The organism is Pseudomonas xanthosomatis (genome assembly GCF_019139835.1).
GTDB classification, from domain to species: Bacteria; Pseudomonadota; Gammaproteobacteria; order Pseudomonadales; family Pseudomonadaceae; genus Aquipseudomonas; species Aquipseudomonas fakonensis.
On record NZ_CP077075.1, the window covers coordinates 1290001 to 1346563 of the forward strand.

The window sequence follows — 56563 nt, forward strand, 5'->3', positions numbered from 1 at the left end:
TAGTCGCTGGGTATAGACCCGAAACCGGGCGATCTATCCATGGGCAGGTTGAAGGTTAGGTAACACTGACTGGAGGACCGAACCGACTACCGTTGAAAAGTTAGCGGATGACCTGTGGATCGGAGTGAAAGGCTAATCAAGCTCGGAGATAGCTGGTTCTCCTCGAAAGCTATTTAGGTAGCGCCTCATGTATCACTGTAGGGGGTAGAGCACTGTTTCGGCTAGGGGGTCATCCCGACTTACCAAACCGATGCAAACTCCGAATACCTACAAGTGCCGAGCATGGGAGACACACGGCGGGTGCTAACGTCCGTCGTGAAAAGGGAAACAACCCAGACCGTCAGCTAAGGTCCCAAAGTCATGGTTAAGTGGGAAACGATGTGGGAAGGCTTAGACAGCTAGGAGGTTGGCTTAGAAGCAGCCACCCTTTAAAGAAAGCGTAATAGCTCACTAGTCGAGTCGGCCTGCGCGGAAGATGTAACGGGGCTCAAACCATGCACCGAAGCTACGGGTATCACCTTTGGTGATGCGGTAGAGGAGCGTTCTGTAAGCCTGTGAAGGTGAGTTGAGAAGCTTGCTGGAGGTATCAGAAGTGCGAATGCTGACATGAGTAACGACAATGCGAGTGAAAAACTCGCACGCCGAAAGACCAAGGTTTCCTGCGCAACGTTAATCGACGCAGGGTTAGTCGGTCCCTAAGGCGAGGCTGAAAAGCGTAGTCGATGGAAAACAGGTTAATATTCCTGTACTTCTAGTTATTGCGATGGAGGGACGGAGAAGGCTAGGCCAGCTTGGCGTTGGTTGTCCAAGTTTAAGGTGGTAGGCTGAAATCTTAGGCAAATCCGGGATTTCAAGGCCGAGAGCTGATGACGAGTGCTCATTAGAGCGCGAAGTGGTTGATGCCATGCTTCCAAGAAAAGCTCCTAAGCTTCAGATAACTAGGAACCGTACCCCAAACCGACACAGGTGGTTAGGTAGAGAATACCAAGGCGCTTGAGAGAACTCGGGTGAAGGAACTAGGCAAAATGGCACCGTAACTTCGGGAGAAGGTGCGCCGGCGAGGGTTAAGGACTTGCTCCGTAAGCCCATGCCGGTCGAAGATACCAGGCCGCTGCGACTGTTTATTAAAAACACAGCACTCTGCAAACACGAAAGTGGACGTATAGGGTGTGACGCCTGCCCGGTGCCGGAAGGTTAATTGATGGGGTTAGCGCAAGCGAAGCTCTTGATCGAAGCCCCGGTAAACGGCGGCCGTAACTATAACGGTCCTAAGGTAGCGAAATTCCTTGTCGGGTAAGTTCCGACCTGCACGAATGGCGTAACGATGGCGGCGCTGTCTCCACCCGAGACTCAGTGAAATTGAAATCGCTGTGAAGATGCAGTGTATCCGCGGCTAGACGGAAAGACCCCGTGAACCTTTACTATAGCTTTGCACTGGACTTTGAGCTTGCTTGTGTAGGATAGGTGGGAGGCTTTGAAGTGGGGACGCCAGTTCTCATGGAGCCATCCTTGAAATACCACCCTGGCAACCTTGAGGTTCTAACTCAGGTCCGTTATCCGGATCGAGGACAGTGTATGGTGGGTAGTTTGACTGGGGCGGTCTCCTCCCAAAGAGTAACGGAGGAGTACGAAGGTGCGCTCAGACCGGTCGGAAATCGGTCGTAGAGTATAAAGGCAAAAGCGCGCTTGACTGCGAGACACACACGTCGAGCAGGTACGAAAGTAGGTCTTAGTGATCCGGTGGTTCTGTATGGAAGGGCCATCGCTCAACGGATAAAAGGTACTCCGGGGATAACAGGCTGATACCGCCCAAGAGTTCATATCGACGGCGGTGTTTGGCACCTCGATGTCGGCTCATCACATCCTGGGGCTGAAGCCGGTCCCAAGGGTATGGCTGTTCGCCATTTAAAGTGGTACGCGAGCTGGGTTTAGAACGTCGTGAGACAGTTCGGTCCCTATCTGCCGTGGACGTTTGAGATTTGAGAGGGGCTGCTCCTAGTACGAGAGGACCGGAGTGGACGAACCTCTGGTGTTCCGGTTGTCACGCCAGTGGCATTGCCGGGTAGCTATGTTCGGAAGAGATAACCGCTGAAAGCATCTAAGCGGGAAACTTGCCTCAAGATGAGATCTCACTGGGATCTTGAATCCCCTAAAGGGCCGTCGAAGACTACGACGTTGATAGGTTGGGTGTGTAAGCGCTGTGAGGCGTTGAGCTAACCAATACTAATTGCCCGTGAGGCTTGACCATATAACACCCAAGCAATTTGCGCGTAAGCCGAATTGTGGTGGTGAAGACGAAAGAACCGAAAGTTCACAACGTCAGCAAGAACCACAAATATCACATATCCGAATTCGCTGGGCTGTTCATCTGAACGGACTGGCTACCGAATTTCTTGACGACCATAGAGCATTGGAACCACCTGATCCCATCCCGAACTCAGCAGTGAAACGATGCATCGCCGATGGTAGTGTGGGGTTTCCCCATGTGAGAGTAGGTCATCGTCAAGATTCATTTCGCAAAACCCCTATCTGCGCATGCAGGTAGGGGTTTTGTCTTTGTGCGGCGGAAAACCAGAGCCCCGCTATGCGGCCCGCCCAGGCAACGCACATACCTGCCAAGGCCCTATCGCCGGCAAGCCGGCTCCTACACAAAAAAAGCAGCGATCCGCTGCCATCAGTCCCCCATTGGCCCTTTTCCTATGCAAGTCAACGACCCGTGGCTATCATGCCAGCCTTATTCCAAGTCGAGACTGGCATGCTGAAGTTGTTGAATCTCCTCAAGGACGGCCGGTTCCATTCCGGAGAAGCCTTGGGGGCAGCCATCGGGGTAAGCCGCAGCGCTGTCTGGAAGCAGCTGCAGCACCTGGAAGCCGAGCTGAACCTCACCATTCATAAAGTCCGCGGGCGTGGTTACCAGTTGGCGGCACCGCTCACCCTGCTCGATGCTCAGGCCATAGCCGAGTTTGCCGAGGGTGAGCAGTGGCCCGTTTTCATCCATGAAACCATCGACTCGACCAATGCCGAAGGCTTGCGCCTCGCCAGTGCAGGGCAAGCAGCGCCATTTCTAGTGCTGGCTGAGCGTCAGAGCGCCGGGCGTGGCCGTCGTGGGCGCATGTGGGTAAGCCCTTTCGCTGAAAACCTGTATTACAGCCTGGTGCTGCGGGTCGATGGTGGTATGCGGCAGTTGGAAGGTCTGAGCCTGGTGGTTGGCTTGGCGGTTATGCGTGTGCTGCAGGGTTTCGGGGTCAAGGATGTAGGGCTTAAGTGGCCCAATGATGTCTTGGTCCGCGGGCGCAAAATCACCGGCATTCTCCTCGAGCTGGTCGGTGACCCGGCAGATGTCTGCCATGTCGTGCTCGGCATCGGCATCAATGTGAACATGCAAGCCAATGAGCAGGTCGACCAGCAGTGGACGTCGATGCGCCAAGAGGCGGGTGTCGCTATTGATCGCAATCGCCTGGTTGCGTCCCTGAACCAGCAGTTGCGGCATGAACTGGCGCGTCATCGGCGTTACGGCTTTGCTGCATTCCAGGAGGAGTGGGAGCATGCCAATCTTTGGCAGGGGCGTGATGTTTCGCTCATTGCCGGCGCTACTCGCATTAATGGTGTGGTGCTGGGCGTGGACGGGCAGGGCGGTTTGCGCCTTGACGTTGATGGTGTAGAGAAGAGCTTCAGTGCTGGTGAGCTCAGTTTGAGGTTGCGTGATGATTCTTGAGCTCGATTGCGGTAACAGCTTCATCAAGTGGCGCGTGATACACGCAGCCGACGCCACCATTGTCGGTGGCGGTATTGTCGATTCTGATCAAGTGCTGGTCGATGCGGTCGGCGCTCTTGCGTCATTGCGCCTTACTGGCTGTCGAGTCGTCAGTGTGCGCAGTGAAGACGAAACAGCAGCGATCTGTGCGTTGATCGGCCAAGCCTTCGCCGTCACGGCTCGCGTTGCCGAGCCGGCACAGCAGATGGCCGGTGTGCGCAACGGCTATGAAGATTACCAGCGGCTGGGCATGGATCGTTGGCTGGCGGCGCTGGGGGCTTTTCATCTGGCGCGGCGTGCTTGCCTGGTCATCGACCTGGGCACTGCGGCCAAGTCGGACTTCATTTCCGCAGACGGGGAGCACCTGGGCGGCTACATCTGCCCGGGCATGCCCTTGATGCGCAGCCAGTTGCGTACCCACACCCGGCGCATACGTTACGACGATGCCTCTGCCGAGCGTGCGCTGAGCAGTCTTGCTCCTGGGCGTTCCACTGTCGAGGCAGTCGAGCGCGGGTGCGTATTGATGCTGCAAGGTTTTGCCCGCTCCCAGCTCGAGCAGGCACGGGCCTTGTGGGGTGATGACTTCACCGTATTCCTGACGGGTGGGGATGCGCCACTGGTGCGCGAGGCAGCACCACAGGCACGGGTGGTACCTGACCTGGTATTCGTCGGCCTAGCTATGGCTTGTCCACTGGACTGAGGTGGTTATGCGTTGGTTGTTTCTACTGTTGCTGGTACTCAACGTCTTCTATTACGTCTGGCACCAACAGGAAGCCCCGCTGAAGGTGAAGGATGTCGCTCCCTTGTCGTTGTACAAAGGCAATCAACAGGAGATTCGCCTGCTCAAGGAAACCGGTGCGTCGGCGCCGCCGCGTCGGCGAGATGAGTGCTTGGTGGTTGGCGGGCTGAGCGCTCGCGAACAGCTGGAGGCTTTGCGTCAACGCCTGGTTAGCCTGGATATCGGCGCCGTGCCGGTAGCAGGCCAACTGCCGGGGGCGGATGGCCTTTGGCTCAAGATATCCCCGGAAAGCGAGCGTTTGCTGGACCAGGAAGTGCTCTCCAGTCTTTCCAACGATTTCAAAGACTTAAAACATAAAATTATTTTCTGCCAAGGTATTGCAACTGGCGAATAGCTTGATAGAATGGCGCCCGCTTCACAGGGAACGCCACTGAGGTGGTAGATCTGGAGGCGGTGTCAAAGTAGCTAAGCTTCAGATTTGATTGAAAAAATTTGAAAAAGAGCTTGACACTGAGGCGGCAGGCGAATAGAATGCCCGCCACATCTGGAGGGATTCCCGAGCGGCCAAAGGGGACGGACTGTAAATCCGTTGCGAGAGCTTCGAAGGTTCGAATCCTTCTCCCTCCACCAGTTTTAGCGAGAGCCGCAAGCTCCGCGGGTATAGTTTAGTGGTAGAACCTCAGCCTTCCAAGCTGATGATGCGGGTTCGATTCCCGCTACCCGCTCCAAGTTTGCTGTTTTTGCACAAAGTGTTTCGCTCTTGTAGCTCAGTTGGTAGAGCACACCCTTGGTAAGGGTGAGGTCAGCGGTTCAAGTCCGCTCAAGAGCTCCATATAAACAAGGCAGATATGAAAATATCTGCCTTTGTTTTATCAGTGCAATGACTATTTCTTCTGCGGAGGACTGTATCGATGGCTAAGGAAAAGTTTGATCGTTCCCTTCCCCACGTTAACGTCGGCACTATCGGCCACGTTGACCACGGTAAGACCACTCTGACTGCAGCTCTGACCCGCGTCTGCTCCGAAGTTTTCGGTTCGGCCGTTGTTGAGTTCGACAAGATCGACTCGGCTCCAGAAGAGAAAGCGCGCGGTATCACCATCAACACCGCTCACGTCGAGTACAACTCGAACATTCGTCACTACGCTCACGTTGACTGCCCAGGTCACGCTGACTACGTGAAGAACATGATCACCGGTGCTGCCCAGATGGACGGCGCGATCCTGGTTTGCTCGGCCGCCGATGGTCCGATGCCACAAACCCGTGAGCACATCCTGCTGTCCCGTCAGGTTGGCGTTCCGTACATCGTGGTCTTCCTGAACAAGGCTGACCTGGTAGACGACGCTGAGCTGCTGGAACTGGTCGAGATGGAAGTTCGCGACCTGCTGTCCACCTACGACTTCCCAGGCGACGACACCCCGATCATCATCGGTTCGGCTCGTATGGCTCTGGAAGGCAAAGACGACAACGAAATGGGCACTACCGCTGTCAAGAAGCTGGTAGAAACTCTGGATGCCTACATCCCTGAGCCAGTTCGTGCCATCGACCAGCCGTTCCTGATGCCGATCGAAGACGTATTCTCGATCTCGGGTCGTGGTACCGTTGTTACCGGCCGTATCGAGCGTGGTATCGTCCGCGTTCAAGACCCGCTGGAAATCGTTGGTCTGCGTGACACTACCACTACCACCTGCACCGGCGTTGAGATGTTCCGCAAGCTGCTGGACGAAGGTCGTGCTGGCGAGAACTGCGGCGTCCTGCTGCGTGGTACCAAGCGTGACGACGTTGAGCGTGGCCAGGTTCTGGTCAAGCCGGGTTCGGTCAAGCCGCACACCAAGTTCACCGCAGAAGTCTACGTCCTGTCGAAGGAGGAAGGCGGTCGTCACACTCCGTTCTTCAAAGGCTACCGTCCTCAGTTCTACTTCCGTACCACTGACGTGACCGGTAACTGCGAACTGCCGGAAGGCGTTGAAATGGTAATGCCAGGTGACAACATCCAGATGACTGTCACCCTGATCAAGACCATCGCGATGGAAGACGGTCTGCGCTTCGCCATCCGTGAGGGCGGTCGTACCGTCGGCGCCGGCGTCGTAGCAAAAATTATTGAATAAGTAGTTGATTTACTTGATCGGGCCGGTATAATGGCCGGCCTGATACAGCGTTAAAGGTCAGTAGCTCAATTGGCAGAGCGACGGTCTCCAAAACCGTAGGTTGGGGGTTCGATTCCCTCCTGACCTGCCATTCACCTCGGTGTGATTGGCTTTCTTCTTACAGGATCCTCCCCGATGACTCCCAAAACTGAAGCCCAAGATTCGCGTTTTGATCTGTTCAAGTGGCTCGCTGTTGTCGCATTGGTAGTTGTTGGTGTCGTGGGTAATCAGTATTACTCCGCATCCCCAATCCTGTATCGCGTGCTCGTCCTGCTTGTTCTGGCTGCTGTCGCGGGCTTCGTTGCCCTGCAGACCGCCAAGGGTAAGTCGTTCTTTGCGCTGGCGAAGGAAGCACGTACCGAGATCCGTAAAGTCGTGTGGCCAACCCGCCAGGAAACCACTCAGACCACGCTGATTGTCGTGGCTGTCGTTCTGGTTATGGCGCTGGTGCTGTGGGGTCTCGACTCCCTGCTCGGCTGGTTGGTCTCCCTGATTGTTGGCTAAAGGTGTCCCGTGGCTAAGCGTTGGTATGTAGTGCATGCTTACTCGGGTTACGAGAAGCATGTCATGCGCTCCCTGGTAGAGCGCGTCAAGCTGGCTGGCATGGAAGACGAGTTCGGCGAAATCCTGGTTCCGACCGAGGAAGTCGTCGAAATGCGTAACGGCCAGAAGCGCAAGAGCGAGCGCAAGTTCTTCCCGGGCTATGTGCTGGTTCAGATGGAAATGAACGAAGGGACTTGGCACCTTGTCAAGGACACCCCTCGTGTTATGGGTTTCATCGGTGGTACCGCAGACAAGCCTGCGCCTATCACTGATAAAGAAGCTGAGGCCATCCTGCGTCGCGTAGCTGACGGCAGTGACAAGCCTAAGCCGAAGACGTTGTTCGAACCGGGTGAAGTGGTTCGCGTTATTGATGGTCCCTTCGCTGACTTCAATGGCAACGTCGAAGAAGTTAACTACGAAAAGAGCCGTCTGCAGGTTGCAGTGCTCATTTTCGGTCGCTCCACCCCGGTGGAGCTCGAGTTCAGCCAGGTCGAGAAGGTCTAGCGGAACGCAGCATCCCATACCCCGCAGCCCTATGTGCTGCGGGGTTTTGTCGTCACTGGGATAAAACGCAAGTCATCCGGGGAGCCATCAGGCGTTCGTACCCGATTTTGGAGTAGCTCATGGCTAAGAAGATTCAGGCTTACATCAAGCTGCAAGTAAAGGCCGGCCAGGCCAACCCAAGCCCACCCGTTGGTCCAGCACTGGGTCAACATGGTGTGAACATCATGGAATTCTGCAAGGCCTTCAACGCCCGTACTCAGGGTCAAGAGCCAGGTCTGCCGACTCCAGTGATCATCACTGTCTACAGCGACCGTAGCTTCACCTTCGAGACCAAGAGCACCCCTGCCTCGGTTCTGCTGAAGAAAGCTGCTGGCCTGACCAGTGGTTCGGCTCGCCCGAACACCGTCAAAGTCGGTACCGTGAACCGTGCTCAGCTGGAAGAGATCGCCAAGGCCAAGCAGGCTGATCTGACCGCCGCTGACCTGGACGCTGCTGTACGCACCATCGCTGGCTCTGCCCGCAGCATGGGCCTGAACGTGGAGGGTGTGTAATGGCTAAGCTGACCAAGCGCCAAAAGGCTATCGCCGAGAAAATCGAAGCAGGCAAGGCCTACAACTTCGAAGAAGCGGCAACTCTGCTGGCTTCGCTGCCGGCTGCCAAGTTCGTCGAGTCCTACGACATCGCCGTAAACCTCGGTGTTGACCCACGTAAATCCGACCAGGTCGTTCGTAGCGCTACCGTGCTGCCACACGGCACTGGCAAGACCGTACGTGTTGCTGTCTTCACCCAGGGCCCAGCTGCTGAAGCCGCTCTGGCTGCCGGCGCTGACCGCGTAGGTATGGACGATCTGGCTGCCGAAATGAAAGCCGGCGACCTGAACTATGACGTCGTCATCGCATCGCCTGATGCCATGCGCGTTGTAGGTCAACTGGGTCAGGTTCTGGGTCCTCGTGGCCTGATGCCTAACCCGAAAGTGGGTACCGTATCCCCAGACGTAGCCGGCGCTGTCAAAAACGCCAAGGCTGGTCAGGTTCGCTACCGTACCGACAAGAACGGTATCATCCACACCTCCGTTGGCAAGGTCGGCTTCGAAGCCGGCAAGCTGAAGGAAAACGTTGAAGCCCTGATCGCCGATCTGAAGCGTATCAAGCCAGCTTCTTCGAAAGGTATCTACGTCAAGCGCGTTACCCTGAGCACCACCATGGGCCCAGGTCTGGTCATCGATCAGAGCTCGCTGAACGTGTAATGCTCGGCCGCGGCAACCTGGTTGCCGCGGCCAACTAAATTGGGGTCCCTGCCTGGCGGGGGCTATCCAAGACCGTAGGCGGCGCAAGCCTTAAACCACAAGCCTACGCAGATGGTGCTCCCGATTCGTTCGCGAATCAGACACCAAAACGACATCCGGCCTCGGCTGGATGAAACGGTAGAAACCAGGAGTAAACCCGTGGCAATTAAACTCGAAGACAAGAAGGCCATCGTCGCTGAAGTCAACGAGGCTGCCAAAGTCGCTCTGTCCGCTGTCGTGGCTGATGCCCGTGGTGTGACTGTAGGCGCAATGACCGGACTCCGTAAAGAGGCCCGCGAAGCTGGCGTTTACGTACGCGTCGTACGTAACACCCTGCTCAAGCGCGCTGTTGAAGGCACCGAGTTTTCGGTCCTCAACGACGTGTTCAAAGGCCCGACCCTGATCGCCTTCTCCAACGAACACCCGGGCGCTGCTGCCCGTCTGTTCAAAGAGTTCGCCAAGGGTCAGGACAAGTTCGAGATCAAGGCAGCTGCGTTTGACGGCAATTTCATTGCAGCGAACCAGATCGACGTGTTGGCTACCCTGCCGACCCGCGACGAAGCTATCGCAAAACTGATGAGCGTGATCCAAGGCGCCACCAGCAAGCTGGCTCGTACTCTGGCAGCCATTCGCGACCAGAAAGAAGCTACCGCTGCCTAAGGCACGCGAAACTCTTTCAAAATCATATGTTTAATTTGATGGCTGCGTAGGCTGTCACCCCAATACAGGATTTAAGTCATGTCCCTGACTAACGAGCAAATCATCGAAGCAATCGGCCAGAAAACCGTTCTGGAAATTGTTGAGCTGATCAAAGCTATGGAAGAAACCTTCGGCGTTACCGCTGCTGTTGCCGCTGCCGGCCCAGCTGCTGCTGCTGCCGTTGTTGAAGAGCAGACCGAGTTCAACGTTGTCCTGGTTGAAGCCGGCGACAAGAAAGTGAACGTCATTAAAGCCGTTCGCGAGCTGACCGGTCTGGGCCTGAAAGAAGCCAAAGAGAAAGTCGATGGCGCTCCTCAGGTTGTAGCTGAAGGCGTTTCGAAAGAAGCCGCTGAAGACGCTAAGAAGAAGCTGGAAGAAGCAGGCGCTAAAGTCGAGCTGAAGTAATTTCGACTTTGCGACTCCAGTCCGAGCGTTGAGCGAAGGGCTGATGGCTGGTGGCTTATGCCACCGGCCTTTTTCCGTTATTGGTGGCCGATCAGGTCGGCCCCGATAACGAGCTGCAAGACACCCAAGAGGGTGGCGCAAACCATGGGGTTTGCACGATTTTCGGCTGCTCCCGCCGGGAGATGCCAAATAAGCAGGTGACCAAGCTGGGGAATGCTGATGGCTTACTCATACACTGAGAAAAAACGTATCCGCAAGGACTTTAGCAAGTTGCCGGACGTCATGGACGTGCCTTACCTCCTGGCAATCCAGCTGGATTCGTATCGCGAATTCCTGCAGGCGGGAGCATCCAAGGACCAGTTCCGCGACGTCGGCCTGCATGCGGCCTTCAAATCGGTATTCCCGATCATCAGCTACTCCGGCAATGCTGCCCTGGAGTACGTCGGCTATCGCCTGGGCGAGCCGGCTTTCGATGTGAAGGAATGTGTCCTGCGCGGTGTGACCTTTGCGGTCCCGCTGCGGGTGAAGGTGCGCCTGATCATCTTCGACAAGGAATCGTCGAACAAAGCGATCAAGGACATCAAAGAGCAAGAAGTCTACATGGGTGAAATCCCCCTGATGACTGAGAACGGTACCTTCGTTATCAACGGTACCGAGCGTGTGATCGTGTCCCAGTTGCACCGTTCGCCGGGTGTGTTCTTCGACCACGACCGTGGCAAGACCCACAGCTCCGGCAAGCTGCTGTACTCCGCACGCATCATCCCTTACCGCGGTTCGTGGCTGGACTTCGAGTTCGACCCGAAAGACTGCGTGTTCGTGCGTATCGACCGTCGCCGCAAGCTGCCGGCCTCGGTGCTGCTGCGTGCCCTGGGTTACAGCACTGAAGAAGTGCTCAACACCTTCTACACCACCAACGTCTTCCACATCTCCGGCGAGAAACTCAGCCTGGAGCTGGTGCCGCAGCGTCTGCGTGGTGAAGTCGCGGTCATGGACATCCATGACGGCAGCGGCAAGGTCATCGTCGAGCAAGGCCGCCGTATTACCGCGCGCCACATCAACCAGCTGGAAAAAGCTGGCGTGAAGGAGCTGGACGTGCCGATGGAATACGTACTGGGTCGCACCAGTGCCAAGGCCATCGTGCACCCGGCTACCGGCGAGATTCTGGCCGAGTGCAACACCGAGCTGACCACCGATCTGCTGATCAAGATCGCCAAGGCTCAGGTCGTTCGCATCGAGACCCTGTACACCAACGACATCGACTGCGGTCCGTTCATCTCGGACACTCTGAAGATCGACACCACCAGCAACCAGCTGGAAGCCCTGGTCGAGATCTACCGCATGATGCGTCCAGGCGAGCCGCCAACCAAGGACGCCGCCGAGACCCTGTTCAATAACCTGTTCTTCAGCGCCGAGCGTTACGACCTGTCCGCCGTTGGCCGCATGAAGTTCAACCGTCGTATCGGTCGTACCGAGATCGAAGGTTCGGGCGTGCTGAGCAAGGAAGATATCGTCGAGGTCCTCAAGACCTTGGTCGACATCCGTAACGGCAAAGGCATCGTCGACGACATCGACCACCTGGGTAACCGTCGCGTCCGCTGCGTCGGCGAGATGGCCGAGAACCAGTTCCGCGTTGGCCTGGTGCGTGTAGAGCGCGCGGTCAAAGAGCGTCTGTCGATGGCCGAAAGCGAAGGCCTGATGCCGCAGGACCTGATCAACGCCAAGCCGGTTGCGGCGGCGGTGAAAGAGTTCTTCGGTTCCAGCCAGCTCTCGCAGTTCATGGACCAGAACAACCCGCTCTCCGAAATCACCCACAAGCGCCGTGTTTCTGCGCTCGGCCCTGGTGGTCTGACCCGTGAGCGCGCAGGCTTCGAAGTCCGCGACGTACACCCGACCCACTACGGCCGTGTGTGCCCGATCGAGACGCCGGAAGGCCCGAACATCGGTCTGATCAACTCCCTGGCAGCCTATGCCCGCACCAACCAGTACGGCTTCCTCGAAAGCCCGTACCGCGTGGTGAAAGAGGGTGTGGTCAGCGACGACATCGTGTTCCTGTCGGCCATCGAAGAAGCTGATCACGTCATCGCCCAGGCCTCGGCCGCGATGAACGAGAAGAAGCAGCTGATCGACGAGCTGGTAGCTGTTCGTCACCTGAACGAATTCACCGTCAAGGCGCCGGAAGACGTCACCCTGATGGACGTTTCGCCGAAGCAGGTTGTTTCCGTCGCTGCCTCGTTGATTCCGTTCCTCGAGCACGACGACGCCAACCGTGCATTGATGGGTTCGAACATGCAGCGTCAGGCTGTACCGACCCTGCGCGCCGACAAGCCGCTGGTAGGTACCGGCATGGAGCGCAACGTCGCCCGTGACTCCGGTGTCTGCGTGGTTGCTCGTCGCGGTGGTGTGATCGACTCGGTCGACGCCAGCCGTATCGTCGTTCGCGTCAATGACGACGAAGTCGAGACCGGCGAAGCAGGTGTGGATATCTACAACCTGACCAAGTACACCCGTTCGAACCAGAACACCTGCATCAACCAGCGTCCGCTGGTGAGCAAGGGTGACAAGGTTCAGCGCAGCGACATCATGGCCGATGGTCCGTCCACCGACATGGGTGAGCTGGCACTGGGTCAGAACATGCGCATCGCGTTCATGGCGTGGAACGGCTTCAACTTCGAAGACTCCATCTGCCTGTCCGAGCGTGTGGTTCAGGAAGACCGCTTCACCACGATCCACATTCAGGAACTGACCTGTGTGGCCCGTGACACCAAGCTTGGCCCAGAAGAAATCACCGCAGACATCCCGAACGTGGGTGAAGCTGCGCTGAACAAGCTGGACGAAGCCGGTATCGTCTACGTAGGTGCCGAAGTCGGCGCCGGCGACATCCTGGTCGGCAAGGTCACCCCGAAAGGCGAGACCCAGCTGACTCCGGAAGAAAAACTGCTGCGCGCGATCTTCGGCGAGAAGGCCAGCGACGTCAAAGACACCTCCCTGCGCGTACCGACCGGTACCAAGGGCACCGTCATCGACGTACAGGTCTTCACCCGTGATGGCGTCGAGCGCGACAGCCGCGCCCTGGCCATCGAGAAGATGCAGCTGGACGAGATCCGCAAGGACCTCAACGAAGAGTTCCGCATCGTCGAAGGCGCAACCTTCGAGCGTCTGCGTTCGGCTCTGAACGGCCAGGTGGTCGACGGTGGTGCGGGCCTGAAGAAAGGCACCGTGATCAGCGACGAGGTCCTGAACGGTCTGGAGCATGGCCAGTGGTTCAAACTGCGCATGGCCGAAGATGCACTGAACGAGCAGCTGGAAAAGGCTCAGCAGTACATCGTCGATCGCCGTCGCCTGCTGGACGACAAGTTCGAAGACAAGAAGCGCAAGCTGCAGCAGGGCGATGACCTGGCACCGGGCGTACTGAAGATCGTCAAGGTCTACCTGGCCATCCGCCGTCGCATCCAGCCGGGTGACAAGATGGCCGGTCGTCACGGTAACAAGGGTGTCGTCTCGGTAATCATGCCGGTCGAAGACATGCCGCACGACGCCAACGGTACTCCGGTCGACGTCGTACTGAACCCGCTGGGCGTACCTTCGCGTATGAACGTCGGGCAGATCCTCGAAACCCACCTGGGCCTCGCGGCCAAAGGTCTGGGCGAGAAGATCGACCGCATGATCGAAGAGCAGCGTAAAGCCGCTGAAATCCGTGGCTTCCTCACCGAGATCTACAACGAGATCGGTGGTCGTCAGGAGAACCTGGAAGAGTTCACCGACGCAGAGATCCTCGCCCTGGCCCACAACCTGAAGAAAGGCGTGCCTATGGCCACTCCAGTCTTCGACGGTGCCAAAGAGCGTGAGATCAAGGCCATGCTGAAACTGGCAGACCTGCCAGAAAGCGGCCAGATGCAGCTGTTCGACGGCCGCACCGGCAACAAGTTCGAGCGTCCTGTGACCGTTGGTTACATGTACATGCTCAAGCTGAACCACTTGGTGGACGACAAGATGCACGCGCGTTCCACTGGTTCCTACAGCCTGGTTACCCAGCAGCCGCTGGGTGGTAAGGCGCAGTTCGGTGGTCAGCGTTTCGGGGAGATGGAAGTGTGGGCGCTGGAAGCATACGGCGCGGCATACACCCTGCAAGAAATGCTCACAGTGAAGTCGGACGACGTGAACGGCCGTACCAAGATGTACAAGAACATCGTGGATGGCGATCACCGTATGGAGCCGGGCATGCCCGAGTCCTTCAACGTGTTGATCAAAGAGATCCGTTCGCTCGGTATCGATATCGATCTGGAAACCGAATAACACGTGACGCGAAGGGGAGTGGGCAGGTAATGCCTGCTCCCTGCTCCGCCAGGAGGAAAGGCCTTGAAAGACCTACTGAATTTGCTGAAAAACCAGGGTCAAGTCGAAGAGTTCGACGCCATCCGCATCGGTCTGGCGTCGCCTGAAATGATCCGTTCGTGGTCGTTCGGTGAAGTCAAAAAGCCCGAGACCATCAACTACCGTACGTTCAAGCCTGAGCGTGACGGCCTGTTCTGCGCCAAGATCTTTGGCCCAGTCAAGGACTACGAGTGCCTGTGCGGCAAGTACAAGCGCCTCAAGCACCGCGGCGTAATCTGCGAGAAGTGTGGCGTTGAAGTTGCCTTGGCCAAGGTTCGTCGTGAGCGCATGGCGCACATCGAACTGGCCTCGCCGGTTGCCCACATCTGGTTCCTGAAGTCGCTGCCGTCCCGTATCGGCCTGCTGATGGACATGACCCTGCGTGATATCGAGCGCGTGCTCTACTTCGAGAGCTATGTCGTTATCGACCCGGGCATGACCACCCTCGAGAAGGGCCAGCTGCTGAACGACGAGCAGTACTTCGAAGCGCTGGAAGAGTTCGGTGACGACTTCGACGCCCGCATGGGTGCCGAGGCTGTTCGCGAGCTGCTGCACGCTATCGACCTGGAGCACGAGATCGGCCGTCTGCGCGAAGAAATTCCGCAAACCAACTCGGAAACCAAGATCAAGAAGCTGTCCAAGCGCCTGAAGCTGATGGAAGCTTTCCAGGGCTCGGGCAACCTGCCTGAGTGGATGGTCCTGACCGTCCTGCCTGTGCTGCCGCCGGACCTGCGTCCGCTGGTACCGCTGGATGGCGGCCGCTTCGCGACCTCCGACCTGAACGATCTGTATCGTCGGGTGATCAACCGTAACAACCGTCTGAAGCGCCTGCTCGATCTGTCCGCGCCGGACATCATCGTGCGCAACGAAAAGCGCATGCTGCAGGAAGCGGTCGACGCCCTGCTCGACAACGGCCGTCGCGGTCGCGCCATCACCGGCTCGAACAAGCGTCCGCTGAAGTCGCTGGCCGACATGATCAAAGGTAAGCAAGGTCGCTTCCGCCAGAACTTGCTCGGTAAGCGCGTTGACTATTCTGGCCGTTCGGTAATTACCGTAGGCCCGACCCTGCGCCTGCACCAGTGCGGTCTGCCGAAGAAGATGGCGCTGGAGCTGTTCAAGCCGTTCATTTTCGGCAAGCTGGAAATGCGTGGTCTGGCGACCACCATCAAGGCCGCCAAGAAGATGGTCGAGCGTGAACTGCCAGAGGTCTGGGACGTTCTCGCCGAGGTGATCCGCGAACACCCCGTACTGCTCAACCGTGCGCCGACCCTGCACCGTCTGGGTATCCAGGCCTTTGAACCGGTTCTGATCGAAGGTAAGGCTATCCAGCTGCACCCGCTGGTCTGCGCCGCGTACAACGCCGATTTCGACGGTGACCAGATGGCCGTTCACGTGCCGCTGACCCTGGAAGCCCAGCTCGAAGCGCGCGCGCTGATGATGTCGACCAACAACATCCTGTCGCCAGCCAACGGTGAGCCAATCATCGTTCCGTCGCAGGACGTTGTACTGGGTCTGTACTACATGACCCGTGAAGCCATCAACGCCAAGGGCGAAGGTCGCGTATTCGCTGACCTGCAGGAAGTCGACCGCGTATTCCGCGCCGGCGAAGCCGCCCTGCACGCGAAAATCAAGGTCCGTATCAACGAGACCGTGAACGACCGTGATGGCAGCGTCACCAAGAACACCCGCATCGTCGACACCACCGTCGGCCGTGCGCTGCTGTTCCAGGTTGTACCGGCAGGCCTGCCGTACGACGTGGTGAACCAGCCGATGAAGAAAAAGGCGATCTCCAAGCTGATCAACCAGTGCTACCGCGTGGTTGGTCTGAAAGAGACCGTTATCTTCGCCGACCAGCTGATGTACACCGGTTTCGCCTACTCCACCATCTCTGGCGTGTCCATTGGTGTGAACGACTTCGTCATCCCGGATGAGAAGGCGCGCATCATCGACAGCGCTACCGATGAAGTGAAGGAAATCGAGAGCCAGTACGCCTCCGGCCTGGTAACCCAGGGCGAGAAGTACAACAAGGTCATCGACTTGTGGTCCAAGGCGAACGACGAAGTGTCCAAGGCGATGATGGCCAACCTCTCGAAAGAGAAGGTCATCGACCGCGAGGGCAACGAAGTCGACCAAGAGTCCTTCAACTCGATGTACATGATGGCCGACTCCGGTGCCCGTGGTTCCGCGGCCCAGATTCGTCAGCTGGCCGGTATGCGTGGCCTGATGGCCAAGCCGGACGGCTCGATCATCGAGACGCCGATCACCGCGAACTTCCGTGAAGGTCTGAGCGTACTGCAGTACTTCATCTCGACCCACGGTGCTCGTAAGGGTCTGGCGGATACCGCACTGAAGACCGCGAACTCCGGTTACCTGACCCGTCGTCTGGTAGACGTGGCGCAAGACCTGGTAGTGACCGAGATCGACTGCGGCACCGACCAGGGCCTGCTGATGACCCCGCACATCGAAGGCGGCGACGTTGTCGAGCCGCTGGGTGAGCGCGTACTGGGCCGTGTCATCGCCCGTGACGTGTTCAAGCCAGGCACCGAGGACGTCATCGTTCCGGCCGGTACCCTGGTCGACGAGCAGTGGGTCGAGTTCATCGAGCTGAACAGCATCGACGAAGTGATCGTGCGTTCGCCGATCAGCTGCGAAACCCGCTTCGGCATCTGCGCCAAGTGCTACGGTCGTGACCTGGCTCGCGGTCACCAGGTGAACATCGGTGAAGCTGTCGGCGTTATCGCTGCGCAGTCGATCGGTGAGCCGGGTACCCAGCTGACCATGCGTACGTTCCACATCGGTGGTGCTGCAAGCCGTACTTCGGCTGCCGACAGCGTCCAGGTGAAGAACGGCGGTATGGTGCGTCTGCACAACCTGAAGCAGGTCGAGCGTGCCGATGGCAACCTGGTTGCCGTATCGCGTTCCGGCGAGCTGGCCATTGCCGACGAGTTCGGCCGTGAGCGTGAGCGCTACAAGCTGCCGTACGGTGCGGTGATTTCGGTCAAGGAAGGTGAGAAGGTCGAAGCTGGCGCCATCGTCGCCAAGTGGGACCCGCACACCCACCCGATCGTTACCGAACTGAAAGGTACCGTGACCTTCGTGGGCATGGAAGAAAACATCACCATCAAGCGCCAGACCGACGAACTGACCGGCCTGACCAACATTGAAGTGATGGACGTCAAGGATCGCCCTGCCGCAGGCAAGGAAATCCGCCCGGCCATCAAGATGGTCGATGCTGCAGGCAAGGACCTGTACCTGCCAGGTACCGACGTACCGGCTCAGTACTTCCTGCCCGCCAACGCCCTCGTCGGTGTGGCTGACGGTGCCCAGATCGGCGTCGGTGACGTTATTGCACGTATCCCGCAAGAAACGTCGAAGACCCGTGACATCACCGGTGGTCTGCCACGCGTTGCCGACCTGTTCGAAGCGCGTCGTCCGAAAGAAGCCTCGATTCTGGCTGAAGTCAGCGGCACGATTGCCTTCGGTAAAGAAACCAAGGGCAAGCGTCGTCTGGTCATCACCCCGACCGATGGCAGCGATCCGTACGAAGAGCTGATTCCGAAGTGGCGCCACCTGAACGTCTTCGAAGGCGAACAGGTAAACCGCGGCGAAGTTATCTCCGACGGCCCGAGCGATCCGCACGACATCCTGCGTCTGCTGGGTGTGAGCGCGCTGGCGAAGTACATCGTCAACGAGATCCAGGACGTTTACCGTCTGCAGGGCGTGAAGATCAACGACAAGCACATCGAGACCATCCTCCGTCAGATGCTGCGTAAAGTTGAGATTTCCGAGTCGGGCGATTCCAGCTTCATCAAGGGCGACCAGATGGAACTGACCCAGGTACTGGTAGAGAACGAGCGTCTCGCCGGCGAGGACAAGTTCATCTCCAAGTTCACCCGCGTGCTGCTGGGTATCACCAAGGCCTCGCTGTCCACCGAATCGTTCATCTCGGCGGCTTCCTTCCAGGAAACCACCCGCGTACTGACCGAAGCGGCGGTAACCGGCAAGCGCGACTACCTGCGCGGCCTGAAAGAGAACGTGGTCGTGGGTCGTCTGATCCCGGCCGGTACCGGTCTGGCCTACCACAGCGAGCGCAAGCGTCGCCGTGATGCCGACAAACCGCTGCGTGTAAGCGCCAGTGAGGTGGAAGCCGCACTGACCGAAGCGCTGAATTCCAGCGGTAACTAAGTACAGGGCAGGGCCCCGGCAACCCTCGAACGGGCATCGGTGACATGAATTGTTGCCGATGATCGGGCGAGGAGGGCCGGGGCCTCGTCTTGACTGGGTGCAAGATCCTCTTTAGACTTTTGTACCCTTAAATTTGGTGAGGCTCCGTCTCGCCAATTTTTGGCTTTCTTGCAAGACAATAGAGTCGCAAGACAATCAGTGGAGCTAGTAGATGGCAACTATCAACCAGCTGGTACGTCAGCCGCGCAAGCGTTCGGTCGAGAAGTCCGACGTTCCTGCGCTGCAGAACTGCCCGCAACGTCGTGGCGTGTGCACCCGCGTGTACACCACCACGCCGAAAAAACCTAACTCGGCACTGCGTAAAGTTTGCCGTGTGCGTCTGACCAACGGTTTCGAGGTTTCCTCGTACATCGGCGGTGAAGGCCACAACCTGCAAGAGCACAGCGTCGTCCTGATCCGTGGCGGCCGTGTAAAAGACTTGCCAGGTGTTCGTTACCACACCGTTCGCGGCTCTCTGGATACTTCGGGCGTCAAAGGCCGTAACCAGGGTCGTTCGAAGTACGGTACCAAGCGTCCGAAGTAATCGGCCGTTTGCAGACATCCATTTTTTTGAGTCGATAAGAGTAAGGTCGGGCAGGGGTCGAAGACCCACGTCCCGGGCTAACCTGAAGACCGTTTGAGGGCTTATCATGCCAAGACGTCGTGTAGCAGCAAAACGTGAGATCCTTGACGATCCGAAGTACGGATCCCAGATCCTCGCCAAGTTCATGAACCACGTGATGGAAAGCGGCAAGAAGGCCGTAGCCGAGCGCATCGTTTACGGTGCCCTGGATACCGTCAAAGCACGCAAGAACAGCGACCCCCTGGAAATCTTCGAGAAAGCTCTCGACGCCATCGCTCCGCTGGTCGAAGTAAAGTCCCGCCGTGTCGGCGGTGCCACTTACCAGGTTCCGGTTGAAGTTCGTCCATCCCGTCGTAACGCTCTGGCAATGCGCTGGCTCGTAGACTACGCCCGCAAGCGCGGCGAGAAGTCGATGGCCCTGCGTCTGGCCGGCGAACTGCTGGATGCTGCCGAAGGCAAAGGTGCTGCAGTCAAGAAGCGTGAAGACGTTCACCGTATGGCTGAAGCCAACAAAGCGTTCTCGCACTACCGCTTCTAATTCAAGCATCAATCATTTTGCGAGGGCTTTATGGCTCGTACTACAGCAATTAACCGCTACCGTAACATTGGTATCTGCGCCCACGTTGACGCGGGCAAGACCACCACTACCGAGCGGATCTTGTTCTACACAGGTCTGAGCCACAAGATGGGCGAGGTGCACGACGGCGCCGCGACCACCGACTGGATGGTGCAGGAGCAGGAGCGCGGTATCACCATTACCTCCGCTGCCGTTACCACCTTCTGGAAAGGTTCCCGTGGTCAGTACGACAACTACCGCGTAAACGTCATCGATACCCCCGGCCACGTTGACTTCACCATTGAAGTAGAGCGTTCGCTGCGTGTACTCGACGGCGCGGTCGTTGTGTTCTGCGGTACTTCCGGCGTTGAGCCACAGTCCGAAACCGTATGGCGTCAGGCCAACAAGTACGGCGTTCCACGTGTTGTCTACGTGAACAAGATGGACCGTGCTGGTGCCAACTTCCTGCGCGTTATCGGCCAGATCAAGAACCGTCTGGGTCACACCCCGGTTCCGGTCCAGCTGGCTATCGGTGCGGAAGACGACTTCCAGGGTCAGGTTGACCTGATCAAGATGAAAGCCATCTACTGGAACGACGACGACAAGGGTACTACCTACCGCGAGGAAGAAATTCCTGCTGAGCTGGTGGACCTGGCCAACGAATGGCGCAGCAACATGGTCGAGGCTGCTGCCGAGGCCAATGAAGAGCTGATGAACAAGTACCTTGAAGAAGGTGACCTGTCCATCGAAGACATCAAGGCTGGTCTGCGCGCCCGTACCCTGGCGAGCGAGATCGTTCCTGCTGTCTGCGGTTCCTCGTTCAAGAACAAGGGCGTTCCCCTGGTTCTCGACGCCGTTATCGATTTCCTGCCTGCGCCAACCGAGATCCCTGCGATCAAGGGTATCCACCCTGATCTGATCGACGTGCCGAAGGACGAAGTTACTCCAGAGCAGTACGACGAGCGTCCTGCTGACGACAACGAGCCGTTCTCGGCCCTGGCGTTCAAGATTGCCACCGACCCGTTCGTTGGTACTCTGACCTTCGTTCGCGTTTACTCGGGCTTCCTGACCTCCGGTGACTCCGTCATCAACTCGGTCAAGGGCAAGAAAGAGCGCGTTGGTCGTATGGTTCAGATGCACGCCAACCAGCGTGAAGAGATCAAAGAAGTACGCGCTGGCGACATCGCTGCTCTGATCGGCATGAAGGACGTCACCACCGGTGACACCCTGTGCAATGCCGACAAGCCGATCATCCTCGAGCGCATGGACTTCCCTGAGCCGGTAATTTCGCTCTCCGTAGAGCCGAAAACCAAGGCTGACCAGGAGAAGATGGGTATCGCACTGGGCAAGCTGGCCCAGGAAGACCCGTCGTTCCGCGTCAAGACCGACGAAGAAACCGGCCAGACCATCATCTCCGGTATGGGTGAGCTGCACCTGGACATCCTCGTTGACCGCATGAAGCGCGAGTTCAACGTCGAGTGCAACGTCGGCAAGCCGCAGGTTTCGTACCGCGAGAAGATCACCAAGTCCAACGTCGAAATCGAAGGTAAGTTCGTTCGTCAGTCGGGTGGTCGTGGTCAGTTTGGTCACTGCTGGATCCGTTTCTCGGAGCCAGAGCAGGACGAGAAGGGCAACATCACCGAAGGTCTGGTGTTCTCCAACGAAGTCGTTGGTGGCGTGATTCCTAAGGAATTCATCGCCCCGATCCAGAAGGGTATCGAAGAGCAGATGAAGAACGGCGTTGTCGCCGGTTATCCTCTGATCGGCCTGAAGGCCACGGTATTCGACGGTTCGTACCACGACGTCGACTCCAACGAAATGGCGTTCAAAATCGCTGCTTCGATGGCAACCAAGCAACTGGCCCAGAAGGGCGGTGGCGTGGTGCTTGAGCCGATCATGAAGGTCGAAGTTGTAACCCCGGAAGACTACCTGGGTGACGTGATGGGTGACCTGAGCCGTCGTCGTGGGATGATCCAGGGTAACGAAGACTCGGTGTCCGGCAAGGTAATCACTGCTGAGGTACCGCTGGGAGAGATGTTCGGTTACGCGACCGACGTTCGTTCCATGTCTCAGGGTCGCGCAAGCTACTCCATGGAATTCTCGAAATACGCTGAAGCTCCGTCGAACATCGTCGAAGCTCTCATTAAAAAACAAGGCTGATTCAGCCCCTTTAGGCTAGGAGTTCACTGTCGTGGCTAAAGAAAAATTTGACCGTTCCCTTCCCCACGTTAACGTCGGCACCATCGGCCACGTTGACCACGGTAAGACCACTCTGACTGCAGCTCTGACCCGCGTCTGCTCCGAAGTTTTCGGTTCGGCCGTTGTTGAGTTCGACAAGATCGACTCGGCTCCAGAAGAGAAAGCGCGCGGTATCACCATCAACACCGCTCACGTCGAGTACAACTCGAACATTCGTCACTACGCTCACGTTGACTGCCCAGGTCACGCTGACTACGTGAAGAACATGATCACCGGTGCTGCCCAGATGGACGGCGCGATCCTGGTTTGCTCGGCCGCCGATGGTCCGATGCCACAAACCCGTGAGCACATCCTGCTGTCCCGTCAGGTTGGCGTTCCGTACATCGTGGTCTTCCTGAACAAGGCTGACCTGGTAGACGACGCTGAGCTGCTGGAACTGGTCGAGATGGAAGTTCGCGACCTGCTGTCCACCTACGACTTCCCAGGCGACGACACCCCGATCATCATCGGTTCGGCTCGTATGGCTCTGGAAGGCAAAGACGACAACGAAATGGGCACTACCGCTGTCAAGAAGCTGGTAGAAACTCTGGATGCCTACATCCCTGAGCCAGTTCGTGCCATCGACCAGCCGTTCCTGATGCCGATCGAAGACGTATTCTCGATCTCGGGTCGTGGTACCGTTGTTACCGGCCGTATCGAGCGTGGTATCGTCCGCGTTCAAGACCCGCTGGAAATCGTTGGTCTGCGTGACACCACCACCACCACCTGCACCGGCGTTGAGATGTTCCGCAAGCTGCTGGACGAAGGTCGTGCTGGCGAGAACTGCGGCGTCCTGCTGCGTGGTACCAAGCGTGACGACGTTGAGCGTGGCCAGGTTCTGGTCAAGCCGGGTTCGGTCAAGCCGCACACCAAGTTCACCGCAGAAGTCTACGTCCTGTCGAAGGAAGAAGGCGGTCGTCACACTCCGTTCTTCAAAGGCTACCGTCCTCAGTTCTACTTCCGTACCACTGACGTGACCGGTAACTGCGAACTGCCGGAAGGCGTTGAAATGGTAATGCCAGGTGACAACATCCAGATGACTGTCACCCTGATCAAGACCATCGCGATGGAAGACGGTCTGCGCTTCGCCATCCGTGAAGGCGGTCGTACCGTCGGCGCCGGCGTCGTAGCCAAAATCATCGAGTAATCACTCGACCGATTGAAAAAAACCCCCGCTCAGCGGGGGTTTTTTTTATTAGGTTGACACTAAATTGGGGCGTCTATAGAATCACGCCTCCTTTTAGCGGGCGTAGTGCGTCCGTTGGGAACAGCCTGGAGTCTGAAATCCAATGCAAAATCAGCAAATCCGTATCAGGTTGAAGGCTTTCGACCATCGCCTGATCGACCAATCCACCCAGGAAATCGTGGAAACCGCGAAACGTACTGGTGCACAAGTGCGTGGTCCAATTCCACTGCCTACCCGCAAAGAGCGTTTCACCGTTCTGGTCTCCCCGCACGTCAACAAAGACGCGCGTGACCAGTACGAGATTCGCACTCATAAGCGTGTTCTGGACATCGTCCAGCCAACGGATAAAACCGTTGACGCGCTGATGAAGCTCGATCTGGCGGCCGGTGTGGAAGTGCAGATCAGCCTCGGCTAAGACTTCGGTCTGGTCGTGTAACGCTCTGAAATGGGCGGCCATAGCGGGTGAAAGCCCCGTACACTCATGAGGTTTACAACATGACTATTGGTGTAGTCGGTCGAAAAGCGGGTATGACCCGTATTTTCACCGAAGAAGGTGTCTCCATTCCGGTCACGGTCATCGAGATCGAGCCGAATCGCGTCACCCAGTTCAAAACCGAAGAAACTGATGGCTACCGTGCAGTGCAAGTCACTGTCGGCGAGCGTCGTGCTTCGCGCGTGACCGCCGCTCAGGCAGGCCACTTTGCCAAGGCCAACGTTGCCGCTGGTCGCGGTGTCTGGGAGTTCCGTCTTGAAGAAGGCGATTTCCAGGCTGGCGATCTGATCAAAGCTGAACTCTTCACTGCAGGCCAGCTGGTAGACGTAACCGGTCAGTCCAAAGGTAAAGGCTTCGCCGGTACCATCAAGCGTTGGAACTTCCGTGGTCAAGATAACACCCACGGTAACTCCGTATCGCACCGTGTCCCTGGCTCCATCGGCCAGTGCCAGACTCCTGGTCGTGTATTCAAGGGCAAGAAAATGTCCGGTCACATGGGCGCTGAGCGCGTGACTGTGCAGTCCCTGGAAGTAGTACGCGTAGACGCTGAACGCAACCTGCTGCTGATCAAGGGTGCCGTTCCAGGCGCTACTGGCGGCGACGTGGTTGTGCGTCCAGCTGTCAAGGCTCGCGGGTAAGGGGAAACTGACATGCAACTTAATGTAAATGACGCTCAGGCGATCGAAGTTTCCGAACTGACTTTCGGTGGCGAATTCAACGAGACGCTGGTTCACCAAGCAGTCGTGGCCTACATGGCTGGCGGCCGTCAGGGCACCAAGCAGCAGAAGACCCGTTCTGACGTGGCCGGTGGCGGTAAGCGCCCATGGCGTCAGAAAGGTACTGGCCGTGCTCGTGCCGGTACTACCCGTGGTCCGATCTGGCGTGGCGGTGGTGTAACCTTCGCAGCTCGTCCTCAGGATCACTCGCAAAAGCTCAACAAGAAGATGTACCGCGCTGCCCTGCGCTCCATCCTCGCCGAGCTGGTGCGTAGCGACCGTCTGGTCGTGGTTCAGGACTTCGCTGTTGAAGCCCCGAAAACCAAAGACCTGCTGAACAAGCTGAACGGCATGGGTCTGAGCGATGTTCTCATCGTTTCGGATGCAGTTGATCAGAACCTGTACCTGGCTGCTCGTAACCTGCCGCACGTCGATGTACGTGACGTTCAAGGTTCCGACCCGGTCAGTCTGATCGCATACGAGAAGGTGTTGATCACCGTCTCGGCCGTGAAGAAATTCGAGGAGCTGCTGGGATGAACCAGGAACGCGTATTCAAAGTCCTCCTTGGCCCGCACGTTTCCGAGAAGGCTACCGTTCTGGCTGAGAAAAAAGGCCAGTTCGTATTCAAGGTTGCTACCGATGCAACCAAGCTGGAAATCAAGAAAGCTGTCGAAGGCCTGTTCAACGTAAAAGTTGAAAACGTGTCGACTGTTAACGTTCTGGGTAAAACCAAGCGTACCGCACGTGGTCTGGGCAAGCGTAATGACTGGAAGAAGGCGATCGTCTCCCTTCAGCCAGGCCAAGATCTCGATTTCAGCAGCAGTGCTGAGTAAGGAAGGGGTGCATCATGGCAATCGTTAAATGCAAACCGACTTCCCCTGGCCGCCGTTTTGTGGTCAAGGTGGTCAACAAGGAGCTGCACAAAGGCGCTCCTCACGCACCGCTGCTCGAGAAAAAATCGAAGTCTGGTGGTCGTAACAACAATGGCCGCATCACCACTCGTCACGTTGGTGGTGGTCATAAGCAGCATTACCGTCTGGTTGACTTCCGTCGCAACGACAAAGATGGCATCCCTGCCACTGTCGAGCGTATCGAATACGACCCGAACCGTACTGCTCACATCGCCCTGCTGTGCTACGCAGACGGTGAGCGTCGCTACATCATCGCCCCTAAAGGCGTGAGTGCTGGCGACCAGCTGATCGCAGGTGCTCTGGCCCCAATCAAGGCCGGTAACTCCCTGCAACTGCGCAACATCCCAGTAGGTAGCACCGTTCACGGCATCGAACTGAAGCCGGGTAAAGGTGCTCAGATCGCTCGTTCCGCTGGCGCTTCCGCTCAGCTGATCGCGCGTGAAGGCGTCTACGTGACTCTGCGTCTTCGCTCTGGCGAAATGCGTAAAGTACTGGCTGAGTGCCGTGCGACCCTGGGCGAAGTCTCGAACTCCGAGCACAGCCTGCGTTCGCTGGGTAAAGCAGGTGCCAAACGCTGGCGCGGCGTTCGCCCAACCGTTCGTGGTGTTGCCATGAACCCGGTTGACCACCCGCATGGTGGTGGTGAAGGTCGTACCTCCGGTGGTCGTCATCCGGTATCGCCATGGGGCTTCCCAACCAAGGGTGCTAAAACCCGTGGTAATAAGCGTACCGACAACATGATCGTCCGTCGTCGCAAGTAACTAGAGGGATACGACAGTGCCACGTTCTCTGAAAAAAGGTCCTTTTATCGATCTTCACCTGTTGAAGAAGGTCGAAGTGGCGGTGGAGAAGAACGATCGCAAGCCAGTTAAAACCTGGTCGCGCCGTTCGATGATCCTGCCACAAATGGTCGGTCTGACCATCGCGGTACACAACGGTCGCCAACACGTCCCAGTTCTCGTGAACGAAGACATGGTCGGCCACAAACTGGGCGAGTTCGCCGGTACCCGCACCTACCGCGGGCACGTGGCTGACAAGAAAGCCAAGCGTTAAGGGGTAAGGAAATGGAAGTAGCCGCTAAGTTGTCGGGCGCTCGCATCTCCGCCCAGAAAGCCCGCTTGGTCGCCGACCAGATCCGCGGGAAGAAGGTGGGCGAAGCGCTCAACCTGTTGGCCTTCAGCAGCAAAAAAGCCGCTGAAATCATGAAGAAAGTCCTCGAGTCGGCCGTTGCCAACGCCGAACACAACGAAGGCGCTGACGTTGATGACCTGAAGGTCTCCACCGTCTTCGTCAACGAAGGGCGTTCGCTGAAGCGCATCATGCCACGTGCCAAAGGCCGTGCTGATCGCATCGTCAAGCGGTCTTGCCATATCACTGTCAAGGTTGCGGACAAGTAACGGAGTCGATCAGATGGGTCAGAAAGTACATCCCACTGGCATTCGCCTGGGAATCGTCAAGGAGCACACCTCCGTCTGGTATGCAGACGGCGCTACTTACGCAGATTACCTGTTGAAGGATCTGAAAACGCGTGAGTATCTCCAAGACAAACTAAAAAGCGCGTCCGTAAGCCGTATCGATATTCATCGTCCGGCTCAAACTGCACGCATCACCATCCACACCGCTCGTCCCGGTATCGTTATCGGCAAGAAAGGTGAAGATGTTGAGAAACTGCGTCAGGACCTGACCAAGCAGATGGGTGTGCCTGTGCACATCAACATCGAAGAGATCCGCAAGCCGGAACTCGACGCCATGCTGGTTGCTCAGAGCGTTGCCCAGCAGCTGGAGCGCCGCGTTATGTTCCGTCGCGCCATGAAGCGCGCCGTGCAGAACGCCATGCGTATTGGTGCCAAGGGCATCAAGATCCAGGTGAGCGGTCGTCTCGGCGGTGCCGAGATCGCACGTACCGAGTGGTATCGCGAAGGTCGTGTGCCTCTGCACACCCTGCGTGCCGATATCGACTACAACACCTACGAAGCTCACACCACCTACGGTGTGATCGGTGTGAAGGTTTGGATCTTCAAAGGCGAAGTAATTGGTGGTCGCCAAGAAGAGCTGAAGCCTCAAGCACCAGCGCCTCGTAAAAAAGCTGCTAAGTAAGGGGTACGCCAAATGTTGCAACCAAAGCGTACAAAATTCCGCAAGCAGATGACCGGCCACAACCGTGGTCTGGCACTGCGCGGTAGCAAGGTCAGCTTCGGCGAGTTCGCTCTGAAAGCTGTCGCTCGCGGTCGTCTCACCGCCCGCCAGATCGAGTCGGCACGTCGTGCCCTGACCCGTCACGTAAAACGTGGCGGCAAGATCTGGATCCGTGTCTTCCCGGACAAGCCGGTTACCAAGAAGCCTCTCGAGGTTCGTATGGGTAAAGGTAAAGGTTCCGTGGAATACTGGGTTGCCCAGATCCAGCCAGGCAAAGTCCTGTACGAGATCGAGGGTGTTTCTGAAGAGCTGGCGCGCGAAGCTTTCGCCCTGGCTGCTGCAAAGCTGCCTCTCGCCACCTCCTTTGTTAAGCGGACGGTGATGTGATGAAAGCGAATGAACTTCGTGAAAAATCGGCACAGCAACTGAATGAGCAACTGCTCGGCTTGCTGCGCGACCAGTTCAATCTGCGCATGCAGAAAGCAACTGGCCAGTTGGGGCAGTCGCACCTGCTCTCGCAAGTTAAGCGTGACATCGCTCGCGTGAAAACTGTGCTCAACCAGCAGGCAGGTAAGTGATCATGGCTGAAGCTGAAAAAACCGTCCGTACGCTGACTGGCCGTGTCGTCAGCGACAAAATGGACAAGACCATCACCGTTCTGATCGAGCGTCGCGTCAAGCACCCGATCTACGGTAAATACGTTAAGCGTTCGACTAAGCTGCACGCGCACGACGAATCCAACCAGTGCAAGATCGGCGACAAGGTTTCCATCCGTGAAACCCGTCCGCTGGCCAAGACCAAGTCCTGGGCACTGGTTGAAGTCCTCGAACGCGCTGTTGAAGTCTAAGGGCTAAGGGTCGGAGAAATTTTATGATTCAGACTCAATCCATGCTCGATGTGGCCGATAACAGCGGCGCTCGTCGCGTCATGTGCATCAAGGTGCTCGGCGGTTCCCACCGCCGTTACGCCGGTATCGGTGACATCATCAAAGTAACCGTCAAGGAAGCAATTCCGCGCGGTAAGGTCAAAAAAGGCCAGGTGATGACCGCTGTTGTCGTCCGTACCCGTCACGGTGTACGTCGCGCTGACGGTTCCATCATTCGTTTCGACGGCAACGCTGCTGTTCTGCTGAACACCAAGCAAGAGCCGATCGGTACTCGCATCTTCGGGCCAGTGACCCGTGAACTTCGTACTGAGAAGTTCATGAAGATCGTCTCGCTCGCCCCTGAAGTGCTCTAAGGAGATCCGACATGCAAAAGATTCGTCGTGACGACGAGATCATCGTGATCGCCGGCAAAGACAAGGGTAAGCGCGGTAAGGTGCTGAAGGTTCTGGCTGATGACCGTCTGGTCATCGGTGGTGTGAACCTGGTCAAGCGTCATACCAAGCCTAACCCGATGGCGGGCGTTCAGGGCGGTATCGTCGAGAAAGAAGCGCCTCTGCACGCTTCCAACGTTGCCATCTTCAACGGCGAAACCAACAAGGCTGACCGCGTTGGTTTCAAAGTAGAAGACGGTAAAAAAATTCGTGTCTTCAAGTCGACCCAAAAAGCGGTTGATGCTTGAACACTGCTAGGTAGAAGACCATGGCACGACTGAAAGAGATTTACCGGAACGAAATCGCTCCTAAGCTTAAGGAAGAACTTAAGCTGTCGAACGTGATGGAAGTTCCGCGCGTTACCAAGATCACCCTGAACATGGGTCTGGGCGAAGCGATCGGCGACAAGAAAGTCATCGAGCACGCTGTTGCCGACCTGGAAAAGATCACCGGTCAAAAGCCGGTCGTGACTTTCGCTCGCAAGTCCATCGCAGGCTTCAAAGTCCGCGAAGGCTGGCCGATCGGTGTCAAGGTGACCCTGCGTCGCGAAAAAATGTACGAGTTCCTGGACCGCCTGCTGGCGATCTCCCTGCCACGGGTTCGCGACTTCCGCGGCCTGAATGCCAAGTCCTTCGATGGTCGTGGCAACTACAGCATGGGCGTGAAAGAGCAGATCATCTTCCCGGAAATCGACTACGACAAGATCGATGCTCTGCGCGGTTTGGACATCACCCTGACCACCACTGCTCGTTCGGACGACGAAGGCCGCGCTCTGCTGCGTGCTTTCAAGTTCCCGTTCCGCAACTGATTGGAGTAGGAAAATGGCCAAGAAGAGCATGAAAAACCGCGAGCTGAAGCGTCAGCTCACGGTAGCCAAGTTCGCCAAAAAGCGTGCTGAGCTGAAAGCGACCATCGTCAACCTGAACGCCTCTCCTGAAGAGCGTTTCGCTGCCGTTGTCGCCCTGCAGAAGCAACCACGTGACGCCAGCGCCTCGCGCCTGCGCAACCGTTGCCGCCTGACCGGTCGTCCTCACGGTGTATACCGTAAGTTCGGCCTGGGCCGTAACAAGCTGCGCGAAGCTGCCATGCGCGGTGACGTGCCAGGTCTGGTCAAGGCTAGCTGGTAATACAGCTGGCGTGACCGCCGGCGGCGGGGGAGCAATCTTCCGACCGCCGGTGACCTCGCAAAGAAACAAGCCCCTATATGGGGCTTGTTTCGTTTCTGCCTTGTGTCTAGAATGACCGGCTCACCTGAGCCCGGGTTTTTTGCCCTGCCTGCCCAGGTGGTTGTGATAGCCGCAAGGCTAATAATTCTTGTATCAGGAGCATCTAGCCCATGAGTATGCAGGACCCGTTAGCGGACATGCTAACTCGCATCCGTAATGCCCAGATGGCTGAAAAGCATGTCGTAAGCATGCCTTCTTCCACCCTGAAGGTCGCGGTTGCCAAAGTACTGAAAGACGAAGGTTACATCGCCAGCTACGAAGTGACCGGTGAAGCCAAGCCTTCCCTGTCGATCGAGCTGAAGTACTTCGAAGGCCGTCCGGTCATCGAAGAGCTGAAGCGTTCGAGCCGTCCTGGCCTGCGCCAGTACAAGGCCGTGACCGAGCTGCCAAAAGTACGTGGCGGCCTGGGCGTGTCTATTGTCTCCACCAACAAAGGTGTGATGACTGACCGCGCTGCGCGCGCTGCCGGTGTCGGCGGCGAAGTTCTGTGCACAGTGTTCTAAGGGGAGATAGGCATGTCTCGCGTCGCTAAGAACCCCGTTAAGCTGCCAGCAGGCGTCGAAGTCAAATTCGCCGGCCAGCAGCTTTCGGTGAAGGGTGCCAAGGGCACTCTCGAACTGAACGTTCACTCGTCTGTTGAAGTTACCGAAGAGTCTGGTGAGCTGCGTTTCGTTGCTCGCAACGGTGACCAGCAAGCTCGCGCCATGGCCGGTACCACCCGCGCCCTGGTGAACAACATGGTCCACGGCGTAAGCCAAGGCTTCGAGCGCAAGCTCCAGCTGGTCGGTGTTGGTTACAAGGCTCAGGCTAAGGGCACCATCCTGAACCTGGCTCTGGGCTTCTCGCACCCAGTGGATTACGAACTTCCAGCCGGCATCACCGCTGAAACCCCAAGCCAGACCGACATCCTGATCAAGGGTATCGACAAGCAGCTGGTGGGTCAGGTGGCCGCTGAAGTCCGCGGTTTCCGTCCGCCAGAGCCTTACAAGGGCAAGGGTGTGCGTTACGCGGATGAAGTAGTCCGTCGTAAAGAAGCCAAGAAGAAGTAGGGCCTAGCAAATGACCGACAAAAAAGTTACTCGACTGCGTCGCGCTCGCAAAGCACGCCTGAAAATGCACGAGCTCGAAGCCGTGCGTCTGTGCGTGTTCCGCTCCTCGCAGCACATCTACGCCCAGGTCATTTCGGCCGACGGCAGCAAGGTTCTGGCAAGCGCCTCGACCTTGGACAAAGACCTGCGTGATGGCGCCACCGGCAACATCGACGCGGCCACTAAGGTTGGCAAGCTGGTAGCTGAGCGCGCGAAAGCCGCCGGTGTATCTCAAGTTGCCTTTGACCGTTCCGGCTTCAAGTACCACGGCCGCGTCAAGGCGCTGGCTGATGCTGCTCGTGAAGGCGGGCTGGAGTTCTAAGTTATGGCAAATAACGATCAAAAGCGCGACGAAGGCTACATCGAGAAGCTGGTTCAAGTTAACCGCGTAGCTAAAACCGTAAAAGGCGGCCGTATCTTCACCTTCACCGCACTGACCGTGGTCGGTGATGGCAAGGGTCGTGTTGGCTTTGGCCGTGGCAAATCGCGCGAAGTACCAGCCGCGATCCAGAAAGCCATGGAAGCTGCTCGTCGCAACATGATTCAGGTTGACCTGAAAGGCACCACCCTGCAGTACGCCACCAAGGCCGCCCACGGCGCCTCGAAGGTTTACATGCAGCCTGCCTCGGAAGGTACCGGTATCATCGCCGGCGGCGCAATGCGTGCCGTCCTGGAAGTTGCAGGTGTTCAGAACGTCCTGGCCAAGTGCTACGGTTCGACCAACCCGGTGAACGTGGTTCACGCCACCTTCAAGGGTCTGAAAGCCATGCAATCCCCTGAGTCCATTGCTGCCAAGCGCGGCAAGACTGTTGAGGAGATCTTCTGATCATGGCAACTGTAAAAGTAACGCTGATCAAGAGCGTCTCGGGCCGTATCCCTAACCACAAACTGTGCGTGAAGGGTCTGGGTCTGCGTCGCATCGGTCACACTGTAGAAGTCCAGGATACTCCCGAGAACCGCGGGATGATCAACAAGGCTTACTACATGCTGAAGGTCGAGGGTTAATCGATGAAACTCAATGATCTGAGTCCAGCGCCGGGTTCCCGTCGCGAGAAGCACCGTCCGGGCCGTGGTATCGGTAGCGGTCTGGGTAAGACCGGTGGCCGCGGCCACAAAGGTCAGACCTCCCGTTCCGGTGGCTCCATCGCTCCAGGCTTCGAAGGCGGTCAACAGCCGCTGCACCGTCGCCTGCCGAAGTTCGGCTTCGTTTCCCTGAAAGCCATGGACCGCGCTGAAGTGCGTCTGTCCGAGCTGGCCAAGGTGGAAGGCGATCTGATCACCGTTCAGTCCCTCAAGGACGCCAACGTGATCGGCCAGCACGTACAGCGCGTGAAAATCATGCTGTCGGGCGAAGTCACTCGCGCAGTCACCCTCAAGGGTATCGCCGTCACCAAGGGTGCACGTGCGGCTATCGAAGCAGCTGGCGGCAAGTTCGAGGAATAAATGGCTAAGCAAGGTGCTCTCTCTTCGCTCGGTAAGGGCGGGATGTCGGAACTCTGGGCTCGTCTGCGCTTTCTGTTCATGGCGATCATCGTCTATCGGATTGGCGCGCACATCCCGGTACCAGGCATTAACCCGGACCGTCTCGCGGATCTGTTCCGGCAGAATGAGGGGACCATTCTTAGCTTGTTCAACATGTTTTCCGGTGGTGCGCTGGAGCGCATGAGCATTTTTGCACTGGGGATCATGCCGTACATCTCGGCATCGATCATCATGCAGCTCATGACCGCTGTCAGCCCACAGCTGGAGCAGTTGAAGAAGGAAGGTGAAGCTGGCCGTCGCAAGATCAGCCAGTACACCCGCTACGGCACCGTTATCCTGGCGCTTGTCCAAGCCATTGGCATGTCCATTGGCCTGGCCAACCAGGGCGTGGCGTTTTCTGTAGGCCTCGGCTTCCATGTCGTCGCCGTCTCCACCTTCGTGGCAGGCGCGATGTTCATGATGTGGCTGGGCGAGCAGATCACCGAGCGCGGTGTGGGCAACGGTATCTCGATGTTGATCTTCGCAGGTATCGTTGCCGGTCTTCCGAGAGCAATCGGGCAGTCTTTCGAGTCTGCACGCACAGGCGATATCAACATTTTCGCCCTGGTCGCAATCGGTTTGCTGGCAGTAGCGATTATCGGTTTCGTGGTGTTCATTGAGCGTGGTCAGCGTCGTATCGCCGTTCACTATGCCAAGCGTCAGCAGGGCCGCAAGGTCTTCGCTGCGCAGACCAGCCACTTGCCGCTGAAAGTGAACATGGCGGGCGTAATCCCGGCCATTTTCGCGAGCAGCATCTTGCTGTTCCCGGCTTCGCTGGGTGCCTGGTTCGGTCAGTCCGAAGGTATGGGCTGGCTGCAGGACATCTCGCAGTCGATCGCTCCTGGTCAGCCGTTGAACATTCTGCTGTTTAGTGCAGGGATCATCTTCTTCTGCTTCTTCTACACAGCGTTGATGTTCAACCCGAAAGACGTAGCGGAAAACCTGAAGAAGTCCGGTGCCTTTATTCCGGGTATCCGTCCTGGTGAGCAGTCGGCACGCTACATTGATGGCGTCCTGACCCGTTTGACCATGTTCGGTGCTCTATACATGATGGCCGTGTGCCTCCTGCCCCAGTTCCTGGTGGTGGCTGCAAACGTGCCGTTCTACCTTGGCGGGACCTCGTTGCTGATTGTGGTAGTGGTTGTGATGGACTTCATGTCCCAAGTACAATCGCACCTCGTTTCGCACCAGTACGAATCCCTGATGAAGAAAGCCAACCTGAAAGGCTACGGCGGCAGCGGTCTGCTGCGCTGATCTAGCCCCTTAAGGTTCGAGGAGTCGGTAATGAAAGTTCGTGCATCGGTGAAAAAGCTGTGCCGCAACTGCAAGATCATTCGTCGCGAAGGTATCGTTCGCGTGATCTGCAGCGCGGAACCGCGTCACAAGCAGCGCCAAGGCTGAGTGTGATCCGCGCTTCAAACCCAGCAGCTAGTGTGCTGCTGGGTTGATTATTCGTTTCTACAGCGATATTATCTCGCGCCCTATTTCTTGGCTTCCGGGGCGTAGGTAGCTGTCAATTGGAGTCCCACTGAATGGCCCGTATTGCAGGCGTCAACATTCCAGATAACAAGCATACTGTTATCTCGCTGACCTACATCTATGGTGTCGGTCGCACTACTGCGCAGAAAATCTGTGCAGACGCTGGTGTAAACCCAGCCGCAAAGATCAAGGATCTGAGCGACGAGCAAATCGAAACCCTGCGTGGCGAAGTCGCGAAGTTCACCACCGAAGGTGACCTGCGTCGCGAAATCAACATGAAGATCAAACGCTTGATGGACCTGGGTTGCTACCGCGGCCTGCGTCATCGTAAAGGTCTGCCGGTTCGCGGTCAGCGCACCAAGACCAACGCACGCACCCGTAAGGGCCCGCGTAAGCCGATCCGCAAGTAATCGCCCAGGAATATAGACATGGCAAAACCTGCTGCTCGTCCTCGTAAAAAAGTCAAAAAGACAGTGGTTGATGGCATCGCCCACATCCACGCTTCTTTTAACAACACCATCGTGACCATCACCGACCGTCAGGGCAATGCATTGTCCTGGGCTACTTCCGGTGGTTCGGGTTTCCGTGGTTCGCGCAAATCCACCCCGTTCGCAGCACAGATCGCTGCTGAGCGTGCTGGTCAAGCTGCGCTGGAATACGGTCTGAAAAACCTCGACGTTAACGTCAAGGGTCCAGGTCCAGGTCGTGAGTCCGCCGTTCGTGCACTGAACAGCTGCGGCTACAAGATCGCCAGCATCACCGACGTGACGCCAATCCCGCATAACGGGTGCCGTCCGCCGAAGAAGCGTCGCGTGTAATCAGGAGACAGATAAATGGCACGTTACATTGGTCCAAAATGCAAACTGTCTCGCCGTGAAGGCACTGACCTGTTCCTGAAGAGCGGCGTTCGCGCTCTGGAATCGAAGTGCAACATCGAAGCAGCCCCAGGTATCCACGGCCAGCGCCGTGGCCGTCAGTCCGACTACGGTACCCAGCTGCGCGAGAAACAAAAAGTCCGTCGTATCTACGGTGTACTGGAGCGTCAATTCCGCGGTTACTACCAAGCGGCTGCCTCGAAGAAAGGCGCCACCGGTGAGAACCTGCTGCAGATGCTCGAGAGCCGTCTGGACAACGTCGTTTACCGTATGGGCTTCGGTTCGACCCGTTCCGAGTCCCGTCAGCTGGTTTCGCACAAAGCGATCAGCGTTAACGGCAAGACTGTAAACATTCCATCCTACCAAGTTCGTCCGGGTGACGTGGTCGCCGTTCGCGAGAAATCGTCGAACCAGCTGCGCATTGTTCAAGCCCTTGAACTGTGCGCCCAGCGTGGCCGCGTTGAGTGGGTAGACGTGGATGCTGCTAAAAAGTCGGGCGTTTTCAAGAACGTTCCTGCTCGCAGCGACCTGTCCGCCGACATCAACGAAAACCTGATTGTCGAGCTCTACTCCAAGTAAGGGCTAGAAAATAGGTGCATCCATGCAGATTTCGGTAAATGAGTTTCTGACACCCCGCCACATCGATGTGCAGGTTGTCAGTCCAACCCGCGCCAAGATCACGCTCGAGCCTCTCGAGCGTGGTTTCGGCCATACCCTGGGCAACGCGCTGCGCCGCATCCTGTTGTCCTCCATGCCTGGCTGTGCAGTAGTCGAGGCCGAAATCGATGGCGTACTCCATGAGTACTCCGCGATCGAAGGTGTACAGGAAGACGTCATTGAAATCCTGTTGAACCTGAAAGGCCTGGCTATCAAACTGCACGGTCGTGACGAAGTTACGCTGACCTTGTCGAAAAAGGGTTCGGGGGTGGTTACCGCTGCCGATATTCAGCTGGATCACGATGTCGAGATCGTCAACCCCGATCACGTAATCGCGAACCTGGCGTCCAACGGCGCCCTGAACATGAAGCTCACCGTAGCTCGTGGTCGTGGTTACGAGCCGGCCGACTCCCGTCAGACCGACGAAGATGAAAGCCGCAGCATTGGCCGTCTCCAGCTGGACGCTTCGTTCAGCCCGGTGCGTCGTATCGCCTACGTGGTCGAGAACGCCCGTGTTGAACAGCGTACCAACCTGGACAAGCTGGTCATCGATCTGGAAACCAACGGCACCCTGGACCCTGAAGAGGCTATCCGCCGCGCTGCGACCATCCTGCAACAGCAGCTGGCCGCGTTCGTCGACCTCAAAGGTGACAGCGAGCCGGTTGTGGTCGAGCAGGAAGACGAGATCGATCCGATCCTGCTGCGCCCGGTTGACGACCTGGAACTGACCGTACGTTCGGCCAACTGCCTCAAGGCGGAGAACATCTACTACATCGGCGACCTGATTCAGCGTACCGAAGTAGAACTGTTGAAAACTCCTAACCTGGGCAAGAAGTCCCTGACTGAAATCAAGGACGTCCTGGCCTCCCGTGGTCTGTCCCTGGGCATGCGCCTCGACAACTGGCCGCCTGCAAGCCTTAAGAAAGACGACAAGGCGACTGCCTGATCGTCGTAATCACCGAACGAATTGTTTGGTAAGGAATGAATCATGCGTCATCGTAAAAGTGGACGTCACCTGAGCCGTACCAGCTCTCACCGCAAAGCTATGTTCCAGAACATGGCTGTGTCGCTGATCGAGCACGAGCTGATCAAAACCACCCTGCCGAAAGCCAAGGAACTGCGCCGCGTTGCCGAGCCGCTGATCACCCTGGCCAAGGAAGACAGCGTAGCCAACCGTCGTCTGGCCTTCGACCGTACCCGTTCGAAGTCCGCTGTTGGCAAACTGTTCAACGATCTGGGCAAGCGCTACGCCACCCGTCAGGGCGGCTACCTGCGCATCCTGAAGTGCGGTTTCCGCGCTGGCGACAACGCGCCTATGGCGTACGTCGAGCTGGTTGATCGTCCAGTCGGTGGTGCTGTAGAAGCTGCCGAGTAAGACGTTCTGTCTGCTACAAAGAACCGGGCCTAGTGCCCGGTTTTTTGTGCCTGTGTGAATTGTAAATATCTATCGTGACTAATAAATCAATGAATTAGCTCTTGTAACAGCGCTCGCCGATACTTCTCTGCATGCCGTTTAGCCGGCCATTAGAGACCGATAAGGAGAGCCCAATGAGCAAGATTCTGACCACCGCCAGCGGTGCACCTGTAGCCGACAACCAGAACTCCCGTTCCGCCGGCCCCCGTGGCCCGTTGTTGCTCGATGACTTTCACCTGATCGAAAAACTCGCCCACTTCAACCGCGAGAACATCCCCGAGCGCCGCGTGCACGCTAAAGGCTCGGGCGCCTACGGCACCTTCACCGTCACCCGCGACATCAGCAAATTCACCAATGCCAGGCTGTTCGACAGCATTGGCAAACAGACCGAAACCTTCCTGCGCTTCTCCACCGTCGGCGGCGAACGCGGTTCGGCAGACACCGAACGTGACCCGCGCGGCTTTGCGGTCAAGTTCTACACCGAGGAAGGCAACTGGGACATCGTCGGCAACAACACCCCGGTGTTCTTCATCCGCGACCCGCTGAAATTCCCCGACTTCATCCACACCCAGAAGCGCCACCCGCAGACCAACCTGAAGAACGCCCAGATGATGTGGGACTTCTGGTCCCATTCGCCCGAAGCGCTGCACCAGGTAACCATCCTGTTCTCCGACCGCGGCATCCCGGACGGCTACCGCCACATGCACGGTTTCGGCAGCCACACCTACAGCCTGATCAGCGCTGAAGGTGAGCGCACCTGGGTCAAGTGGCATTTCAAGACCCAGCAAGGCATAAAGAACCTGGCCCCTGCCGAGGCCGCGCGCCTGGCCGGCAGCGACCCGGACTACGCTCAGCGTGACCTGTTCGAGGCCATCGAGCGTGGTGAGTACCCGCGCTGGACCGTGTGCATCCAGGTAATGAGCGAAAGCGAAGCCGCCAATCGCCAGGAGAACCCCTTCGATGTGACCAAGACCTGGTCGCAGAAGGACTACCCGCTGATCGAAGTGGGCGTGCTGGAGCTCAACCGCAACCCGCTCAACTACTTTGCCGAAGTCGAGCAAGCCACCTTTGGCCCTAGCAACATGGTGCCGGGTGTCGGCTTGTCGCCGGACCGCATGCTGCAAGGCCGGGTATTCGCCTACGCCGATGCCCACCGCTACCGCGTCGGCACCAACCACCAGCACCTGCCGGTGAACGCGCCGCGTAGCCCGGTGCACAGCTACCAGCGTGACGGTTCGATGGCCACCGGCAGCTACGGCAGCGCACCGAACTACGAGCCTAACAGCTACAGCGATGCGCCCAAGCAGTCGCCGCGCCACGCCGAGCCCGCACTGGCCCTGAGCGGCGCAGCCGACCGCTTCGACCACCGCGAGGACAACGACTACTACAGCCACGCAGGTGCCTTGTTCCGTCTGATGAACGACGAACAGAAAGCGCTGTTGATCGGCAACATCGCCGGCACCCTGGTTGGGGTCAGCGAGGACGTGGTGCAACGCCAACTGCAGCACTTCTTCAAGGCCGACCCGGCCTACGGCGAAGGCATCGCCAAGGCATTGGGCGTCAATCTTGCCTAAGTCGAAGTGATAACAAGAACCGCCCTCGTTTGGGCGGTTTTTCAATGAATATCACTACTGTTTAGCCGATTATTTGCTAGTAATTGCGCATTTTTCCGTGACCGCCAGCAAAAGCTGGTTCAAACTATCAGGCATTGAAGCATTCACAGGGAGAAGCAGGGCAATGCAAGGTCACCCGGACGTAATCAACTACCTCGTCACGTTGCTGAAGGGCGAACTGGCAGCACGCGATCAGTACTTCATCCACTCGCGCATGTACGAAGACTGGGGCCTGTCCAAGCTCTATGAACGTATCAACCACGAGATGGAAGAAGAGACTCAGCACGCTGACGCCCTGATGCGCCGCATCCTGATGCTCGAAGGCACCCCCGACATGCGTGCCGACGATCTCGAAGTGGGCAGCACCGTACCCGAAATGATCGAAGCCGACCTCAAGCTCGAGTACAAGGTGCGCGGTGCGCTGTGCAAGGGTATCGAGCTGTGCGAGCTGCACAAGGACTACATCAGCCGCGACATCCTGCGTGCGCAGCTGGCCGACACCGAAGAAGATCACACCTACTGGCTGGAAAAGCAGCAGGGCCTGATCAAGGCCATCGGCCTGGAAAACTACCTGCAGTCGCAGATGTAACCGCCATCGCCGGAAAATCGGCTCCTGTAGGAGCCGGCTTGCCGGCGATGAGGCCATCAAAGGCGCACAAAAAAGCCCCTGGCATCCTTTGATGCCAGGGGCTTTTCACATTACATCAGGCCCGGTCCCGCTCCAGCAGCGGTTTCAGATAATGCCCGGTGTACGACTGCTTCTTCTTGGCCAGTTCCTCCGGCGTGCCGCAGGCAATGATCTGCCCACCCTTGGAACCGCCCTCCGGCCCCAGGTCCACCAGCCAGTCGGCGGTCTTGATCACGTCCAGGTTGTGTTCGATCACCACCACGGTGTTGCCGTGGTCGCGCAGGCGGTGCAGCACGTCCAGCAACTGCTGGATATCGGCAAAGTGCAGGCCGGTGGTCGGCTCGTCGAGGATGTACAAGGTTTTTCCGGTATCGCGCTTGGACAGCTCGCGCGACAGCTTCACCCGCTGCGCCTCGCCACCGGACAGCGTAGTCGCCGACTGCCCCAGCTTGATGTACGACAGCCCCACGTCCATCAGCGTCTGCAGCTTGCGCGCCAGCGCCGGCACCGCGTCGAAGAACGCGCGGGCATCCTCGATGGTCATTTCCAGCACCTCGTGGATGTTCTTGCCCTTGTACTTGATCTCCAGGGTTTCACGGTTGTAGCGCTTGCTCTTGCACACGTCACACGGCACGTAGATGTCCGGCAGGAAGTGCATCTCCACCTTGATCAGGCCGTCGCCCTGGCACGCCTCGCAGCGCCCGCCCTTGACGTTGAACGAGAACCGCCCCGGGCCGTAACCGCGCGAACGCGACTCCGGCACGCCGGCGAACAGCTCGCGGATCGGCGTGAAGATGCCGGTGTAGGTAGCCGGGTTCGAACGCGGGGTACGGCCAATCGGGCTCTGGTCGATATCCACCACCTTGTCCAGGTGCTGCAGGCCGTCGATGCTGCTGTGCGGCGCCGGCTCCAGGCTGCTTGCGCCATTCAGTGCGGTGGCCGCCAGCGGGAACAGGGTGTTGTTGATCAGCGTCGACTTGCCCGAACCGGACACACCGGTCACGCAGGTCAGCAGGCCGATCGGCACTTCCAGGTCGACGTTCTGCAGGTTGTTGCCGCGGGCACCCTTGAGCTTGAGCGAAAGCTTTTTATCGCGCGGAGTGCGCTTGGCCGGCACGACGATCTTCTTGCGCCCCGACAGGTATTTGCCGGTCAGCGAATCGGGGTGGGCCATCACTTCGTCAGGGGTACCCTCAGCGACGATCTGCCCGCCGTGCACACCGGCGCCCGGGCCGATATCCACCACGTAGTCGGCCAGGCGAATGGCGTCCTCGTCATGCTCCACCACGATCACCGTGTTACCCAGGTCACGCAGGTGGTTGAGGGTCGCCAGCAGGCGGTCGTTGTCCCGTTGATGAAGGCCGATGGACGGTTCATCGAGGATGTACATCACCCCCACCAGGCCGGCGCCGATCTGGCTGGCCAGGCGAATGCGCTGGGCCTCGCCACCGGACAGGGTTTCGGCGCTGCGGTCCAGGGTCAGGTAGTCCAGGCCCACATTGACCAGAAACTGCAGGCGCTCGCAGATTTCCTTGAGGATCTTCGCCGCGATCTCGCCGCGCCGCCCGGCCAGGGTCAGCTCGCCGAAATAGTTGCTGGCCTCGCCGATCGGCAGGTTGGTGACTGCCGGCAGGGTTTTCTCGCCCACCCACACGTGGCGCGCCTCACGGCGCAGGCGCGTGCCGCGGCAGTCGGGGCAGGGCTGGGTGCCGAGGAACTTGGCCAGCTCTTCACGCACCGTGGCCGACTCGGTCTCGCGGTAGCGGCGCTCCAGGTTCGGCACGATGCCCTCGAACGGGTGCGAGCGCTTGACGATATCGCCACGGTCGTTGAGGTACCTGAAGTCGACGCTCTGCTTGCCGCTGCCGTGCAGGATCACCTTCTGGTGCTCGGCAGGCAGCTCGCCGAACGGCTCCTCCAGGCTGAAGCCATAGTGCGCCGCCAGCGAACCGAGCATCTGGAAGTAATACACGTTGCGCCGGTCCCAGCCGCGTATCGCCCCCTCGGCCAGAGTCAGCTCGCCGTTGACCAGGCGCTTGGTGTCGAAGAACTGCTTCACCCCCAGGCCATCGCAGGTCGGGCAGGCGCCGGCCGGGTTGTTGAAGGAGAACAGCTTGGGCTCCAGCTCGCTGATGGCATGGCCGCAGATCGGGCAGGCGAAGCGCGCCGAGAAGATCATCTCCTCGCCTTCTTCATCATCCATCGGTGCTACCAGGGCGATGCCGTCGGCCAATTTGAGCGCGGTCTCGAACGACTCGGCCAGGCGCTGCTGCAGGTCGGCGCGCACCTTGAAGCGGTCGACCACCACCTCGATGCTGTGCTTTTTCTGTTTATCCAGCTTGGGCAGCTCGTCCATCTCGTAGAGCTTGCCGTTCACCCGGGCCCGCACGAAGCCCTGGGCGCGCAGCTCGTCGAACAGCGCCAGGTGCTCGCCCTTGCGCTCGCGGATCACCGGGGCCAGCAGCATCAGCTTGCTGCCCTCGGGCTTTTCCAACACCAGGTCGACCATCTGGCTGACGGTTTGTGCCTCCAGCGGGATGTCGTGGTCCGGGCAACGCGGGGTGCCGACCCGGGCGTACAGCAGGCGCAGGTAGTCGTAGATCTCGGTGATGGTGCCCACGGTCGAGCGTGGGTTGTGCGAGGTCGACTTCTGCTCGATGGAAATCGCCGGCGACAGGCCTTCGATGGTGTCGACGTCGGGTTTTTCCATCATCGACAGAAACTGCCGGGCGTAGGCCGACAGCGACTCGACGTAGCGGCGCTGGCCCTCGGCGTACAGCGTGTCGAACGCCAGCGACGACTTGCCGGAACCGGACAGGCCGGTGATCACGATCAGCTTGTCCCGGGGCAGGGTCAGGTCGATGTTCTTCAGGTTGTGGGTACGCGCCCCACGAATCAGGATCTTGTCCACTGCGGCCTCGCTCGGCGGGCATAAACGAAGAAGTATACGGCGCGTAGCCAGTACGCGGCAAAGCGGCGCAGATGCCGATATGGGCTCGGACTGATAGAATCGCCGCCGGTTCACACGAGGTTCATCCATGCACGACACCCACAACGAGCGCATGAGCGGCAGCGAAACCCGTGCAGCCAGCGGCCTGGCCCTGGTCTTTGCCTTTCGTATGCTGGGCATGTTCATGGTCCTGCCGGTGCTGGCCACCTATGGCATGGACCTGGCCGGCGCCACCCCCGCGCTGATCGGCCTGGCCATCGGCGCCTACGGCCTGACCCAGGCGGTGCTGCAGATCCCGTTCGGCATGGTGTCCGACCGCATCGGCCGGCGCCCGGTGATCTACCTGGGCCTGGTGATCTTTGCCCTGGGCAGCGTACTGGCGGCGCAGGCCGACTCGATCTGGGGCGTGATCGCCGGGCGCATCCTGCAGGGCGCAGGCGCTATCTCTGCTGCAGTCATGGCGCTGCTGTCGGACTTGACCCGCGAACAGCACCGCACCAAGGCCATGGCCATGATCGGCATGAGCATCGGCCTTTCGTTCGCTGTGGCCATGGTGGTCGGGCCACTGCTGACAAGTGCCTTTGGTTTGTCAGGATTGTTCCTGGCTACTGCAGGACTTGCCCTGGTCGGTATCGCCCTGATCGCCTTCGTGGTGCCCAGTGCCCACCAGGTGCTGCAGCACCGCGAGTCCGGCGTGGCGCGTCAGGCCCTTGGCCCGACCCTGCGCAATCCGGACCTCCTGCGCCTGGACATCAGCATCTTCGTGCTGCACGCCGTCCTCATGGCCAGCTTCGTGGCGCTGCCCCTGGCGTTCGTCGAGCGTGGCGGGCTGCCAAAGGAACAGCACTGGTGGGTGTACCTGACCGCGCTGCTGGTTTCATTTTTTGCAATGGTCCCCTTCATCATCTACGGCGAGAAGAAGCGCAAGATGAAACGCGTGCTGGCCGGCGCGGTCAGTGTGCTGTTGCTGACAGAGGTATACTTCTGGGAGTGGGCTGACGGTTTGCGCGGACTGGTAATCGGCACCGTGGTATTCTTCACCGCATTCAACCTGTTGGAAGCTTCGCTGCCTTCGTTGGTGAGCAAGGTGTCGCCTGCCGGTGGCAAGGGGACGGCGATGGGGGTGTATTCCACCAGCCAGTTCCTCGGTGCGGCGCTGGGTGGCATCCTCGGAGGCTGGTTGTTCCAGCACGGCGGGCTGGATACGGTGTTCCTCGGTTGCGCGGTGCTGTGTGCCATCTGGCTGGTCGTCGCCTTGGGCATGAACGAGCCACCGTATGTGACCAGCCTGCGCATGCCGCTGACGCCCGAAGCAGTCCGTGAAGCCGGCCTGACCGAGCGTCTGCTGGCCGTGCCGGGTGTGACCGACGCTGTTGTGGTGGCAGAAGAAGCCGCCATCTATATCAAACTGGATACGAAAATTTTGGACCGTGCGACCCTCGAGCGTCTGGTAAACCCAGCCTCAGCGGCGTGCGAAGCCTAGGAGAACGTTATGGCCCGTGGGGTTAACAAAGTCATTCTGGTCGGTACCTGCGGTCAGGATCCCGAAGTCCGCTACCTGCCCAACGGTAACGCCGTGACCAACCTGAGCCTGGCCACCAGCGAGCAGTGGACCGACAAGCAGTCGGGCCAGAAGGTCGAGCGTACCGAATGGCACCGTGTGTCGCTGTTCGGCAAGGTCGCTGAAATTGCCGGTGAGTACCTGCGCAAAGGTTCGCAGTGCTATATCGAAGGCAAGCTGCAGACCCGCGAGTGGGAAAAAGACGGCATCAAGCGCTACACCACCGAGATCATCGTCGACATCAACGGCACCATGCAGCTGCTCGGTGGCCGTCCGCAAAATCAACAGGGTGGCGGCGACCAGTACAACCAGGGTGGCGGCAACTACGGTGGCGGCCAGCAGCAACAGTACAACCAGGCCCCGCCGCGCCAGCAGGCCCAGCGCCCGCAACAGGCCCCGCAGCGCCCGGCCCCGCAACAGCCGGCCCCGCAGCCAGCCGCTGACTTCGACAGCTTCGACGACGATATTCCGTTCTGATCGAAGCGCTCGGCGTACGCCAAGCCAAAAACCCAGGGCCTTCGCCCTGGGTTTTTTTATGGTTCTTCACGGAATCCCGGGAAAGACAGAAACAAGAACGCCGGTTTGATGGATGATGTTCGTGCGAGCAAACACATCTACAAACCGGCGTTCTTGTGCACGATATTAATACGTTTCTGCCCTTCTGGGAGGGCTTTTCTGTCACTGCGATCAGGCCTGATGGCGATGACCTGCTGATCGACCTGATTCCGCAGCCCACCCGATTCCCCACTTGCAGCGGCTGTCATCAGTCCAGCACCACCATCCACGAATACTGCCAGCGCTCAATCCGTGACCTACCCATTCTTGGCCGTGCAGTGCGGTTGAATGTTGAACTGCGGCGCGTCGGGTGCAGGGCATGCGGCAAGCGAATGGAGTCAGTCCGTTGGCTTGATCGCTATTCGCGGATGACCAAGCGCTTGGCCGAGGCGGTGATCCAGTCTTGCCAAAGACTGCCCACCCTGCACGTCGCCGAGCTGTTTGGTTTGCATTGGGACAGCGTGCGCTTACTGGAGCGACGGGCGCTACAACACGCACTGGAAAATCTACCGAAGGCCCAGCCCAGGCGCTTGGTGATGGATGAGTTCGCTCTGTTCAAAGGGCATCGCTATGCCAGCGTGGTTCTGGATGCTGATACCCGCCGGGTGCTGTGGATTGGCGAGGGGCGTAGCCGAGCTGCTGTCAGACCCTTTTTTGAAGAGCTGGGGCCGGAGGGCTGTGCACGGATCGAAGCAGTGGCAATGGACATGAACACCGCATTTGACCTGGAGGTACGCCAACATTGCCCGCAGGCACGCGTGGTCTATGACCTGTTTCATGTGGTCGCTAAGTATGGGCGAGAGGTAATTGACCGGGTGCGGGTCGATGAGGCCAACCGCTTGCGCCATGACAAACCCGCCCGCAAGGTGATCAAGCAAGCGCGGTGGCTCCTGCTGCGTAATCCAGAAAATCTCAAGCGAGAAGATCAGCAGGTACATCTGCAGGATCTGCTAGCAGCTAACCAATCGCTGATGACGGTTTATCTGATGAAGGCAGAGCTCAAAGCCCTGTGGTCACCCACCACCGCCTGGGGCTGGCGATCAGCCTGGAAGCAGTGGCTACGCCTAGCTGATGAAAGCGCGATACCGGCATTGAAGCAGTTCGCTAAACGCCTGAAGGGATACTGGCGCGGCATCCTGAGTAGGGTGCGGTGGCCGATGCACACGGGTCAGTTGGAAGGTATCAACAACCGGATCAAGGTGATCAAGCGGATGGCTTACGGCTACCGGGACAGCGAGTTCTTTTTCATGAAGATCAAGAATGACTTTTCCGGCAATCCGTGAAGAACCTTTTTTATGCCTGCTTGCTTGAGGTTGATGCGATCTCTGCGGCAACTGTCTTGCTGAATATCTAAACGCCAGCGCGATTCCTGTGGGAAGCGGCCTTGCCGGGGCGCCGTCCGGTCGAGATGGGCTGCGCAGCAGCCCCAGGATTCGAGAATCATGCAAGATTGCCGGGGCTGCTTTGCAGCCCATCGCGACACAAGGCCGCTTCTCACATGTATTGCATAAGTCTCAGGCCTGCGCTGCACCTGTAGGAGCCGGCTTGCCGGCGGCTACAGGCCTCAATGCAACCGGTTCCGCGCAATCTCGATATCGTTCATCAACGCCTTGGCCAGCCCGCTCAAAAAGTCCGCCGCCCCCAGCAACTTGTGGTCATCCTCCGCATCTCCCTCACTCACCAGATGCTTGATATAGCCCAGCAGCACCGACACCTGCTCGTAAGCATCCTCGATGGCAATAACGGGCTCCACGCGCAAAAGCTTCACTGGCGGGCTGCCGACTTCCAGAAAGGTGGCGACCCCGGCGGTCAGGATGCCTGTTGTTTGTTCGCTCATTCCCGGCCTCCTTCCGCGCATCCGGCATTCATGCGGGCCAAGGCATGCTCGGCCAGCGCAATCGCCGAGTCGGCCGCATGAGCGGCGTTCACCAGAATGTTCAATCGGGGTTCGCCGGCATGCAGGCGGCAGTGTTCGTCGATGGCTTCGGATACGCCGCGCATCAGCTCGCTGGCGTGGGCGATGGCATCAGGGGCGGGGAGGGTGGGCAGGACGGAAAACAGGGGCGTGTGACGGGGTGGGTCAGGTACGAGCTTTTTCATGGCAGATAACCTTTGATCGTCTAAGGAAACCGCCACTTCGACCTTTCTCACGGATCAGGGTGGCAGCCGTGCGCGGGGTGAGAAAACCGAGGATCAAAGGCACAACCCGGCCAGGCCGAAGCCTGCCCGCGCACGACCGCCATAACGACGTCACCGATGATCCTTCGGGTTTCTCACACCCGGTCGCCTGAGCGACCCGGAAACGTTATCTGTGAGGCATTTCCCGGACAACGCCGAAGGTTCAGCAGCGCGCGTAGGATAGTTCTGAATAGTCCAGCCCCTGAAGCATTTGGTTTCAGGTTCAGAAATCTCTTACGCCAGACGCTCCCCTGTAGGAGCTTGCCGGCGATCATCGGCGTAGCCGGTGCCAGATTGAATACGTTCCCTGTGGGAAGCGGCCTTGTGTCGCGATGGGCTGCGTAGCAGCCCCGGCAATTCTGCATGAAGCCGAGACCTTGGGGCCGCTTCGCGCCCCATCGCGATACAAGGCCGCTTCCCACAGGGGTCGCGGTGTATCTGCAAGACCAGTTCTCTGCGCGACAGCGCAGTCCGAAAGGCCTGGGTGATCTCCTACAGGTCTCAGCACGCTCCCTTGACCCAAGTCATCGCACTTCCCGGTTTCTTGGCTAGTCTTAACAGTTGGCGGTATCCGCATACCGCCACCGTGAAGTCACAGAGGCACCGGCCACGCGCCAGGCGCCCGAAACCTGATCAGGAGTGCACGATGGACCTCAACCGTCGGCAATTCTTCAAGGTCGCCGCCGTCGGCCTTGGAGGCTCGAGCCTTGCGGCGCTGGGCATGGCCCCTGCGCCGGCGTTCGCCGAGCAGGTGCGCCACTTCAAGCTGGCGCACACCAAGGAAACCCGCAACACCTGCCCCTACTGCTCGGTCGGCTGCGGCCTGATCCTGTACAGCCAGGGCGATGCGGGCAAAAACGTCAAACAGAACATCATCCACATCGAAGGCGACGCCGACCACCCGGTCAACCGCGGCACCTTGTGCCCGAAAGGCGCAGGCCTTTTGGACTTTATCCACAGCCCCAACCGCCTCAAGTACCCCGAAGTGCGCAAGGCCGGCAGCAACGAGTGGACGCGTGTCAGCTGGGACGAAGCCCTCGACCGCGTAGCGGACCTGATGAAGAAGGACCGCGACGCCAACTTCATCGAGAAGAACGCCCAGGGCCAAACCGTCAACCGCTGGCTCACCACCGGTTTTCTCGCAGCCTCCGCGGCATCGAGCGAAGCAGGCTACCTGACCCACAAGGTCGTCCGTGCAACCGGTATGCTGGGGTTCGATAACCAGGCGCGTGTCTGACACGGCCCGACGGTGGCAAGTCTTGCCCCGACGTATGGCCGTGGCGCGATGACCAATCACTGGTCTGACATCGCCAATGCAAACCTGGTCCTGGTGATGGGCGGCAACGCCGCTGAAGCGCACCCGTGCGGCTTCAAGTGGGTGACCGAAGCCAAGGCGCACAACAAGGCGCGGCTGATCGTGGTCGACCCGCGGTTCACCCGTACCGCCTCGGTGGCCGACTACTACGCACCGATTCGCACCGGTACCGACATCGCCTTCATGGGCGGGCTGATCAACTACCTGCTGAGCACCGACAAGATCCAGCACGAGTACGTGCGCAACTACACCGACGTGTCGTTCATCGTCAAAGAAAACTATGGCTTCGAAGACGGGCTGTTCAGCGGATACGACGAGGCCAAGCGCGTGTATGCCGACAAGTCCGGCTGGGGCTACGAGCTGGGCGAGGACGGCTACGCCAAGGTCGACCCGACCCTGCAGCACCCGCGCTGCGTGTTCCAGCTGATGAAGCAGCACTACAGCCGCTACACCCCGGAGCTGGCCAGCATGACCTGCGGCATGCCGCAGGAACAAATGATGAAGGTGTGGGAAGAGATCGCCACTTGCTCGGCACCGGGCAAGACCATGACGATCCTCTACGCCCTCGGCTGGACCCAGCACTCCATCGGCGCGCAGATCATCCGCAGCGCCGCCATGGTGCAACTGCTGCTGGGCAACGTCGGCATGCCCGGTGGCGGGGTCAACGCCCTGCGCGGTCACTCCAACATCCAGGGCCTGACCGATCTTGGCCTGCTGTCCAACTCGCTGCCCGGCTACCTGACCCTGGCCGGCGACGCCGAGCAGGATTACGCCGCCTACATCGACAAGCGCGCCTCCAAGCCGCTGCGCCCGGGGCAGCTGTCGTACTGGCAGAACTACGGCAAGTTCCACGTCAGCCTGATGAAGGCCTGGTACGGCGCCAACGCTACCGCCGAGAACAACTGGGGCTATGACTGGCTGCCCAAGCTCGACGTGCCGGCCTACGACGTGCTGCGCATGTTCGAGATGATGGGCCAGGGCAAGGTCAACGGCTACATCTGCCAGGGCTTCAACCCGATCGCCGCGCTGCCGGACAAAAACCGCGTCACCGCGGCCCTGGCCAAGCTCAAGTGGCTGGTGATCATGGACCCGCTGGCCACCGAAACCTCCGAGTTCTGGCGCAACGCAGGCCCGTTCAACGACGTCGACACGGCCAACATCCAGACCGAAGTCATCCGCCTGCCCACCACCTGCTTTGCCGAAGAGGACGGCTCGCTGGTCAACAGCAGCCGCTGGCTGCAGTGGCACTGGAAGGGAGCCGACGGCCCGGGCGAAACCCGCACCGACGTGCAGATCATGAGCGAGCTGTTCCTGCGCCTGCGCCACCGCTACAAGGCAGAGGGCGGCGCCTACGCCGACCCGCTGTTCAACATCAGCTGGCCGTACAAGATCGCGGAAGAACCTTCACCCGAAGAGCTGGCCAAGGAGATGAACGGCTGGGCAGTCACCGACCTCACCGACGCCACCGGCGCCACCCTCAAGGCCGGCCAGCAACTGGCCGGCTTCGGCCAGATGAAGGACGACGGCAGCACCGCCTCCGGCTGCTGGATCTTCGCCGGCAGCTGGACCGAGCAGGGCAACCAGATGGCCCGGCGCGACAACAGCGACCCGTATGGCATGCACCAGGTGCAGAACTGGGCCTGGGCCTGGCCGGCCAACCGCCGCATCCTCTACAACCGCGCCTCCAGCGACCCCCAGGGCAAGCCCTGGGACCCGGAGAAAAAGCGCCTGGTGTGGTGGAACGGCAAGGCCTGGGCCGGTACCGACGTGCCCGACTTCAAGGTCGACTCGCCGCCCGAGGCGGGGATGAACCCGTTCATCATGAACCCCGAAGGCGTGGCGCGCTTCTTCGCCATCGACAAGATGGCCGAAGGCCCGTTCCCCGAGCACTACGAGCCGTTCGAGACGCCGATCGGCATCAACCCCCTGCACCCGCAGAACAAGAAGGCCACCAGCAACCCCGCCGGGCGCATCTTCGATTCGGTGTGGGACACCCTCGGCACCCATGACGAGTTCCCCTATGCGGCGACCACCTACCGCCTGACCGAGCACTTCCACTTCTGGAGCAAGCACTGCCGCCTCAACGCCATCGCCCAGCCCGAGCAGTTCGTCGAAATCGGCGAGGTGCTGGCCAATGAGAAGGGCATCAAGGCCGGCGACCGGGTGCGGGTGTCGAGCAAGCGCGGGCACATCGACGCGGTGGCGGTGGTGACCAAGCGGATTCGCCCGCTCAAGGTCAACAACCAGACCGTCCACCAGATCGGCATTCCGCTGCACTGGGGCTTCACCGGCACCACCCGGCACGGCTACCTGACCAACACCCTGGTGCCGTTCCTCGGTGACGGCAACACCCAGACGCCGGAGTCCAAGTCGTTCCTCGTCAAAGTGGAGAAACTCTGATGGCCAGCCAAGACATCATCGCCCGCTCGGCCACCACCACCGTACCGCCCTCGGTACGCCAGCAGGAGGAAGTCGCCAAGCTGATCGACACCACCAAGTGCATCGGCTGCAAGGCCTGCCAGGTGGCGTGCTCGGAGTGGAACGAACTGCGTGACGAGGTCGGCCACAACCACGGCACCTACGACAACCCCCAGGACCTGTCTGCCGAAACCTGGACCCTGATGCGCTTCACCGAACACGAGCGCGACGACGGCAACCTGGAGTGGCTGATCCGCAAGGACGGCTGCATGCACTGCGCCGAGCCTGGCTGCCTGAAGGCCTGCCCCAGCCCCGGGGCAATCATCAAGCACGCCAACGGCATCGTCGACTTCAACCAGGACCACTGCATCGGCTGCGGCTACTGCATCACCGGCTGCCCGTTCAACATCCCGCGCATCTCGCAGAAGGACCACAAGGCGTACAAGTGCACCCTGTGTTCCGACCGCGTGAGCGTGGGCCTGGAGCCGGCCTGCGTGAAAACCTGCCCCACCGGGGCCATCGTCTTCGGCACCAAGGAGCAGATGAAGGTGCACGCTGACGAACGCATCGTCGACCTGAAATCCCGCGGCTACGACAACGCCGGGCTGTACGACCCCGACGGCGTCGGCGGTACCCACGTGATGTACGTGCTGCACCACGCCGACACTCCACGGCTGTATGCGGGCCTGCCGGACACACCAGTGATCAGCCCGCTGGTGGGGCTGTGGAAGGGCTTCACCAAGCCGCTGGCGCTGCTGGCCATGGGCGCGGCGGTGCTGGCCGGGTTCTTCCACTATGTGCGGGTCGGCCCGCAGCGGGTGGAGGAGGACGAGCACCCCACGCCGCCCGACGCCACGGTGCACCAGGTGGATCCTGCGGTGCATGTCTATGACCCGACCAAGCCCGGCGGGCAAGGGGAGCAGCGGCCATGAACGACAACAAACCCATCCTGCGCTACAACGCCAACGAACGGACCAACCACTGGGTCGTCGCCATCCTGTTCGTGCTGGCCGGGCTGTCGGGGCTGGCGCTGTTCCACCCGGCGCTGTTCTGGCTCAGCCACCTGTTCGGCGGCGGGCCATGGACGCGTATCCTGCACCCGTTCATTGGCGTTGGCATGTTCGTGTTCTTCCTCGGCCTGGTGTTGCGCTTCTGGCGAGCCAACTTCATCACCGCCAACGACCGCCTGTGGCTGCGGCGCATCGACCGGGTGATGCTGAACAAGGAAGAGGGCGTGCCGCCGATCGGCAAGTACAACGCCGGGCAGAAGCTGCTGTTCTGGACCCTGCTGGCGTGCATGCTGGTGCTGCTGGTCAGCGGCGTGGTGATCTGGCGGGCGTACTTCAGCCACTGGTTCGGCATCGACGTCATTCGCCTGTCGGCCCTGCTGCATGCACTGGCGGCGTTCGTGCTGATCCTGAGCATCATCGTGCACATCTACGCCGGCATCTGGATCAAGGGCTCGATCGGCGCCATGCTGCATGGCTGGGTCAGCCGCGCCTGGGCACGCAAGCATCATGAGCTCTGGTACCGCGATGTGACCGGCGACAAAGCGCCCCACAACCACGGTTCAAAAGAAGGATGACCGTTTGAGCACCATTCTCGAACCCGGGCAGATCGAAGCCTCGGCGGTGATGCCGCCGTTCCTGCACCTGCCCCCCGCCAACCTGTTCGAGCTGCGCGCCGCGCGCCTGCAGCACCTGGCCGAAGGCAACGCCCTCGGCGACTACCTGCGGCTGGTGGCGCGCTTGTGCCGTATCCAGCAGCAGCTTGTGGATAACCCGCCTGGCGGCCTGCCGGTGGCCGAAGAGCGCCAGCGCCTGTGCATAAGTCATGGCCTGCCGCCACTGGCGGCGGACAGCCTGGTGCGCGAAGGGCCGTGGCTGGTGTGGCTGACGGCCTTGCTCGAGCACTTTCAGGCAGAGCCTGCAGGCCCCTTGGCCGATGCGCTGATCACCTTGCGCAACAGTGACGACGCCCAGCGCAAAGGCTGTGCCATTGCCTTGCTTGGCGGCCAGTACGATGCCGTGCCGGCCGCGCTGGTGCCGTTCCTTGGCGCTGCCTTGCAGGCCGCCTGGTCCAGCTGGCTGCTGGCGCTACCGCAAGCTGAGCTGGGGCCCGCCGGCAGCCTGGCCCAGTGCCCGGCCTGCGGCTCGCCGGCCATGGCCGGGGTGGTGCGCAACCGCGGCAAGCACAACGGCCTGCGTTACCTTGCCTGTTCGTTGTGCGCCTGCGAATGGCACGTGGTGCGGGTCAAGTGCGTGTACTGCGAGTCGAGCAAGGACTTGCGCTACACAAGCCTGGACGACGACCGCCACGCACCGGGCAAGGCGCCGCTGCGCGCCGAGTGCTGCCCCGGGTGCCAGGGTTACCTCAAGCAGAGCTACCTGGAAAACGACGCCGCCGCCGAGCCCCTGGCCGACGACCTGGCCAGCCTGGCCCTGGACATGCGCCTGGACGAGGAGGGCTGGCACCGCCTGGCGCCGAACCTGCTGCTGGCGCCTGGTTAGAGGTGGCTACACTGCAATACCGAGTCGCCCTTTTCGCGGGCACGCCCGCTCCCACAGGTACTGCACAGGCCCCAAACCCTGCGCGGCCTCTGTGGGAGCGGGCTTGCCCGCGAAGAGGCCGGAACAGACAACGGATCAGTCAAGGTCGTACCGAATGTCCTCAAGCCCCGCCTGCACCCCACGCCTGCCCTCCATCGACACCCTGCTGCGCCACCCGGCCTGCCAGCCGCTGCTCGACCGCCACGGCCGCGACGCCACCCTGGCCACCCTGCGCCAGCTGCTCGACGACCTGCGTGACCCCGCCCGCAACGGCCAGCTAAGCCCCGCAGAGCTGGCCAATGAGGTGCTGCTCGGCCGCGCCGGCGAACGCCTGGCCATGCAACAGCGCAGCCAGGTGCGCCGGGTATTCAACCTCACCGGCACCGTGCTGCACACCAACCTCGGCCGCGCCCTGCTGCCCGAAGAAGCCGTGCAGGCCATGCAAACCGCCGCCCGCTACCCGCTGAACCTTGAATTCGACCTGGCCACCGGCAAGCGCGGCGATCGCGATGACCTTATCGAAGGCCTGATCCGCGAACTGACAGGCGCCGAAGCCGTCACCGTGGTCAACAACAACGCCGCTGCTGTGTTGCTGGCGCTCAACAGCCTGGGCGCACGCAAAGAGGGCATCATCAGCCGCGGCGAATTGATCGAGATCGGCGGCGCTTTTCGCATCCCCGACATCATGGCCCGGGCCGGGGTGAAGCTGCACGAGATCGGTACCACCAACCGTACCCATGCCCGTGACTACGAGGCTGCCATCAACCCGCGCACCGGCCTGCTGATGCGCGTGCACTGCAGCAACTACAGCATCCAGGGTTTCACCCACCAGGTGCCTACTGCGGAGCTGGCGCGCATAGCCCAGCAGCACGGGTTGCCCCTGCTCGAAGACCTCGGCAGCGGCAGCCTGCTCGACCTCACCCGCTGGGGCCTGCCGGCCGAGCCCACGGTGCGCCAGGCCCTGGCCGACGGCGCCGATATCGTCACCTTCAGTGGCGACAAGCTGCTCGGCGGCCCCCAGGCCGGGATCATCGTCGGGCGCAAGGAGCTGATCGGCAAAATCAAGAAGAACCCGCTCAAGCGCGCCCTGCGGGTGGACAAAATCACTCTCGCCGCACTGGAGGCGGTGCTGGCGCTGTACCGCAACCCCGACCGCCTGGCCGAGCGCCTGCCCAGCCTGCGCCTGCTCACTCGCAGCCAGGCCGAGATCCAGGCCCAGGCCGAACGCCTGGCCCCCGAGCTCAAGGCCCACCTGGGCGAGCAGTGGGCGGTCAGCGTCGAGCCGGCCCTGGGCATGATCGGCAGCGGCAGCCAGCCGGTGGCGCGCCTGCCCAGCGCCGCCCTGTGCCTGCGCCCGCAGGTGTCGAAGAAGCTGCGCGGGCGCAGCCTGCATGTACTGGAGCGCGCCCTGCGCAGCCTGCCGGTACCGGTGCTCGGGCGCATCGACGACGACGCCCTGTGGCTCGACCTGCGCCAGCTCGACGACGAGGCGCAGTGGCTTGCGCAACTGCCCGCGTTGCAACTGGGGCCGGTGCAGTGATCGTCGGCACCGCCGGCCATATCGACCATGGCAAGACCGCGCTGCTGCAGGCCCTGACCGGCCAGGCCGGCGATACCCGCCAGGAAGAGCGCGCCCGCGGCATGACCATCGACCTCGGCTACCGCTACGCGGCCCTGGCCGAAGGCGCGCCGCTGACCGGCTTCATCGACGTGCCCGGGCACGAGCGGTTTATCCACAACATGCTGGCCGGCGCCCACGGCATCGACCTGGTACTGCTGGTGGTGGCGGCCGATGACGGGGTGATGCCGCAGACCCGCGAGCACCTGGCGATCATCGAGCTGCTGGGCATTCCCCAGGCGCTGGTCGCCATCAGCAAGTGCGACCGTGTGGAGCCCGCGCGGCTGGCCGAGGTGCAAGCACAAGTTACCGAGCTGCTGGCGCCCGGGCCCTATGCCGGGGCCGCGCAGTATCCGCTGTCGAGCATCAGCGGGGAGGGGGTCGATGCCCTGCGCCGGTCGCTGCTGGCGGCTGAGAAGCAGGTCGGCCAACGCCATGTCGGCGGCGGTTTTCGCCTGGCGGTGGACAGGGCCTTCGCGGTGTCTGGCGCCGGCATCGTAGTCACCGGCACGGCCCTGGCCGGGCAGGTCAGTGCCGGTGACACGCTGCTGCTGGGCAAGGCCGGCAAGCCCGTGCGGGTACGCGGCCTGCACGCGCAGAACCAGGCCGCGCTGGTGGCCCAGGCCGGGCAGCGGGTGGCGCTGAACATCAGCGGTGAGCGCCTGACTGTGGAGCAGGTGCACCGTGGCGACTGGCTGCTGCCGGCCTGGCTGCATGCGCCGAGCCAGCGGGTGGATATCGAGCTGTCGTTGCTGGCGGGTGAAACCCGCACCTTCGAACACTTCAGCGCCGTGCACGTGCACCTCGGTACCCAGGACGTCACCGCCCGGGTCGCCTTGCTCGAAGGCGAGCAGTTGCAGGCCGGGCAGCGCATGTTCGCCCAGTTGCTGCTCAACGCGCCGCTGCAGGCGGTGCACGGCGACCGCCTGGTGCTGCGCGACCAGCGTGCCCAGCGCACCCTGGGCGGCGGCCGGGTACTCGACCCGTTCGCCCCCAGCCGCCAGCGGCGTGCCGAGGCGCGCTTGCGCCAGTTGCAGGTATTGCGTGACGCCGACGGCCTCGAGCAGGCCCTGCCGGCGCTGCTGGAAACCGCCCCCGGTGGGCTCGACCCGCAGCGCCTGGAGCGCCAGTTCAACCGCGTGCGCGACACCTGGCAGTTGCCGGGCGATGTGCAGGTGGTCGCCACCCGCCAGGGCCCGCTGCTGTTCGCCCTGGCGCAGTGGCAAGCCCTCAGGCAGCAGGTGTTGGGCAAGCTGGCGCAGTTTCACGAACAGGAGCCCGACCAGCTTGGTCCGGACCGCGACCGACTGCGCCGCTATTGCGCGCTGGCGCTGGAGCGCCCGGCGTTCGTCAGCTTGCTTGATGAGTTGTTGGGGGAGGGCGCGATCGGCAGCAGCGGCCCCTGGCTGCACCTGCCAGACCACAAGGTGCAATTGAGCGACACCGACCGTGCGCTGTGGGAGCGCCTGTTACCGCGGTTGTTGGCAGGTGCCTTCGACCCGCCCTGGGTACGCAGCCTGGCCAGTGACGAGGCAGTGGGGGAGGCGGATGTGCGCCTGCTGCTGCGCAAGCTGGCGCGGCTGGGGTTGGTGCACCAGGTGGTGCGCGACCTGTTCTACCCGGAGGCGACCATCATCCGCATGGCAGGGCTGCTGTTGCAGCAGGCGGCGGTTTCGCCGATAGTGCAGGTGGCTGCGTTTCGCGACTGCCTGGGCATTGGCCGCAAGCGTAGCGTGCAGATTCTCGAATACTTCGACCGTCTGGGCCTGACCCGCAGGGTCGGTGACCAGCGTCACATCCGTATAGACAGCGCCCTGGCCCAGCAGCAGGCCAGGCCCTGAGTTCCAAGGAAGGCAATCGCGCCCGGTGGCGCGGCCGGGCTTCAAACCCGGTTGGGGACGGCAGCCGTTCCCGGGCAGGTTCGACTCCCGCTGCCTTCCGCCATTTTTCCAGCGCACAATGAATCGCGGGGCAAGCCCGCTCCCACAGTGATCGACACGTGGGAGCGGGCTTGCCCCGCGATGGCGGTTTGAAGGCGTGCGTTTAAGCCCGCTCCCCACACAAATCCAAGCCAAACCACTGCTCAGCGGCATCGGCATCCAACCCCGCCCCCA

Annotated in this window: 59 protein-coding genes, 5 tRNA genes and 2 rRNA genes (2 of these 66 running past the window's edge); 62 read left to right on the forward strand and 4 right to left on the reverse strand. The window is 59.8% G+C overall.

The features are described from left to right. The 52 genes from KSS93_RS05615 to bfr all read left to right on the forward strand — a co-directional run. A 23S ribosomal RNA gene (locus KSS93_RS05615) occupies positions 1 to 2248 on the forward strand; it begins 645 nt to the left of the window's first position. 144 nt (positions 2249 to 2392) lie between these two features. Continuing rightward, positions 2393 to 2508, forward strand: a 5S ribosomal RNA gene (rrf, locus tag KSS93_RS05620). A gap of 247 nt (positions 2509 to 2755) precedes the next feature. Continuing rightward, entirely contained in the window at positions 2756 to 3715 is a 960-nt protein-coding gene (gene birA / locus KSS93_RS05625; RefSeq protein ID WP_217887501.1) for a bifunctional biotin--[acetyl-CoA-carboxylase] ligase/biotin operon repressor BirA, read from the forward strand. Then, the gene (locus tag KSS93_RS05630; RefSeq protein ID WP_217887502.1) at positions 3705 to 4454 is read left to right on the forward strand and encodes a pantothenate kinase; all 750 of its coding nucleotides are present in this window, start codon (positions 3705 to 3707) and stop codon (positions 4452 to 4454) included. Before birA ends, KSS93_RS05630 begins: the two co-directional genes overlap by 11 nt. A gap of 7 nt (positions 4455 to 4461) precedes the next feature. Next, a complete protein-coding gene (locus tag KSS93_RS05635) occupies positions 4462 to 4887 on the forward strand; it encodes a hypothetical protein (RefSeq protein WP_217887503.1) in 426 nt (141 codons plus the stop codon). A gap of 152 nt (positions 4888 to 5039) precedes the next feature. Further along, positions 5040 to 5123: transfer RNA gene (locus KSS93_RS05640), tRNA-Tyr, on the forward strand. A gap of 24 nt (positions 5124 to 5147) precedes the next feature. Continuing rightward, positions 5148 to 5221, forward strand: a tRNA-Gly gene (locus KSS93_RS05645). A 28-nt stretch (positions 5222 to 5249) separates the two neighbouring features. Next, positions 5250 to 5325: transfer RNA gene (locus tag KSS93_RS05650), tRNA-Thr, on the forward strand. 79 nt (positions 5326 to 5404) lie between these two features. Then, on the forward strand, positions 5405 to 6598 hold the full coding sequence (tuf, locus tag KSS93_RS05655) for an elongation factor Tu (RefSeq protein ID WP_010951775.1): 1194 nt from the start codon (positions 5405 to 5407) through the stop codon (positions 6596 to 6598). 54 nt (positions 6599 to 6652) lie between these two features. Beyond that, positions 6653 to 6728: transfer RNA gene (locus KSS93_RS05660), tRNA-Trp, on the forward strand. Between the two features lie 44 nt (positions 6729 to 6772). After that, on the forward strand, positions 6773 to 7141 hold the full coding sequence (secE, locus tag KSS93_RS05665; protein WP_217841527.1) for a preprotein translocase subunit SecE: 369 nt from the start codon (positions 6773 to 6775) through the stop codon (positions 7139 to 7141). Positions 7142 to 7150: 9 nt separating this feature from the next. Then, positions 7151 to 7684: a transcription termination/antitermination protein NusG gene (nusG, locus tag KSS93_RS05670; RefSeq protein ID WP_217841528.1), complete on the forward strand. Its 534-nt coding sequence runs from the start codon at positions 7151 to 7153 to the stop codon at positions 7682 to 7684. A 119-nt stretch (positions 7685 to 7803) separates the two neighbouring features. Then, positions 7804 to 8235 (forward strand): 50S ribosomal protein L11, encoded by a 432-nt coding sequence (gene rplK, locus KSS93_RS05675; RefSeq protein WP_217841529.1) that lies wholly within the window; start codon positions 7804 to 7806, stop codon positions 8233 to 8235. Then, positions 8235 to 8930: a 50S ribosomal protein L1 gene (gene rplA / locus KSS93_RS05680; protein ID WP_217841530.1), complete on the forward strand. Its 696-nt coding sequence runs from the start codon at positions 8235 to 8237 to the stop codon at positions 8928 to 8930. Before rplK ends, rplA begins: the two co-directional genes overlap by 1 nt. 198 nt (positions 8931 to 9128) lie before the next feature. Next, positions 9129 to 9629, forward strand: coding sequence for a 50S ribosomal protein L10 (rplJ, locus tag KSS93_RS05685; RefSeq protein WP_217841531.1), 501 nt, complete (start codon positions 9129 to 9131; stop codon positions 9627 to 9629). Positions 9630 to 9707: 78 nt separating this feature from the next. Beyond that, a complete protein-coding gene (gene rplL / locus KSS93_RS05690; RefSeq protein WP_217841532.1) occupies positions 9708 to 10073 on the forward strand; it encodes a 50S ribosomal protein L7/L12 in 366 nt (121 codons plus the stop codon). A 219-nt stretch (positions 10074 to 10292) separates the two neighbouring features. Then, on the forward strand, positions 10293 to 14366 hold the full coding sequence (gene rpoB, locus KSS93_RS05695; RefSeq protein ID WP_217887504.1) for a DNA-directed RNA polymerase subunit beta: 4074 nt from the start codon (positions 10293 to 10295) through the stop codon (positions 14364 to 14366). A 63-nt stretch (positions 14367 to 14429) separates the two neighbouring features. Then, positions 14430 to 18629, forward strand: coding sequence for a DNA-directed RNA polymerase subunit beta' (rpoC, locus tag KSS93_RS05700; protein ID WP_217841534.1), 4200 nt, complete (start codon positions 14430 to 14432; stop codon positions 18627 to 18629). Between the two features lie 211 nt (positions 18630 to 18840). After that, positions 18841 to 19212 carry a 30S ribosomal protein S12 gene (rpsL, locus tag KSS93_RS05705; RefSeq protein ID WP_003255492.1) on the forward strand — a complete coding sequence of 124 codons (372 nt, stop codon included), beginning with the start codon at positions 18841 to 18843 and terminating at the stop codon, positions 19210 to 19212. A gap of 106 nt (positions 19213 to 19318) precedes the next feature. Beyond that, a complete protein-coding gene (gene rpsG, locus KSS93_RS05710) occupies positions 19319 to 19789 on the forward strand; it encodes a 30S ribosomal protein S7 (protein ID WP_003246741.1) in 471 nt (156 codons plus the stop codon). A 30-nt stretch (positions 19790 to 19819) separates the two neighbouring features. Beyond that, positions 19820 to 21967, forward strand: coding sequence for an elongation factor G (gene fusA / locus KSS93_RS05715; RefSeq protein ID WP_217841535.1), 2148 nt, complete (start codon positions 19820 to 19822; stop codon positions 21965 to 21967). 31 nt (positions 21968 to 21998) lie between these two features. Next, the gene (gene tuf / locus KSS93_RS05720) at positions 21999 to 23192 is read left to right on the forward strand and encodes an elongation factor Tu (protein ID WP_010951775.1); all 1194 of its coding nucleotides are present in this window, start codon (positions 21999 to 22001) and stop codon (positions 23190 to 23192) included. Positions 23193 to 23334: 142 nt separating this feature from the next. Beyond that, the gene (rpsJ, locus tag KSS93_RS05725; RefSeq protein WP_003186070.1) at positions 23335 to 23646 is read left to right on the forward strand and encodes a 30S ribosomal protein S10; all 312 of its coding nucleotides are present in this window, start codon (positions 23335 to 23337) and stop codon (positions 23644 to 23646) included. A gap of 80 nt (positions 23647 to 23726) precedes the next feature. Then, positions 23727 to 24362: a 50S ribosomal protein L3 gene (gene rplC, locus KSS93_RS05730; protein WP_011531887.1), complete on the forward strand. Its 636-nt coding sequence runs from the start codon at positions 23727 to 23729 to the stop codon at positions 24360 to 24362. 12 nt (positions 24363 to 24374) lie between these two features. Beyond that, on the forward strand, positions 24375 to 24977 hold the full coding sequence (gene rplD / locus KSS93_RS05735) for a 50S ribosomal protein L4 (protein ID WP_003255485.1): 603 nt from the start codon (positions 24375 to 24377) through the stop codon (positions 24975 to 24977). Further along, complete coding sequence (gene rplW / locus KSS93_RS05740; protein WP_003255484.1) at positions 24974 to 25273, forward strand: 50S ribosomal protein L23; 300 nt, start codon at positions 24974 to 24976, stop codon at positions 25271 to 25273. Before rplD ends, rplW begins: the two co-directional genes overlap by 4 nt. 14 nt (positions 25274 to 25287) lie before the next feature. Continuing rightward, on the forward strand, positions 25288 to 26112 hold the full coding sequence (rplB, locus tag KSS93_RS05745) for a 50S ribosomal protein L2 (RefSeq protein ID WP_217841536.1): 825 nt from the start codon (positions 25288 to 25290) through the stop codon (positions 26110 to 26112). Positions 26113 to 26128: 16 nt separating this feature from the next. Beyond that, positions 26129 to 26404 (forward strand): 30S ribosomal protein S19, encoded by a 276-nt coding sequence (gene rpsS, locus KSS93_RS05750; RefSeq protein WP_003255482.1) that lies wholly within the window; start codon positions 26129 to 26131, stop codon positions 26402 to 26404. Positions 26405 to 26415: 11 nt separating this feature from the next. Then, positions 26416 to 26748 (forward strand): 50S ribosomal protein L22, encoded by a 333-nt coding sequence (gene rplV, locus KSS93_RS05755; RefSeq protein WP_003103908.1) that lies wholly within the window; start codon positions 26416 to 26418, stop codon positions 26746 to 26748. A gap of 13 nt (positions 26749 to 26761) precedes the next feature. Beyond that, on the forward strand, positions 26762 to 27448 hold the full coding sequence (gene rpsC, locus KSS93_RS05760; protein WP_003255481.1) for a 30S ribosomal protein S3: 687 nt from the start codon (positions 26762 to 26764) through the stop codon (positions 27446 to 27448). A gap of 12 nt (positions 27449 to 27460) precedes the next feature. Further along, positions 27461 to 27874, forward strand: coding sequence for a 50S ribosomal protein L16 (gene rplP, locus KSS93_RS05765; protein WP_009397508.1), 414 nt, complete (start codon positions 27461 to 27463; stop codon positions 27872 to 27874). Beyond that, positions 27874 to 28065 (forward strand): 50S ribosomal protein L29, encoded by a 192-nt coding sequence (gene rpmC, locus KSS93_RS05770; protein WP_002555481.1) that lies wholly within the window; start codon positions 27874 to 27876, stop codon positions 28063 to 28065. The genes rplP and rpmC overlap by 1 nt, the downstream gene beginning before the upstream one ends. A 2-nt stretch (positions 28066 to 28067) precedes the next feature. Continuing rightward, entirely contained in the window at positions 28068 to 28334 is a 267-nt protein-coding gene (gene rpsQ, locus KSS93_RS05775) for a 30S ribosomal protein S17 (RefSeq protein ID WP_008089812.1), read from the forward strand. Positions 28335 to 28357: 23 nt separating this feature from the next. Next, complete coding sequence (gene rplN / locus KSS93_RS05780; RefSeq protein ID WP_008089810.1) at positions 28358 to 28726, forward strand: 50S ribosomal protein L14; 369 nt, start codon at positions 28358 to 28360, stop codon at positions 28724 to 28726. Between the two features lie 11 nt (positions 28727 to 28737). Beyond that, entirely contained in the window at positions 28738 to 29052 is a 315-nt protein-coding gene (gene rplX / locus KSS93_RS05785; protein WP_003255476.1) for a 50S ribosomal protein L24, read from the forward strand. Positions 29053 to 29072: 20 nt separating this feature from the next. Further along, positions 29073 to 29612, forward strand: a complete 540-nt coding sequence (rplE, locus tag KSS93_RS05790) for a 50S ribosomal protein L5 (RefSeq protein ID WP_012316517.1) — start codon at positions 29073 to 29075, stop codon at positions 29610 to 29612. Positions 29613 to 29625: 13 nt separating this feature from the next. Next, a complete protein-coding gene (rpsN, locus tag KSS93_RS05795; protein ID WP_011531890.1) occupies positions 29626 to 29931 on the forward strand; it encodes a 30S ribosomal protein S14 in 306 nt (101 codons plus the stop codon). 209 nt (positions 29932 to 30140) lie between these two features. After that, on the forward strand, positions 30141 to 30533 hold the full coding sequence (gene rpsH / locus KSS93_RS05800; RefSeq protein WP_217841537.1) for a 30S ribosomal protein S8: 393 nt from the start codon (positions 30141 to 30143) through the stop codon (positions 30531 to 30533). A 12-nt stretch (positions 30534 to 30545) separates the two neighbouring features. Next, complete coding sequence (gene rplF, locus KSS93_RS05805) at positions 30546 to 31079, forward strand: 50S ribosomal protein L6 (RefSeq protein WP_217841538.1); 534 nt, start codon at positions 30546 to 30548, stop codon at positions 31077 to 31079. A 10-nt stretch (positions 31080 to 31089) separates the two neighbouring features. Beyond that, positions 31090 to 31440, forward strand: a complete 351-nt coding sequence (gene rplR, locus KSS93_RS05810) for a 50S ribosomal protein L18 (protein WP_029614571.1) — start codon at positions 31090 to 31092, stop codon at positions 31438 to 31440. Positions 31441 to 31443: 3 nt separating this feature from the next. Further along, on the forward strand, positions 31444 to 31944 hold the full coding sequence (rpsE, locus tag KSS93_RS05815) for a 30S ribosomal protein S5 (protein ID WP_011531894.1): 501 nt from the start codon (positions 31444 to 31446) through the stop codon (positions 31942 to 31944). Positions 31945 to 31946: 2 nt separating this feature from the next. Beyond that, positions 31947 to 32123: a 50S ribosomal protein L30 gene (gene rpmD / locus KSS93_RS05820; RefSeq protein ID WP_011531895.1), complete on the forward strand. Its 177-nt coding sequence runs from the start codon at positions 31947 to 31949 to the stop codon at positions 32121 to 32123. A gap of 3 nt (positions 32124 to 32126) precedes the next feature. Further along, a complete protein-coding gene (gene rplO / locus KSS93_RS05825; RefSeq protein ID WP_011531896.1) occupies positions 32127 to 32561 on the forward strand; it encodes a 50S ribosomal protein L15 in 435 nt (144 codons plus the stop codon). Then, positions 32562 to 33893 carry a preprotein translocase subunit SecY gene (gene secY, locus KSS93_RS05830; protein ID WP_003257108.1) on the forward strand — a complete coding sequence of 444 codons (1332 nt, stop codon included), beginning with the start codon at positions 32562 to 32564 and terminating at the stop codon, positions 33891 to 33893. A 30-nt stretch (positions 33894 to 33923) separates the two neighbouring features. After that, entirely contained in the window at positions 33924 to 34040 is a 117-nt protein-coding gene (gene rpmJ, locus KSS93_RS05835) for a 50S ribosomal protein L36 (protein WP_011531897.1), read from the forward strand. A gap of 131 nt (positions 34041 to 34171) precedes the next feature. Next, a complete protein-coding gene (gene rpsM, locus KSS93_RS05840) occupies positions 34172 to 34528 on the forward strand; it encodes a 30S ribosomal protein S13 (RefSeq protein WP_217841539.1) in 357 nt (118 codons plus the stop codon). An 18-nt stretch (positions 34529 to 34546) separates the two neighbouring features. Beyond that, the gene (gene rpsK, locus KSS93_RS05845; RefSeq protein ID WP_003255454.1) at positions 34547 to 34936 is read left to right on the forward strand and encodes a 30S ribosomal protein S11; all 390 of its coding nucleotides are present in this window, start codon (positions 34547 to 34549) and stop codon (positions 34934 to 34936) included. Positions 34937 to 34951: 15 nt separating this feature from the next. Further along, the gene (gene rpsD / locus KSS93_RS05850) at positions 34952 to 35572 is read left to right on the forward strand and encodes a 30S ribosomal protein S4 (protein WP_217841540.1); all 621 of its coding nucleotides are present in this window, start codon (positions 34952 to 34954) and stop codon (positions 35570 to 35572) included. Between the two features lie 22 nt (positions 35573 to 35594). Continuing rightward, entirely contained in the window at positions 35595 to 36596 is a 1002-nt protein-coding gene (locus KSS93_RS05855) for a DNA-directed RNA polymerase subunit alpha (RefSeq protein WP_003255452.1), read from the forward strand. Between the two features lie 42 nt (positions 36597 to 36638). Beyond that, the gene (rplQ, locus tag KSS93_RS05860) at positions 36639 to 37025 is read left to right on the forward strand and encodes a 50S ribosomal protein L17 (protein WP_003255451.1); all 387 of its coding nucleotides are present in this window, start codon (positions 36639 to 36641) and stop codon (positions 37023 to 37025) included. Positions 37026 to 37198: 173 nt separating this feature from the next. Then, positions 37199 to 38638, forward strand: coding sequence for a catalase (locus KSS93_RS05865; RefSeq protein ID WP_217887505.1), 1440 nt, complete (start codon positions 37199 to 37201; stop codon positions 38636 to 38638). A 163-nt stretch (positions 38639 to 38801) separates the two neighbouring features. Beyond that, positions 38802 to 39266 (forward strand): bacterioferritin, encoded by a 465-nt coding sequence (bfr, locus tag KSS93_RS05870; protein ID WP_003257116.1) that lies wholly within the window; start codon positions 38802 to 38804, stop codon positions 39264 to 39266. A 115-nt stretch (positions 39267 to 39381) separates the two neighbouring features. On the opposite strand, the gene uvrA is transcribed toward bfr, so the two are convergent. Beyond that, positions 39382 to 42216, reverse strand: a complete 2835-nt coding sequence (uvrA, locus tag KSS93_RS05875; protein ID WP_217887506.1) for an excinuclease ABC subunit UvrA — start codon at positions 42214 to 42216, stop codon at positions 39382 to 39384. Between the two features lie 127 nt (positions 42217 to 42343). Here uvrA and KSS93_RS05880 point away from each other — a divergent pair, with 127 nt between their 5' ends. The 3 genes from KSS93_RS05880 to KSS93_RS05890 all read left to right on the forward strand — a co-directional run bounded on the left by KSS93_RS05880 (position 42344) and on the right by KSS93_RS05890 (position 45654). Further along, a complete protein-coding gene (locus KSS93_RS05880) occupies positions 42344 to 43738 on the forward strand; it encodes an MFS transporter (RefSeq protein WP_217887507.1) in 1395 nt (464 codons plus the stop codon). Positions 43739 to 43747: 9 nt separating this feature from the next. Further along, positions 43748 to 44293 (forward strand): single-stranded DNA-binding protein, encoded by a 546-nt coding sequence (locus KSS93_RS05885; RefSeq protein WP_217887508.1) that lies wholly within the window; start codon positions 43748 to 43750, stop codon positions 44291 to 44293. A gap of 155 nt (positions 44294 to 44448) precedes the next feature. Beyond that, on the forward strand, positions 44449 to 45654 hold the full coding sequence (locus tag KSS93_RS05890) for an ISL3 family transposase (protein ID WP_217887509.1): 1206 nt from the start codon (positions 44449 to 44451) through the stop codon (positions 45652 to 45654). A gap of 281 nt (positions 45655 to 45935) precedes the next feature. Here the strand turns inward: KSS93_RS05890 and KSS93_RS05895 are convergent, their stop codons facing one another. Further along, complete coding sequence (locus KSS93_RS05895; protein WP_217887510.1) at positions 45936 to 46208, reverse strand: DUF3077 domain-containing protein; 273 nt, start codon at positions 46206 to 46208, stop codon at positions 45936 to 45938. Beyond that, positions 46205 to 46471: a hypothetical protein gene (locus tag KSS93_RS05900; RefSeq protein WP_217887511.1), complete on the reverse strand. Its 267-nt coding sequence runs from the start codon at positions 46469 to 46471 to the stop codon at positions 46205 to 46207. Before KSS93_RS05900 ends, KSS93_RS05895 begins: the two co-directional genes overlap by 4 nt. A gap of 724 nt (positions 46472 to 47195) precedes the next feature. Between KSS93_RS05900 and fdnG the strand changes: the two genes are divergently transcribed. The 7 genes from fdnG (at position 47196) to KSS93_RS05935 (ending at position 56393) form a co-directional block, all read left to right on the forward strand. Then, positions 47196 to 50264 (forward strand): formate dehydrogenase-N subunit alpha, encoded by a 3069-nt coding sequence (gene fdnG, locus KSS93_RS05905; protein WP_217887512.1) that lies wholly within the window; start codon positions 47196 to 47198, stop codon positions 50262 to 50264. Then, positions 50264 to 51214: a formate dehydrogenase subunit beta gene (gene fdxH, locus KSS93_RS05910; protein WP_217887513.1), complete on the forward strand. Its 951-nt coding sequence runs from the start codon at positions 50264 to 50266 to the stop codon at positions 51212 to 51214. Before fdnG ends, fdxH begins: the two co-directional genes overlap by 1 nt. Next, a complete protein-coding gene (locus KSS93_RS05915) occupies positions 51211 to 51867 on the forward strand; it encodes a formate dehydrogenase subunit gamma (protein ID WP_217887514.1) in 657 nt (218 codons plus the stop codon). The genes fdxH and KSS93_RS05915 overlap by 4 nt, the downstream gene beginning before the upstream one ends. A gap of 4 nt (positions 51868 to 51871) precedes the next feature. Beyond that, positions 51872 to 52792 carry a formate dehydrogenase accessory protein FdhE gene (gene fdhE / locus KSS93_RS05920; RefSeq protein WP_217887515.1) on the forward strand — a complete coding sequence of 307 codons (921 nt, stop codon included), beginning with the start codon at positions 51872 to 51874 and terminating at the stop codon, positions 52790 to 52792. Positions 52793 to 52946: 154 nt separating this feature from the next. Continuing rightward, entirely contained in the window at positions 52947 to 54371 is a 1425-nt protein-coding gene (gene selA / locus KSS93_RS05925; protein WP_217887516.1) for an L-seryl-tRNA(Sec) selenium transferase, read from the forward strand. Beyond that, the gene (gene selB / locus KSS93_RS05930) at positions 54368 to 56290 is read left to right on the forward strand and encodes a selenocysteine-specific translation elongation factor (RefSeq protein ID WP_217888685.1); all 1923 of its coding nucleotides are present in this window, start codon (positions 54368 to 54370) and stop codon (positions 56288 to 56290) included. Before selA ends, selB begins: the two co-directional genes overlap by 4 nt. A 7-nt stretch (positions 56291 to 56297) precedes the next feature. Next, positions 56298 to 56393: transfer RNA gene (locus tag KSS93_RS05935), tRNA-Sec, on the forward strand. A 99-nt stretch (positions 56394 to 56492) separates the two neighbouring features. Here KSS93_RS05935 and KSS93_RS05940 read toward each other — a convergent pair. Beyond that, positions 56493 to 56563 carry the end of an asparaginase gene (locus KSS93_RS05940; RefSeq protein ID WP_217887517.1) on the reverse strand. The gene runs 919 nt beyond the window's last position, so the window shows 71 of its 990 coding nt (coding positions 920–990); the start codon falls outside the window, past its right edge; it ends in the stop codon at positions 56493 to 56495.

Coding starts and splice junctions, on each gene's coding strand:
- birA (WP_217887501.1), top strand. CDS start 2,756: ATGCTGAAGTTGTTGAATCTCCTCAAGGACGGCCGGTTCCATTCCGGA.
- KSS93_RS05630 (WP_217887502.1), top strand. CDS start 3,705: ATGATTCTTGAGCTCGATTGCGGTAACAGCTTCATCAAGTGGCGCGTG.
- KSS93_RS05635 (WP_217887503.1), top strand. CDS start 4,462: ATGCGTTGGTTGTTTCTACTGTTGCTGGTACTCAACGTCTTCTATTAC.
- tuf (WP_010951775.1), top strand. CDS start 5,405: ATGGCTAAGGAAAAGTTTGATCGTTCCCTTCCCCACGTTAACGTCGGC.
- secE (WP_217841527.1), top strand. CDS start 6,773: ATGACTCCCAAAACTGAAGCCCAAGATTCGCGTTTTGATCTGTTCAAG.
- rplK (WP_217841529.1), top strand. CDS start 7,804: ATGGCTAAGAAGATTCAGGCTTACATCAAGCTGCAAGTAAAGGCCGGC.
- rplA (WP_217841530.1), top strand. CDS start 8,235: ATGGCTAAGCTGACCAAGCGCCAAAAGGCTATCGCCGAGAAAATCGAA.
- rplL (WP_217841532.1), top strand. CDS start 9,708: ATGTCCCTGACTAACGAGCAAATCATCGAAGCAATCGGCCAGAAAACC.
- rpoB (WP_217887504.1), top strand. CDS start 10,293: ATGGCTTACTCATACACTGAGAAAAAACGTATCCGCAAGGACTTTAGC.
- rpsL (WP_003255492.1), top strand. CDS start 18,841: ATGGCAACTATCAACCAGCTGGTACGTCAGCCGCGCAAGCGTTCGGTC.
- rpsG (WP_003246741.1), top strand. CDS start 19,319: ATGCCAAGACGTCGTGTAGCAGCAAAACGTGAGATCCTTGACGATCCG.
- fusA (WP_217841535.1), top strand. CDS start 19,820: ATGGCTCGTACTACAGCAATTAACCGCTACCGTAACATTGGTATCTGC.
- rpsJ (WP_003186070.1), top strand. CDS start 23,335: ATGCAAAATCAGCAAATCCGTATCAGGTTGAAGGCTTTCGACCATCGC.
- rplC (WP_011531887.1), top strand. CDS start 23,727: ATGACTATTGGTGTAGTCGGTCGAAAAGCGGGTATGACCCGTATTTTC.
- rplD (WP_003255485.1), top strand. CDS start 24,375: ATGCAACTTAATGTAAATGACGCTCAGGCGATCGAAGTTTCCGAACTG.
- rplW (WP_003255484.1), top strand. CDS start 24,974: ATGAACCAGGAACGCGTATTCAAAGTCCTCCTTGGCCCGCACGTTTCC.
- rplB (WP_217841536.1), top strand. CDS start 25,288: ATGGCAATCGTTAAATGCAAACCGACTTCCCCTGGCCGCCGTTTTGTG.
- rplV (WP_003103908.1), top strand. CDS start 26,416: ATGGAAGTAGCCGCTAAGTTGTCGGGCGCTCGCATCTCCGCCCAGAAA.
- rpsC (WP_003255481.1), top strand. CDS start 26,762: ATGGGTCAGAAAGTACATCCCACTGGCATTCGCCTGGGAATCGTCAAG.
- rplP (WP_009397508.1), top strand. CDS start 27,461: ATGTTGCAACCAAAGCGTACAAAATTCCGCAAGCAGATGACCGGCCAC.
- rpmC (WP_002555481.1), top strand. CDS start 27,874: ATGAAAGCGAATGAACTTCGTGAAAAATCGGCACAGCAACTGAATGAG.
- rpsQ (WP_008089812.1), top strand. CDS start 28,068: ATGGCTGAAGCTGAAAAAACCGTCCGTACGCTGACTGGCCGTGTCGTC.
- rplN (WP_008089810.1), top strand. CDS start 28,358: ATGATTCAGACTCAATCCATGCTCGATGTGGCCGATAACAGCGGCGCT.
- rplX (WP_003255476.1), top strand. CDS start 28,738: ATGCAAAAGATTCGTCGTGACGACGAGATCATCGTGATCGCCGGCAAA.
- rplE (WP_012316517.1), top strand. CDS start 29,073: ATGGCACGACTGAAAGAGATTTACCGGAACGAAATCGCTCCTAAGCTT.
- rpsN (WP_011531890.1), top strand. CDS start 29,626: ATGGCCAAGAAGAGCATGAAAAACCGCGAGCTGAAGCGTCAGCTCACG.
- rpsH (WP_217841537.1), top strand. CDS start 30,141: ATGAGTATGCAGGACCCGTTAGCGGACATGCTAACTCGCATCCGTAAT.
- rplF (WP_217841538.1), top strand. CDS start 30,546: ATGTCTCGCGTCGCTAAGAACCCCGTTAAGCTGCCAGCAGGCGTCGAA.
- rplR (WP_029614571.1), top strand. CDS start 31,090: ATGACCGACAAAAAAGTTACTCGACTGCGTCGCGCTCGCAAAGCACGC.
- rpsE (WP_011531894.1), top strand. CDS start 31,444: ATGGCAAATAACGATCAAAAGCGCGACGAAGGCTACATCGAGAAGCTG.
- rpmD (WP_011531895.1), top strand. CDS start 31,947: ATGGCAACTGTAAAAGTAACGCTGATCAAGAGCGTCTCGGGCCGTATC.
- rplO (WP_011531896.1), top strand. CDS start 32,127: ATGAAACTCAATGATCTGAGTCCAGCGCCGGGTTCCCGTCGCGAGAAG.
- secY (WP_003257108.1), top strand. CDS start 32,562: ATGGCTAAGCAAGGTGCTCTCTCTTCGCTCGGTAAGGGCGGGATGTCG.
- rpmJ (WP_011531897.1), top strand. CDS start 33,924: ATGAAAGTTCGTGCATCGGTGAAAAAGCTGTGCCGCAACTGCAAGATC.
- rpsM (WP_217841539.1), top strand. CDS start 34,172: ATGGCCCGTATTGCAGGCGTCAACATTCCAGATAACAAGCATACTGTT.
- rpsK (WP_003255454.1), top strand. CDS start 34,547: ATGGCAAAACCTGCTGCTCGTCCTCGTAAAAAAGTCAAAAAGACAGTG.
- rpsD (WP_217841540.1), top strand. CDS start 34,952: ATGGCACGTTACATTGGTCCAAAATGCAAACTGTCTCGCCGTGAAGGC.
- KSS93_RS05855 (WP_003255452.1), top strand. CDS start 35,595: ATGCAGATTTCGGTAAATGAGTTTCTGACACCCCGCCACATCGATGTG.
- rplQ (WP_003255451.1), top strand. CDS start 36,639: ATGCGTCATCGTAAAAGTGGACGTCACCTGAGCCGTACCAGCTCTCAC.
- KSS93_RS05865 (WP_217887505.1), top strand. CDS start 37,199: ATGAGCAAGATTCTGACCACCGCCAGCGGTGCACCTGTAGCCGACAAC.
- bfr (WP_003257116.1), top strand. CDS start 38,802: ATGCAAGGTCACCCGGACGTAATCAACTACCTCGTCACGTTGCTGAAG.
- KSS93_RS05880 (WP_217887507.1), top strand. CDS start 42,344: ATGCACGACACCCACAACGAGCGCATGAGCGGCAGCGAAACCCGTGCA.
- KSS93_RS05885 (WP_217887508.1), top strand. CDS start 43,748: ATGGCCCGTGGGGTTAACAAAGTCATTCTGGTCGGTACCTGCGGTCAG.
- KSS93_RS05895 (WP_217887510.1), bottom strand. CDS start 46,208: ATGAGCGAACAAACAACAGGCATCCTGACCGCCGGGGTCGCCACCTTT.
- KSS93_RS05900 (WP_217887511.1), bottom strand. CDS start 46,471: ATGAAAAAGCTCGTACCTGACCCACCCCGTCACACGCCCCTGTTTTCC.
- fdxH (WP_217887513.1), top strand. CDS start 50,264: ATGGCCAGCCAAGACATCATCGCCCGCTCGGCCACCACCACCGTACCG.
- KSS93_RS05915 (WP_217887514.1), top strand. CDS start 51,211: ATGAACGACAACAAACCCATCCTGCGCTACAACGCCAACGAACGGACC.
- selA (WP_217887516.1), top strand. CDS start 52,947: ATGTCCTCAAGCCCCGCCTGCACCCCACGCCTGCCCTCCATCGACACC.